The organism is Amycolatopsis sp. NPDC043887, assembly GCF_056435665.1.
This window is the reverse complement of sequence record NZ_JBWKEB010000028.1, coordinates 1-56087: the sequence shown is the minus strand read 5'-3', so window position 1 is coordinate 56087 and position 56087 is coordinate 1. Positions and strand designations below refer to the sequence as shown.

Here is a 56087-nt window from a genome sequence, read left to right as displayed (position 1 = left end):
GCGCGAGCGATGGGCCTGGTCACCTCTTCGCTGGCGGTCGTCGGCTCGACGTCGCCGTTGATCGGTGATCTGATCGGCGGCGCGTTCGGCTGGCAACTCGCGCTGGCGCTTCCCGCGCTCGGCCTCCTCGCCGTGCCCGCGGTACTGCGAACGGCGCCCGCGACGCCGGTCGCGCCGTCACGCTTCGACCCGATCGGCGCGATCCTGGTGACCGCGCTGGTCACCGCGTTGGTGTTCGTACCGCACGTGTGGCTTCCCGCGGGCGGCGCGGTCGTCGTCGTAGCGGTTCTGCTGGCCGGGCACCTGAGGGCGCGGCCGGACGGGTTCGTGCCCGCCGCGCTCCTGCGCACCCCGGTGTTCCTCGTCGCGGCAGGGCTCGCGTTCGCGCTCGCGGTGGCCAACTTCGGGTTGATGTACGTGCTGCCGCCGCGGCTGACCGGGGAATCCGGCTGGACCAGCGGCGAAGTCGGACTCGCCATCCTGTGGCCGCTGTTGTTCGGCGGGCTGGTGTCCTATGTGGTCATCGCGGCGACGGCGAAAACGTCGTTCCGGACGGTGGCGGTGCTGTTCCCGGCACTCGCCGCCCTCGCGCTGGTGCTGGCGGGGGTGAGCGTTTCCCCCGTCGCGTTGCTGATCGCACAGGCACTCGCTTCGCTCGCGGCGGCCTCGGGCCAGGGTGTCTTCGCCGTGCGCGCCGGAGCCGCCGCCGGAGCGCACCGGGCGGCGGGAATGGGCCTGTTCAACCTCGCCTACCTGCTGGGGGCCGCCTTCGGCCCCGCGATCGCCGCACTCCTCTGAAACCAGCCGTGGGGCCGGTCATGGCGACAAGGCAGCCGCGTGTGGTCGACCGGCCTCCGGCTTGGCGTGGGGCGTCTCTTGGCCGCCACGGGCTCGCCGGCGTCGCACCTCCGACCTTTAGTCTGCGGTGGTGCCTGAAGCCTCCGAACTCGACGAGCGCGTCCCGCCGAAACGCGTGCTCGGCCTCGCGGTGCCCGCGCTCGGCGTCCTCGCCGCCGAACCGCTGTACGTCCTGGTGGACACGGCCGTCGTCGGCCACCTCGGTGCGCTGCCGCTGGCCGGGCTCGCCGTCGGCGGTGTCGTGCTGTCGCAGGTTTCGAGCCAGCTGACGTTCCTGTCGTACGGCACCACGTCGCGGACCGCGCGGCTGCACGGCGCGGGCCGCCGTGGCGACGCTGTCCGCGAAGGTGTCCAGGCGACCTGGCTGGCGGTGATCGTCGGGCTGGTCGTGATCGTCGCCGGGCAGCTGCTGGCCGCGCCGATCGCCCGGGTGCTTTCCGGCGACGCCGCGATCACCGACGCCGCCGTCTCCTGGCTGCGGATCGCGCTGTTCGGGACGCCGTTCATCCTGATCACGATGGCGGGCAACGGCTGGATGCGCGGCGTCCAGGATTCCGCGAAGCCGTTGCGCTATGTGCTGGCGGGCAACGGGATCTCCGCCGTGCTGTGCCCGGTGCTGGTGTACGGCGCGGACTGGGGGCTGGAAGGGTCGGCGATCGCGAACGTCGTCGCGCAGGTGATCTCGGCGTCGCTGTTCATCGCGGCCCTGGTGCGGGAACGGGTCCCGCTGCGCCCGGAACCGAAGGTGATGCGTGCCCAGCTCGGCCTCGGCCGGGACCTGGTGCTCCGAAGCCTCGCCTTCCAGGCGTGTTTCGTCTCCGCCGCCGCGGTCGCCGCGCGGACGTCCACCGAGGCCGTCGGCGCGCACCAGGTCGTGCTGCAGCTGTGGACCTTCCTCGCGCTGGTGCTGGATTCACTCGCGATCGCCGCGCAGTCGCTCGTGGGTGCCGCCCTCGGCGCCGGGGCGAGTGAACGGGCCCGCGGGCTGTCGCGGCAGATCACCGGCTACGGCCTGGTGTTCGGCTGCTTCCTCGGCGTCGTGTTCGCGTCGGTGGCCGGAGTTCTGCCGCAGGTGTTCACTTCGGACGCGGCCGTGCTCGGCCAGATCCCGCACGCGTGGTGGTTCTTCGTCGCGCTGCAACCGATCGCCGGGGTGGTGTTCGCGCTGGACGGTGTCCTGCTCGGCGCCGGGGATGCCGCCTTCCTGCGCAACGCGACCCTGCTGAGCGCGGCGCTGGGGTTCCTGCCGCTGATCTGGCTGTCGCTCGCGTTCGGCTGGGGGCTGGCCGGGATCTGGACCGGGCTCTCGCTGTTCATGCTGCTGCGGCTGGCGACCCTGCTGGTGCGGTGGCGGTCGGGGCAGTGGGCCGTCGAGGGCGCCGTCCGCGCGGCCTGACCTTCCCCCGCGTTTAGTCCTCTGAATGCGGTACTTGCGTGTGCAACTACCGCATTCAGAGGACTAAACGCGGGGGTGGAGCGCCCCTTGACACCGGCAGCCGGGTGAACTGCGGCGTTGTGGCGAAAAGCACCCGGGTAACGGCTATGTTTCGTCATTGCTTACGCGCTACAACTATATGAGGCGGCAGTGCGGGCGTCTCTTCGCCCGAACCGTGCTCAAGGAGGAAATACTGTGACAGGCCGAGCCACCCGCCGGTCCTGGTTCATCTGGTTCGCCGCCGTCACCGTCTATCTCCTCGCCGTCTTCCATCGCACCTCGTTCGGCGTCGCCGGGCTCCAGGCCGCCGACCGCTTCGGTGTCGGCGCGGCCGCGCTCGGCACGTTCACCGTCCTGCAGGTCGGCGTCTACGCCGCGATGCAGATCCCCACCGGCGTCCTCGTCGACCGCTACGGCCCACGACGGGTGCTCACCGGCGCCGTGTTCTTCCTCGGACTCGGCCAGATCCTGCTCGCGGTCGCCGATTCCTACCCGCTCGGCCTGCTCGCCCGCGCCGTCGTCGGCTTCGGTGACGCGCTGACCTTCGTGAGCATCCTGCGGCTGATCGCCGCGCATTTCCCCGGCCGCCAGTACGCCCTGCTCGCCGCGCTGACCGGGGCGATCGGTTACGTCGGCAATCTCGCCGCGACCCTCCCGCTGGGCCTGCTGCTCGACGGCCCCGGCTGGACCTCGACGTTCCTCACCGTCGGCCTGGTGACGGCGCTGTACACCGCCGTCGTCGCCCTCCGCGTCGAAGACACCCCGCGCGGCGTGCCGGAGCCCGTGCGCGAAAAGGTCCATCCGAAGGTGCTGGGCCGCCAGGTCGCCGACGCGTGGCGCACCCCGGGGACCCGGCTGGGCTTCTGGGTCCACTTCAGCACGATGTTCGCCCCCAACGTGCTGACCATGCTGTGGGGTGTCCCGTTCCTGGTGCAGGGCCAGGGATATCCGAAGGCCACCGCGAGTTCGCTGCTGATCGTGTTCGTGTTCGGCTCGATGATCGGCGGACCGGTGATCGGCGGGCTGATCGGACGGCGCCCGTCGCTGCGGATGCCGCTCGTCGGCGGGTACATCGGCGGCGCCGCGGTGATGTGGGCGGTCCTGCTCGGCTGGGGCGGCACGATCCCGGTCGCGGTCCTGGTCCCCGTGTTCGCCTTCCTGTCCCTCGGCGGCCCGGCGTCGATGATCGGTTTCGCGCTGGCGCGGGACTACAACCCACTCTCGCGCGTCGGCACCGCGACCGGTGTGGTGAACGTCGGCGGATTCGTGGCCACGACGATCTCGGCGCTCGCGGTCGGCGTGCTGCTGGAGTGGACGGGCGGCACGTTCCGCCTGGCGCTGCTGTCGGTGATCGCGGTGCTCGCGTTCGGCACCTTCCGGATGCTCGTGTGGTGGCGGCGCACCCGCGCCGTGCTGTTCGAGGCCGAGGCGCGAGGCGAGGCGATCCCGGTGCAGATCCGGCGCCGCCGTTGGGACGCCGAAGTGCCGATGCCCGTCTCGTCCTAGGCGAAGGCCCGAAAGATAGGGTTCGGCCCGTGTCGCGCCCCAATCAGGCTCAAGCCAAGAAACGTCCCGCTCCGCCGCCCGGTCTCGTCATCGTCGACAAACCGTCCGGGATGACCTCCCACGACGTCGTCGCCAGGGCGCGGCGCTTCATGGGCACCCGCAAGGTCGGGCACGCCGGCACCCTCGACCCGATGGCCACCGGCGTCCTCGTGCTCGGCATCGAACGCGCGACGAAACTCCTCGGCCACCTGGCGCTGGACCGCAAGACCTACCTCGCGACCCTCTCCTTGGGACTGTCCACCACGACCGATGACGCCGAGGGCGAGCCGATCGCCGAAGCCGCGCCGGACGTCGTCGAGAAGATCACCGACGAAGCGATCGCGGCCGGGATCGCCGCGCTGACCGGCGACATCCAGCAGGTGCCGAGCGCGGTCAGCGCGGTCAAGATCGACGGCAAACGCGCGTACGCCCGCGTTCGCGCCGGCGAAGAGGTCGTCATCCCGCCGCGGCCGGTCACCGTGCACCGCTTCGACCTGCTCGCCACGCGCCGCGAGGCGAGCCGGATCGAACTCGACGCCGTCGTCGAATGTTCGTCGGGGACCTACGTCCGCGCGTTGGCCCGCGATCTCGGCGCCGGGCTCGGTGTCGGCGGGCATCTGCTCGCGTTGCGCCGCACCACGGTGGGGCCGTTCACCCTCGCCAAGGCCCGTACCCTCGACCAGCTCGAGGACAAGCCGGAACTGACACTGGACCTCGACGCCGCCGTCGCCGCCGCGTTCCCGCGCCGCGATCTGGACGTCCGCATGGCACAGGCGGTCCGATATGGACAGAGGGTGCCCGCGGCCGGGATCGAGGGCACGTACGGGATGTTCGGACCGGACGGCCGGGTGCTCGCGCTCGCCGCGGACGAAGGCGAACTGGCCCGGTCGGTGGTCGTGTTGCTGCCCGCCTAGGTAGGAGAACTCGTGAGTGGTAAAGACGGTTCTAACCGTCTTTACCACTCACGAGTCAGGGGCCGCTTGGGCGCGAAGCCCGCGAGCGTGCCGCACAGGGCACGGCCTAGGGTGGTGCACGGAGCGGGCCTGAGGAGACGGGGCTAGAAGTGCAGCGTTGGCGTGGTTTGGGTGACCTCCCCGGGAGCTGGGGACGGTGTGTGGTGACGATCGGCGTCTTCGACGGCGTGCACCGCGGTCATCAGGAGCTGATTTCGAGGACGGTCCGCGCCGCCGCCGAACGCGGCGTGCCGAGCGTGGTGCTGACCTTCGATCCCCATCCGTCGGAGGTGATCCGGCCGGGCAGTCATCCGGCGCAGCTGACCACGTTGCGCCGCAAGGCGGAACTGGTCGAGGGCCTGGGGGTGGACGTCTTCTGCGTGCTGCCGTTCACGCTGGAACTGTCGCGGCTGACGGCGCACGAGTTCGTGCACGAGGTGCTGGTGGACAAGCTGCACGCGGCCGCGGTGATCGTGGGGGAGAACTTCACCTTCGGCGCGAAGGCGGCCGGTGACGTCGAACTCCTCCGCACGCTGGGGAAGCGGTTCGGTTTCGTGGCGCAGGGCGCGGAACTGCAAGGGCTGCTCGCCCAGGAGCAGGCGGACAACGACATCACCTTCTCCTCGACCTACGTCCGCTCGTGCATCGACGCCGGAGACGTCGTCGCCGCGTCCGAAGCGCTCGGCAGGCCGCACCGGCTGGAGGGCATCGTCGTCCGGGGCGACGGCCGGGGGCACGATCTCGGGTACCCGACGGCGAACCTTTCGACGCCGCGGTTCGCGGCGGTGCCCGCCGACGGGGTCTACAGCGCCTGGTTCACCCGTTCGTCGGATCCCGGCCGACGGCTGCGTGCCGCCGTGTCGGTCGGCACCAACCCGACCTTCTCGGGGCGGGAACGCACCGTCGAGGCCTTCGTCCTCGACATCGACGAGGATTTCTACGGGCAGCACGTCGCGCTTGATTTCGTCACCAAGCTGCGGGATCAGGTCCGGTTCCCGACGTCGGAGGGGCTGGTGGCGCAGATCGACGAGGACGTCGCCCGTACCAGGGAACTGCTCGGCGGGCAGGACTGACCGGTTCCGGCCTTGGCCGGATGACAATCGACAAACACACCCGCTCACGTGCGTTCCGGTGGCAAGATGTCACGGACCGCGCATGGCGTTCGATGGGGTTAAGGGGAGCGGACCAGGTGGAGGACCACAAGATCGTCCAGCGGAACATCGCGCTGCAGAAGGAGTGGTACGGGGAGCCGCTCGGCGATCGCGTGCGGAGACTGGTCGTCGCCTTCGACATCTCCCAGGCCTTCCTCGCCGAGGTCCTCGGCATCAGCGCGCCCATGCTCAGCCAGGTGATGAGCGGGCGCCGCGCGAAGATCGGGAATCCGGTCGTCCTCGCCAAGATGATCATGCTGGAGCGCAAGGTGCTGGTCCCGGCGGTCGCCGCGGGGGACCGCAAGGCCATGCAGGAGGCCCTTGAGGACGTCCGCGATTCGCGGCCGACGGTGGGCAGGGACAGCATCCCGGTCGGTGCCGTCGCCGACGACCAGGGTGTGCTCGTTGCGCTGCGGGACATCGGTGAGGACGAAGACCTCACCGAAGCCGCGAAGCTGCTCGACGAAGACTTCCCGTCGCTGGCGGACCTGCTGCGCCGCGCCGCGCGGAACGGTTCCTGACGTGACTCGCGTGCTTCGCGACGTGACTCGCGTGCTTGGAGGCGGAACTCACGAGTTCCGCCTCCAAGCACGCGAGTCACGGGTTTGAGCACGCGAGTCACGTGCCTATGACGATCTTCAGCGCGTTGATCCCGCCCGACGAGGTCCTCGACCAGGTAGCCGCCGCGCTCGGCACGCCCGAAGACGGCGATTTCCGCTGGTCGGTGCGAGAGGACTGGCATATCACCCTCGGTTTCCACGGCCAGGACGATCCGGCCGAACGAGGCGACTGGCTCGCCGGGCGGCTGGCCGGCGCGGGGCCGATCGACCTCCGGCTGGAAAAGGCCGCGACATTCCCCGGGGTGCTGTGGTTGAGTGTGTACGGAACCGGGCTCCACGAGCTGGCCGTGAAGGCCGGCGCGGAGAGTGAAGGCAGGCCGTACGTGGCCCACCTGACACTGGCCCGCTTCCCCCGCGACCGGCCGCGAGCCGCGAGCGCGTGGGAGGAGCGGCTGGCCGGGTTCACCAGTGAGACCTGGACGGCGACCGAGGCCGTTCTGATGAGCAGTGACCGTGAACAGGGCGTTTCGCGCTACCGGGTGATCCGGTCGTACGCGTTGGACCACGCCCGCGCCTGAAGCCGCTGATCACGAGGCTGGTAGCCTTGACGATCGGGTCCGGCTGCAGTCCGTGGCGGCCGTGACCGTCTCACCCGGCGTGAAGACATCGTCCGGGCCGCACGGCACAGATATCTAGGAGCACCACTGTGGCTTTGTCCACCGAAGAGAAGAAGTCGATCCTTGCCGAGTACGGCGTGCACGACTCGGACACCGGATCCCCCGAGGCCCAGGTCGCACTGCTGACCAAGCGCATCGTCGGCCTCACCGAGCACCTCAAGGCTCACAAGCACGACCACCACTCCCGTCGCGGGCTTCTGCTGCTGGTCGGCCGCCGCCGCCGGCTGCTGAACTACGTGATGAAGGTGGACATCGAGCGTTACCGTGCGCTGATCCAGCGTCTCGGCCTCCGCCGATAGCTTGAACCCGAGGGGGAGTGACCACATCGGTCGCTCCCCCTCGGTCTAAGAACACAGGCGCGAGCGCGCACGAGGTACCGTCCGCCGGTCCTCGGTAGTGGTTCCCGGGCAACGGCCCGGGGGCTTCGATCGAAGACCGGCCTCACTCCTCGAGCGTCCGCAGGCGAAACAGGTCCCAGGGTGGGAGACTCGCGCCGTTACAGAGGATCAAAAGAGGAGATACACCCTATGACCGACTCCACCGGAGTCACCGTGCACGAAACCGAAGCCGTGATCGACAACGGCCGTTTCGGCACTCGCACCGTCCGCTTCGAGACCGGCCGTCTGGCCCGTCAGGCCGCCGGTTCCGTCGTCGCGTACCTGGACGAAGAGACCATGCTGCTCTCGGCGACCACCGCGTCGAAGCACCCGAAGGAGCACTTCGACTTCTTCCCGCTGACCGTGGACGTCGAGGAGCGCATGTACGCCGCGGGCCGCATCCCCGGCGCGTTCTTCCGTCGTGAGGGCCGCCCGTCGACCGACGCGATCCTCACCGCCCGCCTGATCGACCGCCCGCTGCGCCCGTCGTTCACCGACGGCCTGCGCAACGAGATCCAGGTCGTCATCACCGTCCAGAGCCTCAACCCGGACGACCCGTACGACGTGCTCGCGATCAACGCCGCTTCGGCGTCGACCCAGATCGCCGGTCTGCCGTTCTCCGGTCCGATCGGCGGCGTCCGCGTCGCGCTGATCGAGGACCAGTGGGTCGCGTTCCCGACCTGGAAGCAGCTGGAGCAGGCCACCTTCAACATGGTGGTCGCCGGCCGCATCGTCGGTGACGACGTCGCCATCATGATGGTCGAGGCCGAGGGCACCGAGCAGACCCTCGACCTGATCGCCGCCGGCGGCAAGGCGCCGGACGAGGTCTCGGTCGCCGAGGGCCTCGAAGCCTCGAAGCCGTTCATCAAGGTGCTGTGCGAGGCGCAGCAACAGCTCGCCGAAGTCGCCGCGAAGCCGACCGGCGAGTTCCCGGTCTACCTCGCCTACGAGCAGGACGCGTTCGACGCCGTCGCCGCCATCGCGACCGACGACCTCGCGAACGCCCTGACCATCGCGGGCAAGCAGGACCGCGACAACGCGACCGACCAGGTCAAGGCCGCGGTGCTGGAGAAGGTCGGCCTCGGCGAGGGCGAAGCCTTCCAGGGCCGTGAGAAGGAGATCGGCGCGGCGTTCAAGGCCCTGTCGAAGAAGATCATGCGCAAGCGCGTCCTCACGGACAAGATCCGCATGGACGGCCGCGGCCTGACCGACATCCGCTCGCTCGCCGCCGAGGTCGCCGTGATCCCGCGGGCGCACGGTTCCGCGCTGTTCGAGCGCGGTGAGACCCAGATCCTGGGCGTCACCACGCTGAACATGCTCCGCATGGAGCAGCAGATCGACTCGCTCTCCCCGGAGACCACGAAGCGGTACCTGCACCACTACAACTTCCCGCCGTTCTCCACCGGCGAGACCGGCCGCGTCGGTTCGCCGAAGCGGCGCGAGATCGGCCACGGCATGCTCGCCGAGCGCGCCCTCGTGCCGGTCCTGCCGAAGCGGGACGAGTTCCCGTACGCGATCCGCCAGGTCTCCGAGGCGCTGGGCTCCAACGGCTCCACCTCGATGGGCTCGGTCTGCGCCTCGACCATGGGTCTGCTGAACGCGGGTGTCCCGCTGAAGGCGCCGGTCGCCGGCATCGCCATGGGCCTCATCTCCGACGAGGTCGACGGCGAGACCCGCTACGTCGCGCTGACCGACATCCTCGGTGCCGAGGACGCCATGGGCGACATGGACTTCAAGGTCGCCGGCACCAAGGACATCATCACCGCGCTGCAGCTGGACACGAAGCTCGACGGCATCCCGTCGGAGGTCCTCGCGGCCGCGCTGAAGCAGGCGAAGGACGCCCGCCTCACCATCCTGGAGGTCATCGCCGAGGCGATCGACGGCCCGGACGAGATGAGCCCGTTCGCCCCGCGCGTCACCAGCGTGAAGATCCCGGTGGACAAGATCGGCGAGGTCATCGGCCCGAAGGGCAAGATGATCAACTCGATCACCGAGGAGACCGGCGCCGACATCTCCATCGAGGACGACGGCACGATCTACGTGGGCGCGGCCGACGGCCCGTCGGCGGAGGCGGCGATCGACAAGATCAACGCCATCGCCAACCCGCAGCTGCCCAAGGTCGGTGAGCGCTTCCTCGGCACCGTGGTGAAGACGGCCGCGTTCGGCGCGTTCGTCTCGCTGCTGCCGGGCAAGGACGGCCTGGTGCACATCTCGAAGCTGGGCAACGGCAAGCGGATCGCCAAGGTCGAGGACGTGGTCAACGTGGGCGACAAGCTCCGCGTCGAGATCGCCGACATCGACAACCGCGGCAAGATCAGCCTGATCGTGGTCCAGGAAGAAGACTCGGCGGACGCCAAGGCCGCCGACGGCGACAAGGCCGAGGCTCCGAAGGCCGACGCCCAGTAATCCTGGCTAGACCGATGTGAAACGTCAGGAAAGGGTCGTTCAGGACAGTTTTCGTCCTGAACGACCCTTTCCTGACATGTGAGTAAGGAATCCGTTGGCTCGTCAGGTTCCCGGGCACGAACAGCCCGTCGGCAGCACCCGCACGCTGGAGTCCACTTCGGACGGTGCGGTGGTCAAGCGCAGTGTGCTGGCCGGTGGCCTCCGGGTCATCACCGAGCACGTCCCCGCCTCCCGTTCGGCGACGGTCGGGCTGTGGGTCGGGGTCGGATCGCGTGACGAGCCGTCGTCGGTCGAGGGCGCGGCGCACTACCTCGAACACCTGCTGTTCAAGGGCACCACGAACCGGGACGCCACCCAGATCGCCGAGGAGATCGACGCGGTCGGCGGGGAGTTCAACGCGTTCACCGCGAAGGAGCACACCTGCTACTACGCGCAGGTGCTCGACGAGGATCTGCCGCTCGCGATGGACCTCGTCACCGACGTCGTGTTCGAGGCCCTGTGCACGGACAAGGACGTCGAGACCGAGCGCAGTGTCGTGCTCGAAGAGATCTCGATGCGTGACGACGACCCCGAAGACCTGCTGCACGAGACGTTCGTCGGCGCGATCCTGGGCAACCACGCGCTGGGCCGCCCCGTGCTCGGCAGCGAGAAGTCCATCGTCGAGATGTCCGCTTCGGCGTTGCGCGGGTTCTACCGGCGCCGCTACACCCTGCCGCGGATGGTGCTCGCGGTCGCCGGGAACATCGAGCACACCCAGGTGCTTCGCTTGGTGCGCAAGGCTTTGCGGACCAGGCTGATCGGGACGGCGACGCCCGTGCCGCCGCGCGGCGGGCGGGCACGGATCGCGATGGCGCCGAAACTCGCGCTGCACACCGACGACACCGAGCAGGCGCATGTGATGCTCGGCCTGCGTTCGCTGTCGCGGCACGACGACCGCCGGTTCGCGCAGTCGGTGCTCAACGCCGCGCTCGGCGGCGGGATGAGCTCGCGCCTGTTCCAGGAGGTCCGGGAGAAGCGGGGGCTGGCGTACCAGGTGTACTCGTCCGTCGCGAGCTACGCCGACACAGGGCACATGGCCGTCTACGCGGGCTGCCAGCCCGAGAAGCTCGGCGAGGTCGCCGGGGTGATCCGCGAGGTGCTCGAACTCGTCGGCAAGGACGGGCTGAGCGAAGCCGAGGTCGCGCGGGCGAAGGGCCAGTTGCGGGGCGGGCTCGTGCTCGGCCTCGAGGACACCTCGTCGCGGATGTCGCGCATCGGCAAGAACGAACTGAACTACGGCCGCTACCTCGGCGTCGACGACACGGTGGCGCGGATCGACGCCGTCACCACCGACGAGGTCTGTGCGCTCGCTCGCACTCTGCTCGCCCGTCCTGGTGGCGTCTCGGCGGCGGCGGTGGTCGGGCCGTACGCTCACGCCGACGACCTTCCGGACGATCTGCACGAGGTGATCGCATCATGACCGCTGGAATTCGCGTCGGCGTGCTGGGCGCACGCGGCCGGATGGGCCAGGAAGTGGTCAACGCCGTCAACGGCGCCGACGACATGGAACTCGTCGCCGCGCTCGACGCCGGTGACGACTTCTCGGCGCTCAAGCAGGCTCAGGTCGTCGTCGACTTCACCCACCCCGAAGCGGTGATGGACAACCTCGAGTTCCTGACCGGCAATGGGATCCACGCCGTGGTCGGCACCACCGGGTTCAGCGAAGGGCGGCTGGAAAAGCTGCGCTCGTGGCTCGCGGCCGACCCGTCGCTCGGCGTGCTGATCGCGCCGAACTTCGCGCTCGGCGCGGTGCTGGCCATGCGGTTCGCCCAGCAGGCGGCGCGGTTCTACAACTCGGCCGAGGTCATCGAGCTGCACCACAACCGCAAGGCCGACGCGCCTTCCGGCACCGCCGCGCACACCGCGCGGCTGATCGGCGAAGCCCGCGCGGAAGCCGGTCTCACGCCGGGCGAAGACGCGACGACGTCCGAAGTGGACGGTGCCCGCGGCGCACTCGTCGACGACGTCCGCGTGCACTCGGTCCGGCTGCCCGGACTGGTGGCGCACGAGGAGATCCTGTTCGGCGGCGAGGGGGAGACCCTGACCATCCGGCACGATTCCCTGCACCGCACGTCGTTCATGCCGGGTGTGCTGCTCGGCGTGCGTTCGGTGCTCACGCGGCCCGGCCTCACGGTCGGTCTCGAGAACATCCTCGACCTGTGAGGGCCCGCAACTTCGCGCTGGTGATGACGGCGGCGCTCGCCGTTTACGTCGTCCTGCTGGCGGGCCGGGGCATCGCGCTGGTGCGCACCGGGGAGACGGTGCCGGTGCTCTTCGGCGTCGGGGTCCTGCTGCTGCCGCTGCTCGGGATCTGGATCATCGTGACCACCTGGCGTTCCGGCGTCCAGATCCAGCGGCTTTCGCGGCGGCTGGACGAGGAAGGCGGCCTGCCCGACGTCTCCGATCTGCCCCGGCGGCCTTCGGGCCGGGTGGATCGCGACGCCGCCGATGCCTGGTTCGACGAACGCCGCGCCGAAGTCGAGGCCGACCAGGAGAACTGGCGCGTCTGGTACCGGCTGGCGTACGCGTACGAGATCGCCGGCGACCGGAAGCGCGCCCGCGCCACGATGCGGCGCGCCGTCGAACTCGAAGCCGCTTCCCGCAACTAGTCACCTGATTGCGGGGGCCGGTGGCCTGGGCTGTCCCGTGTCCATGAAGGATTTGGGACGTTGAGTGTCCCAAATCCTTCACAGACAACCCTGTGCCAGCGGGCTCCTCACCTTCGCGCAGGTCAGCAATGGGTAGACATGGGTGTGTCCGCTTCAACCCGTCTTGCCACTCGCGACCACCTGGACCGTCGTGCCGCCGCAGCGTCTCTCTTGCAAGGCGTGAAGGTCGAGTTTCTTCGGCTGAGTAGGCAAGGAGGCCTTCACGGACCTGACCCGGGATCAACCGCAGCTACGCGCAATTAGTCCTCTGAATGCGCAGGCTCGATTCCGAGGACGGGCAGGCATTCGCGAACGGCGACCAGTTCGATGTCGGTGACGCCGTTCGAGGCGTGGTTGTCGAAGAAGGCGTCGCTGGTCGACTCGCGGGCTCCGATCCCCTCGAAGGCAAGATGCAGCACTGCCTGCCGCATCTCCTTGCCCAGGCCGCGGCCACGCAGGTCCGGACTGAGCCAGGAGAACGTGGTGACCGTGCCGAACGTGGCGAAGTCGGTGCCGATCAGATCCTGCATGCCCACCGGCTCCCCGTCGACGACCACGACGAAGTACAGCCGCCACTGGCTCTCGCTCACCCGGCCCCGGCCCAGCCAGATGCCGCGTAGCCGGCGCCATTCGCGCTCCGGGCTTGTCTTCGTAGAGCGAGGCCGGATCGTCGAACGGCCACGGGGTTCGGTGACCACGCCCTTGCGGACCGTCGGAATCAACCGCTCCAGGTGGATACGCGGACGAAGTCGGCACGGGCGAAGACACTAGGGGGCGGCCGCCATGGCGCGCATCACAATATCGGTGCTCAGTAGTGGAACCAGCCCGCGAACAGGGCGGGGGAGGCGGCCAGCAGGCTGAACCGCAGCCAGCGGCCGAGGAAACCGGTGGCCAGAAACGTCGCCAGCGGCATCCGCACCAGCCCCGCGAGGACACTCGTGGCCATGTACGGCGGCAGGCCGACGACCGAGCTCACCCCGTACGTGCCCGCCATCCAATGCGGATGCCGATGGCACCGTTCGCGCAGTGCGTCGAGCCGGGCGCGCATCTTCTTGGTGCGCGCCCGCCATCTTTCCCGGCGCGGGGTGGGCGGCCGCTCCCGGTGCAGGCGGTCGTGCAGCGGTTTCGGGAGTTTGATCGTGCCCTTCGCGGCGAGGTAGTAGAGCGTCTTCCCGCCCACTTGACCGGCCGCGACGATGGCGCCGAGCAGCAGCCACGGCATCGTCGGCTGGCTCGCGCACAGGCCGATGAGGAACATCTCGATGCTGACGACGGGGAGGATCGCGGAACCGAAGGCGACGCCGAACGACAGGAGCAACCAGCCCACCATCGTTGCCTCCCCGTTATCTTCGTTCTCTCCAAGCTATCAGCTGAAAACCAGGACGCACTGGGGCCAGCCCCCGTTCCCGGCTTCCGGGCCGCACCAGAAGATCACCTGTTCGTCGGCTCTCGGCCACCTGCCGCTGCCATGCTGGAGCCGTGGCCGACGTGCACGACGCGGTCCGCGGAAAGGGTTTCGCGGATCGCTTCGCCGACTTCTGCGCGGCCGTGGTGCGGCGCCTCCCCTTCGGGCTTTCCCGGCTGGTGGCGCCGAGTTTCCTCGGTTTCGCGCTCATCAACGGGTTCACCTTCGGGGTCGACCTGATCCTGCTGACCCTGCTTCGCGGCTGGCTCGGCCTGCCGGTGTGGCTGGCGATCACGCTCGCGTACGCGACGGCGTTCGGGCTGAGTTTCGTGCTGAACCGCAGCATGAACTTCCGCTCGCACGCGCCCGTCGGCAGGCAGGCGGTGCTGTACGTCATCGCGATCGTCATCAACTACGTGGCGTTCCTGCTCGGCGTCGGGGCCGGGCTGGCCGCGCTGGGCGTCGACTACCGCCTCTCCCGGCTCATCGCCGGGGCGTGCGAAGGCGTCTTCATGTACTCGGTGATGCGCTGGGTCGTGTTCGCGAAGTCAGGGAGTGAGCTCGAGCTCGAGGCCTCCGGTGAGCCGGACTTCGCGCACGTTCGTGCTTCCGGTGTCGAGGATGCGGACGGTTCCGTCGGGCGACCAGCCCGCGCGGCGGAAGAAGCCCAGTGACGCGTGATCGGTCTGGGCGACCCAGCTGATCCCGCGCGTGGCGCCGTCCTCGCGCAGCCAGGCGGACGCGTTCGCCAGCAGCCGTCCCGCGTGCCCGCGCCGTCCCCACCGCGGCTCGACCAGCAGCGAGGCGATGAGCGCCGTCGTCGAAGCGTCGTCTGGCAGCGAACCGTCGGCGGTGGCCACCTCGCTCTCCGGAGCGCGGCCGGCGACGCAGAAGCCGACAGTGAACTCGCCTTCGGTGGCGAGGAAGACGCGCGTGCCCGGGTACTCGATCGTTTCGGCCCAGGTCTTCTCGAGCTCCTCGATGTCGAGCCCGGCGACAGCCGCTTCGCCGAGCAACTCCGTGTAGGCGCTTCGCCAGGTGTCGCGTTGGATGCGCGCGATTTCGGGGGCGTCGGACACGACTGCTGGGCGGACTTCGGCGGCGGCCATGCTGCGCAGATTAGCGGTGCGGCCGAAAACTGTCGGTGGTGGATGGCAGCATGCGAACGATGAGCACTACGACCATCAGCGGGCCGGTCGCGCGCCGGATCGCGCTGGCCGCACAGGGGTTCGCCGAGGCACGTCCGGGCGGAGCGGTGACAAGGCGACATCTGCAGCGCGTGCTGTCCCGAATCCAGTTGCTGCAACTGGATTCGGTGAACGTCGCGGTCCGCGCGCACTACATGCCGCTGTTCTCCCGGCTCGGCGCGTACGACTCCGCGCTGGTGGACGACGCGGCCTGGTCCCATTCCGCGCGCAAACCCCGGCTGCTGGTCGAATCCTGGGCGCACGAGGCGAGCCTGCTGCCGGTGGCGGACTGGCCGCTCCTGCGGTCAGGGGCGAAACGCATGGGCTGGTGGACGAACTACGCCCGGGTACTGGAGCAGACGCCCCAACTGGTTGACGACATCCTCACCGTCGTCAAGGAACACGGACCGATCGGCGCGGGCGGTATCGAGCGTGCGCTGGAGAGCGACTCGGGTCGCGGCAAACCCGGTTCGTGGTGGGAGCGGTCGGAAGTCAAGAAGGCCTGCGAGTGGCTCTTCGGCATGGGGCAGCTGACCACCGGCACGCGCCGGTCGTTCGAGCGGCTGTACGACCTGACCGAACGCGTCGTCCCCCCGGAGATCCTGTCGCGGACCGTGAGCCCGGAGGAAGGCGCCCGCGAACTGATCACACGCGCGGCCGTCGCGCTGGGCATCGGCACCGAACCGGATCTGCGGGACTACTACCGGCTGGGCCCCGACGTCAGTAAGCGGGCGGTGGCGGAACTGGTCGAGGAGGGTGTGCTGGAACCGGTGACCGTGGACGGCTGGCCCGCCCCGGCGTACCGGCACTTCGCGGCGAAGGCGCCGCGGTCGGTCACCGGCCGGGCCCTGCTGTCGCCGTTCGACCCGCTGATCTGGGAACGCGCCCGCACCGAGCGCATCTTCGACTTCTTCTACCGCATCGAGATCTACGTGCCCGAGCCGAAGCGGATCTACGGGTACTACGTGTTCCCGTTCCTGCTCGACGGCGAACTCGTCGGCCGGGTCGACCTCAAGGCCGACCGTGCCGCCGGGGTGCTTCGCGTCCAGGGCGCCTTCGCCGAGCCTGGGGTGGATGTCGCGCGGGTCGCCAGTGAGCTGGCCGGCGAGCTGCGGCTGATGGCGGAATGGCAGGGGCTGGACGGGGTCGCGGTGGGGGAGCGGGGCGATCTCGCTCCGGTGCTTTCGCGCCTCGTGCGCTGAAGTGACCGAGCTCGTTGATGAAGGATTCGAGACACTCAACGTCCCAAATCCTTCATCGACGGCCGATTCGTGAGTGAAGGTCACGGCGCCCTCAGGCATCATGGCCCGATGCGGCCGGTCCTTTTCCTCGACGTCGACGGCCCGCTGAACCCGTTCGCCGCCAAGCCCAAACCGCCGGGATTCGTCGAGCACAAGTTCCGGATCCGGGGCTGGAGCCGACGGCATCCACTGCGGATGTGGCTCAACCCAGGCCACGGGACGGCGCTGCTCGACGCGGCCGGGGACGCGGAGCTGGTCTGGGCGACCACCTGGGGGCACCAGGCGAACACCATGGTGGGTCCGGCCATCGGCCTGCCCACGCTTCCCGCCGTGGACTGCGCGAACGTCGACAGCGGCTGGAAGTTCGACGCCGTCGCCCGTTACGCCGGGCCGCGCCCTCTCATCTGGCTCGATGACGATTTCGACCTGTATCCCACCGCCAGGGACGCGTTCCTTTCCCGGCGGGACGGGATGGTCACGCACCTGGTGCGGGTCGATCCGCGCACGGGTATCACCGATGTCCATCTGGCGGCCCTTCGAACGCACTTGAAATGAGCGAGGGACCTTCGCTCCCACCCCCGTGGAAAAGTGAGAGCAAAGGTCCCTCGATCCCCCTGCGGCCCGCGGCTCAGCTGGCCGCGCTGGTCACCACCGCGTCGCCGGTGCCGGTGCGCGCCCGCACCTTCAGCGAGACCTCCGAAGGCGCGGTCTCCGCGACTTCCAGTTCGCTCGACACCGAACCGGTCGTCGACGAAAGGTCGATCTCGGCCTGAACGCCGCCGCGGATCCCGACGCGGACCTCACCCGATCCGGTGGTCAGCTCCAGCGTCCCGGAGGCGGCGTCCGCCACCGAGAGGGAGCCGCTGCCAGTGCGCGCCAGGACCTCGCCCGCGACCTCGCCGAGCCAGACGTCACCCGTGCCGGTCGCGAGCGTGGCCGAACCGCTCACCGAGGCGGCCTCGACGGAGCCGCTACCGGTGCGCAGCTGGAGACCCGAGAGGGTCGGCCCGAGTTTGATGTCGCCGGTGCCGGTGCGGACGATCGCCGAACCGTCGGCCCGTTCGAGGCCGATCTTGCCGGCGCCGGTCATGAGGTCGGCCCGCCCGGCGGAGCCGGTGACCGTGACGTCGGCCGCCCCGGCCCGCACCTCCAGGTGCGAACCGGCGGGCGCCCGGACGGTCATGGCGAGCGGGACGTTCTTCAGCTGCCAGGCCTTCGGCGCCTGGACGACCAGCCGGTTGCCGACCTTCTCGATCCGAGTCTGCGCCACGGCGTCGCCCGCCGACCCGGCCGGCGAACCGCCGAGCTGGTCGCCGAAGCGTTCCCCGACCCAGCTGAGCAGGCTCGTCATCCCGTCCACCCACGGCTGCTGTTCGCCACCGTCCCGGCGGACCTCGGCGTGGACGCCGTTCTCGCCGGTCAGTTCGATGGTCACCCGGCCGATGGCCACGCTCACGTCGATCTCGATCGGGCCCTCGGCCTCGAAGTCCTCGACGCGCACGGTCTCTTCACCGGCGGGAATGCTTTCCTCGGTCATTTCCGTCCCCTCAGCCCTGGACCCAGCCGTGCAGGTGCGAACCGGCACCGCCGCCCGGCTTCTGCTTGTAGTGCCAGTGCTCGCTTCCGCTCTTGCCCAGCGCTCCCTGAACGGCCTGCGAGACGAACGTGTTCAGCGAGACACCCTGAGCGGCGGCCGCCGCCTCGGCCTGGCCCTTGACCTGCTCGAACAGGCGCAGCGTGATGCGGGTGATGTCGCCCGTGTCCACCTTGGGCGCACGCGGGGCCTCCCGCGGTGCCTCCTGCCGGGGCGGGGACTGCTCGGCGCTCTCGGCCGAGCCGGTGACGACGACGCGCACGTCGCGGCCGTCGAGCCGGACGTCGACGACGTGCCCCGGCAGCGCGGAGGTCACTTCGGCGGCCAGGTCGGCGAGGGCGTTCATGATGGTCAGGCGGGCGGCGGGCTCCAGCGCCGACGACAGCAGCGCGGCAGCGCGCCGCGTCTGCTCGTCGCCGGCCGAAGCCGTGTTCGCGAGGTCCTCGCGAAGGCTTGTGATGTACGGCGTCAGATCCATGACACCACTATGACGTCATTTCTGATGTCAGTCAAGGAGGGCATGACGTCACCGTGATGTCGCCCCGGCGTCAAAGAGGGTTGCGGTTACGCTGCCCGGAGTCGTGGAGCAGGGGTCGTAAAGGAGTGCGAACGTGGCCGAGACCGTGTCACCCAAGGTTCAACTGATCGCGAAGACGGAGTTCTTCCCGCCGTCGGACGTACCGTGGTCGACCGATGCCGACGGTGGTGAGGCGCTGGCCGAATTCGCGGGCCGTGCCTGCTACCAGTCCTGGAAGAAGCCGAACCCGAAGACGGCCACCAACGCCGGCTACCTCGAGCACATCATCGACGTCGGCCACCTTTCGGTGCTGGAGCACGGATCCGTCAGCTTCTACATCACCGGGATCTCGCGCTCGCTGACGCACGAGCTGATCCGTCACCGGCACTTCTCCTACTCGCAGCTTTCGCAGCGTTACGTGCCCGAGCGCGACGCCGCGTTCGTCGAGCCCGACGTCATCGCGCAGGACCCGGAGCTGCACGCGAAGTTCCTTGCCGCCTCGCAGGCCGCCGTCGACGCCTACACCGAGCTGCTCGCCGGGCTGGAGGAGAAGTTCGCCGACGTCCCGAGCGCGACGCTGCGCCGCAAGCAGGCCCGCCAGGCCGCCCGCGCCGTGCTGCCGAACGCGACCGAGACCCGCATCGTGGTCACCGGCAACTACCGCGCCTGGCGGCACTTCATCGCGATGCGGGCCACCGAGCACGCCGACGTCGAGATCCGCGCCCTGGCCATCGAATGCCTGCGTGAGCTGCAGAAGGCTTCGAGCAACGTGTTCGCGGACTTCACCATCTCCGCGCTGCCCGACGGCACCGAGGTCGCGTCCAGCCCGAAGGTTCTCGAGGGCTGATGCGACGCCTCGCGATCGACGTCCGGCCCGGCGAGTACGCGGTCGCCCGCCTCGCCCCGGACGCGCCGGTTCCGGCGAACCTGCTCGACCCCGGCGAGCCCGTGCTCGTCTCTCTCACACGGACGCCGGAGGAGTTGTCGGTGATCTGCCCGGCCGGTCTCGCGCCGGCCGGCGCCACCGTCGAGGACGGCTGGCGGCTGCTGTCGGTCCGCGGGCCGCTGGCCTTCACGCTGACCGGCATCATCGCGGCGCTGTCGAGCGAACTGGCCGCCGCCGGGGTGGCGCTGTTCTCGATGTCCACCTTCGACACCGACCACGTGCTGGTCCGGGCCTCGGAGCTGGAGCGCGCGGTGAAGGCGCTCCGGGAAGCCGGGCACGAGGTCACGGTCTGATTCACCAGCCGGGCGAAGGAACCTTTCGGAGCGCGAACGGGTCCGAGTTAGCATCCTGCGCGAACCGAAGGAGCACCGAACCTTGACCGACGAACAGACCCGTCCGTACGGGCCGCCCCAGCAGACGCATCAGGCCGCCGGCGCGCGGATCGTCGCCGGCCGATACGCCCTGCTGGGCGAGCTCGGCCGCGGCGGGATGGGCATCGTCTGGCGCGCGCAGGATCAGGTGATCGGCCGTCAGGTGGCGATCAAGGAGCTGAAGTTCCCGAACGCTCCCGAGGACGCCTCGGTGCTGACGGAGCGGATGCTGCGCGAGGTCCGCTCCGCCGGGCGCCTCAACGACCCGGCCGTGGTCACCGTGTACGACGTCGTCACCGAGAACGGTGCGACCTACATCGTGATGGAACTGGTCGAGGCGCCGACGCTGGCCGACCTGGTGCGCGACCGCGGCCCGCTGCCCGCCCAGCAGATCGCGCTGGTGGGGGAGCGGGTGTTGTCCGCGCTGCGGGCCGCGCACGCCGCCGGGATCGTGCACCGCGACGTCAAACCCGCGAACATCATGGTCGCGCCGGACGGCCGGGTGAAACTCACGGACTTCGGCATCGCGCACGCCGCCGACGACCCGCGCCTGACCACCAGCGGCATGATCGTCGGCTCGCCCGCGTTCATGGCGCCGGAACGGGTCGAGGGCCGTGACGCGATGCCCGAATCCGACCTCTGGTCGCTGGGCACGACGCTGTTCTTCGCCGCGGAAGGCATCGTCGCGTTCGAACGGTCGACCACCGCGGCGACCCTGCACGCCATCATGACCGAGGCCCCGTACCTGACCCGGGTCCAGGGCCCGCTGGCCGCCGCGATCCTCGGCCTGCTGGTCACCAAGCCCGAGGCGCGCATGTCGTACGACCAGGTGCGCAGCCTGCTCGCGGCCGCGCAGGGCGTGCAGGCCCAGCCGACGCCGCCCTCGGGCGGCACGGCGATGCTGCAGCCCGGCCAGCCGATGACCCGGCTCGCCCCGGCCCCGGCGAAGCGCAACCTGCGTCCGCTGTGGCTGAGCCTGGCCGCGGTCGCCGTGATCGGCGCGCTGGTCGGCGGGATCTTCCTCGGCCGGTGGATGGCCGCGCCGGAGGGGAACAACCAGGCCCAGCCCACCCTGACCTACGGCATCAACGGGCAGGTCAAACTCGGTTCCTCCGGAGACTGCTACAACGTTCCCCTCATCGAGGGCGTCAACCTGAACGACGGCATCAGCTGCGACAAGGACCACCTGCTGGAGGTCTTCGCCAAGGGCAGCCTGCTCGACGTCCAGTCCTCTTCGGACGACGACGCCCAGGTCGCGGTGTATCCCGGCGCGGACGCGGTCAACCGGATCGCCGAGTCGCTCTGCTCGGCGACCTTCAATTCGAACGTCGTGCCCGGGGCACAGCGGGCCTCGCTGACCTGGCGGGCCGTCGTGCCGACCGAAGCCGAATGGAACCGGCCGCCCAACGAGGAGGACCGGAACTATTCGCGCGGCTTCCTCTGCCTGCTCGCCAAGACCGACGGCAGCCAGATCCCCGCTCAGATCACGACCAAGGTCAAATAGCTCACAGAGAGTTTGCGCCGAGCTCGCCTTCGTCGCGGAAAATTTACCGTGATTCTCGGGAACGACCACGTCGGCAAGGGGTTCGGCGCTCGCAGGAGGTACCTTCACAGCATGTCCACTCCACCTACCGCAGCGCCGGGAAGACCGTTCGGGCGCGTGCTCACCGCGATGGCCACCCCCTTCGACGCCGACGGCGCGCTGGACCTGAAGCGGGCGCAGGAGCTGGCCGAACACCTCGTGGAACTGGGCAACGACGGTCTCGTCGTGAACGGCACGACCGGGGAGAGCCCCACCACGACCGACGCAGAGAAGGCCGAGCTGGTCCGCGCCGTCGTCGAGGCCGTCGGTGACCGCGCGACGATCGTCGCCGGGGCGGGCACGAACAACACCGCGCACAGCATCGAGCAGGCGAAGCAGGCCGAAGCGGCGGGCGCCCACGGCATCCTCGTCGTCACGCCGTACTACTCGCGGCCCAGCCAGGCCGGGCTCTACGCGCACTTCACCACGGTCGCCGACGCCACCGGGCTGCCGGTGATGCTCTACGACATCCCGCCGCGCTCGATCGTCCCCATCGAGGTCGACACGCTGCTGCGGCTGGCCGAGCACCCCCGCATCCTCGCGGTCAAGGACGCCAAGGGCGACCTGATCGCCGGCTCCGAGGTCATCGCGAACACCCAGCTCGCCTACTACTCCGGTGACGACGGCCTCAACCTCCCGTGGGTGTCCGTCGGCGGCACCGGTGTGGTCAGCGTGATCGGGCACGTCGTGGCGGGCCGCATCCGCGGCATGATGGACGCCTACGAGTCCGGCGACACCTCCACCGCGCGCACCAACCACCGCGGCATGCTGCCGGTCCTGCGGGCGATGTCCCGCGTCGGCGGCGTCGCGTTCTCGAAGGCGGCCCTGCGGCTGCGCGGCTTCGACATCGGCGACCCGCGGCTGCCCATCGTGGCCGCGAACGACGAGCAGCTCCAGGCGATTTCCGCGGATCTCGCCCAGGGGGGCGTGCCGCTCGGGGAAAGCGCCGCCAGTGACTGGCATGGTGCACGAGTGGCACAAGCAGATTCAGCGGCGGCCTATACGGCGCCGACCTCACATACCAGCGTAGGGACCATGCCTCGGTGAGTTCATTGCCAACCGGACCCGGACCGACCACCCCGCCGCCCGCGTTGCCCGAAGGCGCCTTGCGCGTGGTCGCGCTCGGCGGGATCGGCGAAGTCGGCCGCAACATGACCGTCTTCGAGTTCGGCGGCCGTCTGCTGATCGTCGACTGCGGGGTGCTCTTCCCCGAAGACGACCAGCCCGGCGTCGACCTGATCCTGCCCGACTTCCGCGCGATCGAAGACCGCCTCGAGGACATCGACGGCCTCGTCCTCACCCACGGGCACGAGGACCACATCGGCGCCGTCCCGTTCCTGCTGCGGCTGGTCCCGGACCTGAAGATCTACGGCTCCCGGTTCACGAACGCGCTGCTCGCGGCGAAGGCCAAGGAGCACCGGCAGCGGCCGAACCTGATCGAGGTCCGCGAGGGCGAGCGACGCAAGGTCGGCGAGTTCGACCTCGAGTTCTTCGCGGTCAACCACTCGATCCCGGACGCGCTCGCGGTGGCCATCCGCACGCCGGCGGGTGTCGTACTGCACACCGGTGACATCAAGCTCGACCAGCTCCCGCTCGACGGCAGGCTGACCGACCTCGCCGGGTTCTCCCGGCTCGGCGACGAGGGTGTGGACCTGTTCTGCGTCGACTCGACCAACGCCGAGGTGCCCGGGTTCGTCATGCCGGAACGCGACATCGGCCCGGTGCTCGACGACGTCGTCCGCAAGGTCGGCCAGCGCGTCATCGTCGCCTGCTTCGCGAGCCACGTGCATCGCGTCCAGCAGGTGCTCGACGCCGCCGTCCGGCATGGCCGCCGGGTCGCGTTCGTCGGCCGGTCGATGGTCCGGAACATGGGCATCGCCGCCGACCTCGGGTTGCTGAACGTTCCCGACGGCCTGCTGGTCAACCTCGACCAGGCGGGCGACCTGCCCGAGAGCAAGGTGCTGTTCGTGTCGACCGGTTCGCAGGGCGAGCCGCTGTCGGCGCTGTCGCGGATGGCGCGCGGCGAGCACCGGCAGATCTCGATCCGCGCCGGCGACACCGTCGTGCTGGCCAGCTCGATGATCCCGGGCAACGAGACCGCGGTCTTCGGCGTCGTCAACGGCCTCACGCGGCTCGGCGCGAACGTCGTGCACCAGGGCAACGCCAAGGTGCACGTGTCCGGGCACGCGTCGGCGGGCGAACTGCTGTACCTGTACAACGCGGTGCGCCCCAGCAACGTCATGCCGGTGCACGGCGAATGGAAGCACCTGCGTGCCAACGGCGAACTGGCCGTGCGCACCGGTGTCGCGCCGGAGAACGTGGTCATCGCCGAGGACGGCGTCGTGGTCGACCTCGTCGATGGCAAGGCCACGCGGACCGGACGGGTCGAGGTCGGGCACGTGTACGTCGACGGCCTCTCGGTCGGCGACGTCGGCGAGTCGACCTTGTCCGACCGGCTCGTGCTGGGAGAAGGCGGCTTCATCGCCATCACCGTCGCCGTCGACACCAGCACCGGCCGCGCGGTGACCCGCCCGACGGTGTCCGGACGCGGGTTCTCCGACGACCCGAAGGCGCTCGACGCCGTGCTCCCGATGGTGGAGATGGAACTCGCCAGGACCGAGGCCGAGGGCATCACCGACACGCACCGCATCGCGCAGGCCGTGCGCCGCGTCGTCGGCCGCTGGGTCGCCGACACCTACCGGCGCCGTCCGATGATCGTGCCGACGGTCATCCCCGTCTAAAAGCTCGTGAGTGGTAAGGACGGTTCTAACCGTCCTTACCACTCACGAGGCGCGAAGCGAGCAGCAGGGCGAAGGCGACCGTGATCGCTTGACCGAACAGGGCGTTGCGGGCTTTGCGCTGTTCCGCACGGGTGGGCCGGTTCATCACGAATTCCCCCGATTTCGAGTGCTTTCCTTACCGGGCAAGTGTTCCGCGACCCGCGTCGGGGCACCTCCCGCCTCGGTGGGGTTTTTCTACGCCGAAAGTCGCAGCCTTCCCCTAGGGGTGCTCGCGGCGTACCGTCGGACGCTCCTCGAGCCCCACGCCGGGAGAGTCGATGGGACGCCACGCCACCACCCGGAACCGAAGACGGATACTGATCCCGTTGCTGGCGGCCGTGCTCGGCGCGGCCACGTGGGTGGCGGTGGCCATGGCGAGGTCCGAACCCGCCTGCGAGCCCGTGCGGGTGGTCGTCGCCGCGTCGCCCGACCTCGCCCCCGCGGTCACCGAAGCCGCCCGGGTCCTCGATCTCGCCTGCGTAGCCTTCGACGTGCAGTCCCGGGAATCCGTCCAAGTGGCGGAAGAGCTGTCCGGAACCGCGCCCAAGCCCCAAGCCTGGATCCCGTCCTCGACGCTCTTCCTCAGGCGAGCCGACGGTGTTCCCGCCTCAGGCCCGTCGATCGCCAGTTCGCCGGTGGTGCTCGCGGTCGCGGAGCCGGTCGCGCGGGCGCTCGGCTGGCCGCGCAAGTCGCCGACCTGGCCGGAAGTACTCGGCCACGCCGGAATCGTCGTGGGAATGCCGGATCCGGTACGCGATCCCGCCGGGGTTTCCGCACTGGTGGCACTCCGCGAGGTCACGAAGGACGCCTCGGATCCGGCCGCCGCGTACGTCGCTTTGCTGCGGAAGTTTTCCGCCACCACGTCCGGCGCGACGGCGTTCCCCGCGGCGGAGAACGCGGTGCTACGGCACAACTCCGGGCTTTCCGAAGGCGAGACTGCGCTGGTGGCCGTGTACTCGCCCGCCGTTCCAGCGCTCGACTACCCGTTCGTCGAGGTCGCGGGGGCGACCCCGCAGCAGGGCGAAGCCGTCGCGGAACTGAAACGCACCCTGCTCTACGGTGGCGCGACGGGCCCGCAGTCCGAGCTGCGTGCCCCTGGCGGGCAAGCGTTGCGGCTCACCGAAACCGATCGACGCGTCGAGACTCAAGGCCAGCGCAGCGCCGAGATCCCGGCCGCCGAGGAGGTCGCCAAAGCGCTCAGTCAGTGGGCCGGGGTGAACGCGAGCGCCCGGGTGCAGGTGTTGATCGACGTGTCCGGCTCGATGAGCGCGCCGGTCCCGGGAACCGGCAAGTCCCGCCTGCGGATCACGCTGGAGGCGGCGGAGAACGCTTTGCATCTGTTCAGATCCACGTCACAGGTCCGTTTTCTGGCCTTCGCGACCAAAGTGGACGGTGAGCGGGACTACCGGGAGATCCTGCCGATGGCGCCGGTCCGGCAGCAGTTGGCCGCCGTCGACCGGTTGCGCGCCGTCCGCGCCGTGCCGGACGGGCAGACCGGGCTCTACGACAGCGTCCTCGACCTCTACCGGCTCGCGCACGAGGAATGGGAGCGGGGGAAGCTGAACCTCGTCATCGTGATGACCGACGGCCGCAACACCGATCCCGGTGGCATCAGCCGCGAGAACCTGGTGGCGGAGCTGGGAAAGCTGAGCGACCGGGACCACCCGGTGCCGTTGATCGCCATCGGGATCGGGCCGGAGGCCGACGAGACCGAGCTCCGTCAGCTCGTCGCGCCCGCCGGCGGCCAGGTGTTCCTCAGCCGTGATCCCGCGAAGATCGGAGAGGTGTTTTACGGCGCTCTCGGCCGGATCGCCGGCGCTGGATGAAGTAGACGCCGACGATCACCGCCAGGCTGACCAGGCTCAGGTACAGCTGAGCCCGCGTGTCCGCGTCCACGAACAGCATCGACGCGACCACGGCCAGCGTCCCGGCGAGCGTGAGCCGGCTCAGCCACGGGTAGCCCCACATGCGCAGCTTCAGCCGTTCCGGCGCTTCGGCTTCCAGGCGGCGCCGCATCCGGAGCTGTGAGCCGGCGATGATCGCGTAGACGAACAGCGCGACCGCCCCGGCGGAGTTGATGATGAAGTAGAAGATCTTGTCCGGGGACACGATGTTCATCACCACGGCCACGTAGCCGACCGAGGTGGACACCAGGATCGCCTTCCACGGCACGCCGCGCCGGTTCGTGTCCGCGACCCATTTCGGCGCCCAGCCGTTGCCGCGCAACGCGAACAGCATGCGGGAAGCGGTGTACAGCCCCGAATTCAGCACCGACAGCACGGCGGTCAGCACCACCGCGCTGACCACCGTCTCGGCGGCGGGGATGCCGAACCGGCCGAACGCGGCGGCGAACGGGCTCGTCGTGGTCGGGATGTCGCGCCAGCCGGTGATCATCACCAGCAGTGTCACGGAGCCGACGTAGAACACGATGACCCGCCAGACGATCGACGAGGTCGCCTTGCGCACGGCCGTTTCGGGCTCCCGCGATTCGGCGGCGGCGATGGTGACGATCTCCGCGCCGAAGTAGGAGAAGATCACGATCACCACTCCGTGCACCACCGAGAACGGGCCGTTGGCCAGGAAACCGTCCTGCGCGATGTTGCCGACCGAGAACGAGCCGCCGGGCCACGCCCCGAGCACGAACAGGATGCCCACCACGAGGAACACCACGATCGTGGCGATCTTGACCGACGCGAGCCAGAACTCCGTCTCCCCGAACGAGCGGGCGGAGGCGAGGTTGGTCGCGGTCAGCAGCAGCATCAGCACGAGCGAGAAGATCCATTGCGGCACAACGGGAATCCACGTCTGCAGGATCTTCGCCCCGGCGACGGCCTCGAACGCGACCACGCCGACCCAGAAGTACCAGTACAGCCAGCCGACGGTGAAACCCGCCCAGCCGCCGAGCGAGGTCCGCGCGTATTCCATGAAGGAACCCTGTGACGGCGCGGCCGTCGCCATCTCGCCCAGCATCCGCATCACCAGCACGACGATCAGGCCGCCGATGGCGTAGGAGAGGACGGCCGCCGGGCCGACGGTGTGGATCACCGCGCCGCTGCCGATGAACAGGCTCGCGCCGATGATGCCGCCGAGCGCGATCATCCGGACGTGGCGCTGCCGCAGGTCCGGGCGCAGACCCGCCCGTTCGGTCGTGGTCTCTGCGCCCATTCGCGGTGACCTCCTGTCGGAGTGACGGCGGATCGCGGGATTGTCGCACCGTGAACCCGGGAGGAAAAGTGTTTGCGCAACCCCCGGTGAACAGGCCGATGTGGACTCTGCCAACCTAGGCACCTCCACCGCGCGTTCCGAGGAGCTCTTCGATGCCGCACGCCGTCCTCCGGTTCCTGCCCGCCGTCGCCCTGGCCGCCGTAGCGCTCGCGGGCTGCTCGGACGAGGCACCCCAGTCGCAGACGGCGCCTCCCGGGTCTTCACCGGTGGCGCAGCAGGCAGCCGTTCCGTTCAACGACGCCGATGTCGCGTTCGCGCGGCAAGCCCTCGCGCACCACCAGCAGGGCGTGGATCTGGCTTCCCTGGCGGAAACCCGCGCGGCGAACGAGCAGCTGAAGGCACTCGCGAAGCGGGTCATCGACACGCACGAACCGGAGATCGCGCGGCTGTCCGGGCTCATCGAGGCGTGGGGTCAGCCCGCGCCGGACGACCCGAACCTCGAACACATCCAGCGCGACGGGTACATCAGCCCCGGCGACATGGCGGCACTGGCCGGATTGTCCGGAAAGGACTTCGACCGCCAGTTCGCCGCGCGGTTGCTGCGCCAGCGCGAAGCGGGCGTCCGCATCGCCGACGCCGAAACCCAGCACGGCCGCAACCCCGACGCCCGCGATCTCGCCGCGACGACTTCGCGTTCGCAGCAGCAGGAGATCAGCGATCTACGGGGCTTCCAGCAGGGTTGAGTCCGTCTGGACCACGTTCGAATTCAGCTGGACGATGTACGCGCCGGTCAACAGCACCACCGCGCCGGCGGCTTGGATCCAGCTGAGGGCCTCACCCAGCAGCAGCCAGGCCGCGGTGGCGGCGATCAGCGGCTCCACCAGCCCGACGACGCTCGCCACCGACGCCGGGAGATGCCGCAGCGCCGCCATGCCCGTCGCGTAGGCGAGGACGGTCGCGATCAGCACGAGCGCGATCAGCAACGACCACACCGGCGGCTCCCACGGACCGAACGTCGCCGGGGTGTCGAGGACTCCCCACGGGATCGTCCACGGCGGGGCGACCGCGCACACCAGGACCGCGCCGATCGTCATCCCCCAGGTGACCATGCCGAGCGGATCGCGGTCCGCGACGCCGCGTTCGCCCAGGAGGAAGTAACCCGCCGAGCAGACGGCCGCGCCCAGCCCGGCGAGCAACCCGAGGACGTCCAGGCTGAGTCCCTCCCAGACCTGCGCGACCAGCATGAGCCCGGTCATCGCCAGCGCGATCCCCGCCCACATCACCTTCGGCAACCGCACCCGCCGCACGAACCGCACCCACAGCGCGATCAGCACCGGAGAGGTGAACTCGAGCAGGATCGCGATCCCGACCGGGATCCGGCCCGCCGCCAGGAAGTACATGAGCTGGACGCCCGCGACACCGAGCGAGCCGTACGCGAGCAGCAGCGGCCACTCGTTCTTCGTGACTTTGAGGAGCCTCGGCCGGAAGAGGGCGACCAGCGCGAGCAGCACGATCGCCGACAGTCCGATGCGGATCGCCGCGACCTGCTCCGGGGACAGCCCGGCCTGCATCGCCGGTTTGCCCAGCACACCCGAGGTCCCGAAGAAGAGCGCGGCGAGCAGGATCAGGGTGATGCCCCGCCCGCGACGCGCGACGTGCTGGGTGGGGGCGGCGGCGAGTTCGGCGGTCACGGCCGGAGGGTAGAGCCCGGGTGACCGCGGGGCGACCCGTTTTCCCAGCGGGTGGGCCGGGCGCGGGGTGGTCGTGAGTGAGGTCTGTCCGTGAAGGCCTCCTTGCCTACCCTGAGAGTAGTGAAGGAGGCCTTCACTACCCAGGCGTCCGGTCCCCGATGGAATCGCTCATGGCGGTCAGAAGGAGGTGCCGCCGTCGGTCCAGTTCGTCTGGGCGAAGTCCTCGTCGTCGACCGGAGCGCGACGCGGTTTGCGCACCGGCTCCGGTTCCGGGGGAGCGGCGACCGGCTCCTCGGGTCGGGTGCCTTCGAGGGCCTGGGGTTCGGGTGTGCCGTTCGGCCAGACGCACGGTGAGGTCGCCCCGACGTAGAACTTGCCGAGGTCGTTCGCCTGCACGGACATGTCGAAAGCGTCCGCGTTGTTCCTGGCGAACACATATCGGTCCTTCGGCCGCGAATCCGTCAGGACCGTGAAGTCGTGAGCCGACCACCACCGGACGACCGCGTCAAAGTACTCCTCGAACCGGGCCGGTTCGAGGCCGGTCACCTCATAGGTCGCGGAGATCTCAAAGCGGCCTTGGGGACCATTGTCGGTGGGGTCGGTGCATTCGGACCTGTGCTGGGTGAACGGTTTCCGTTCCGCCGAGCCGGGCAGCGCGGAGAGCGCGCCCTCGATGTACCGCTCGACCCTGTCTTTCGCCTCGTGTTCGGTGATGGTCGGTTTCATGGCGTCTCCACCTCCGGAAGAACAAGCGGACAAGAGCACGAGAAGAGCGGTCAGGAGCGGGAGTCTCACGAGGCGGGCTTTCCCGCGATGATCAGGCCGATGTTCCGGAGCGACGGGTTGTTGTCTTCCCAGTATTCGCTGTGTGCCTCCGTGCTGTACCCGCTCCACCCGTCCGTGCCCGGCGCCGAGGTGAACACTTGCCCGCCGAAGTCCGCGTCGGTCGGATCCTGGCCGAGGATCGGGTCGTATCCGGCGATTTCGACATTCGCCAGGTTGATCATGTCGTGTTCGGCCACCGTCGCGTGCACGTGTTCGCCGATCTCGTCCTGATTCACCCCGTCGAGATGCAGTTCGCTCACGTCGTGCGCGCCGACGCCCGGGCTCGCGACGAAGACGAGTTCGTCCGCGGCGAGGCCACCGTCACCGGCCGCGTGCCCGACGACGGTGGTGCCGTAGCTGTGCCCCAGCACCGTGTTGTGCGAGGGCGATCCTTGGTGTGTTTCCCGCAGCCCGTCTTGGAATTGCGCGAGGGCGGCCTTGCCACCGTCGGCGTACTTGTCGCTCGCGGCGTCGGTGATCTCGTTCGGCGCGTCATAGCCGAGCCAGGTGATCACGGCGGTGGAGGGGGAGCCCGAAGTGGTCGCCGCGGCCCACATCTTGTCGGACCGGTTGAGGTCCCCGCCGATCTTCGCCAGTTCCGAGCCCGTCCCCGGCACGTAGGTCGCCACGTTCGCCGCGGTGTCGGGATTCCCCGCGGAAACGATCGCCTTCCCGTCGCCGCTGGTGTCCAGTCCCAGCAGGAACGCCTGCGGCTCCGACCGGTCCAGCCGCTGTTGGATGGCTTCCAGGCCCTTGAGTTCGGGGTCGCCCTGGAGCCGCGCGATCTCACTGGCGAGGACGGCACGGTTGGCGGCGTCGCGGTCGGCCGCCGGGATACCGTCGAGATTGCCGACGAGTCCCGGGTTTCCTCGCAGCAAAGCGACTTTCGCCGTGTCCGACAGGCTCGCCCACCAAGCCTTGTTGTCGCCGGGGGTGCCGTTCTCCGGTGGGCCGATGATCGACAGGCCGCTCTGCGCGGCTCCGGCGGCCGCCGCCTGGGCGAGCGTGCTGCCACCCTGTTCGGTGATTTCGCCACGAAGGGCCCGTCGCAGAATGTCGGCGAAATCAGCGTCGACGTCGGCCGCCCGGCGCAGGCCCTGTTCGACCCTGTCGGCCAGCTCCGCCCTGACGCGAGCCTGGTCAGGCCGCGGAACGCCGACGGAGATCTCGCCTCCGGCGCCGATGGCCAGGCCGTTCCGGTGGGCCAGTTCGTCGGTCTCCCGCACGAACGCGACGATCCGGTCCAGCGCGATCTGCACCTCGTGAGCGCCTCGCCGGACCGCGGACGCCTCGGCGACGAGCCGCTCCAGAGTGGAGGTCAGCGACGCACCCCGCGTCGCGGCGGCGGTGGCCGCGTCACCGGTCCAGCCCGTGAAGCGGGCCATGGCTTCGACGTCGTCGTTCGCGGCGATGATCTTGGCGCAGCCGTCGTTGAGCGCGTCGGCGACGCGGCCGATCGCGGCCGGATCCCACCGGCGCACGTCTCCCCAGGTGAGCATCAGACGGGGAGTTCCCGTGATGCCGCCAGCTCGTTCGAGCGGTAGCGGACGGCCGCCGCGTCGAGCCGTGCGGAGTAGTCCGCGGTGTTCTCGGCCCAGCCTGGCACCGCCCGGCCCCAGGCGTCCGCGAGCAGGCGGGCCGCTTCACCGGATACGCCACCCGGCAAACCCGCCGCGACTTCGGCGAGCGTGGCCGCGAGGTTCACCTTCCCGACGTCGTCCGAAGCCCGTTTCGCCGCGCTTGACGCCGCGCCGATCGCCTCCAAGGCCACCTCGTACCCGCCGGTCATCCCGCTTCCTCCCCGTAGCGTGACGCTGTGTGACCACACTAAGACGCGGGAGACGGACGCGCGGTTCCCATCATCTGTCCTTGAAAAGACCGTCGGAGGGCGTCCAGGGCCAGTTCGTCGGGTTCGGCGGACTCGCGTGAGACGGACGAGCCGCCATACGGATTGCCCGATTCGAGCAGCCGCGGATCGGTGTAGCCGAGCGGCAGGACGATGGCGCCCCAGTGATAGAAGATGTTGTTCGTCGCCAGCACGGTCGCTTCGAGCCCGCCGTGCGCGGTGGAGGCGGTGGTGAACGACGTCGCGACCTTGTTCACCAGCTTTCCCTTGGCCCACAGGCCGCCGGTACTGTCCAAAAAGGACTTCAGCTGCGCGGCGGGACCGCCGAACCGGGTCGGGCTCCCCGCCGCGAACCCGTCGGCCCACTCCAGGTCTTCCATCGTCGCCGTCTCGTGGTTCGGTCCCGCGTCCACCCACGCCTGCCAGCGCGGATTGCTCGCCACCGCGGCGGGCGGAGCGGTTTCGGGAACGGTGCGGACGCGGACGCCGGCTTCGGCCTCGCGGGCGCCGTCGGCCAGCGCCGACGCCAGTTTCGCGGTGTTGCCGGTCGCGCTGTGGTGGACGACGAGGATGCGGGTGCTCACGTCCGCCGGCCTTAGGCGAGCGCGAGCACCCGTCTCAGGATCCGGACTCAGTACTTCTTCCAGGGGCTGACGGTGTCCGTCGGCCGCGTCGGGTCGTGGAAGCGCGGCTTGTCCAGTTCGTCGCGGCGCAGTGGGACCAGCCCGTCGGTGATCGCCTGCATGATCTTGGCGTGCGCGCGGACCCCGGCGCCCGGCCGCTCCGGCTCGACCTCCGACAGGTCCACCGGCTCGCCGAAGTGCACCTTGAACCGCGGCCGGCGCATGGGCGCGCTCAGCCCGGACTTCGCGAGCGGCACCAGGTCGGCGGGACCGTTGACGGTCTCCGTGCCCCAGTACACGGCTTCGTGCGCGCCCCATTGGCTGATCGGGATCACCGGCACCCCGGCGGCCAGCGCTAGCCGCGCCGCGCCGGTCTTGCCCCGCTCCGGCCACAGGCCGGGGTCGTGGCTGATCCGGCCCTCGGGGTAGACGATCAGCGGGTCACGGGTGGTCCGCAGGGCCTCGGTGGCTTCGGCGAACTGGCCGATGGCCGTCGAAGCCTGTTTGCGGTCGACCCGCAGGTGACCGCTGAGCCGCAGTGCGGGGCCGATGACCGGCGCGTCGAGGATGCCGCCCGCCAGCATGAACCGCGGGTTGATGCCGATCCGCTTGCAGGCCGCCATCAGCACGAACGCGTCGAAGACGCCGATGTGGTTGGCCGTCATGAGCAAAGGCTTACGGCGCAGTTCCGCCGGGACACCGCCGGTCACGGTGAGTTTGCCGACGAAGTTGACCAGCCCCCGGTCGATGTTCAGCATCGTGCGCCAGATGGCCGGGGCGCGGCGAGCCGAATTCTCATCCTGATGCAGCGCGAACATGGGGCAGAGCATGTCATGACCCGCTTTTCACCCGGATGGCCGCTCAAGCTGTGACCTGAGACGAATGTTCCGGATGTGCTCCGAGTGGCAGCCGGGGCTGGAGGGTCGAGGCGGCTACCGTGGAGACATGGCTAGCGGGTCGACGACCAGGAAACGGAGTACGGCGCGAAGCGGCGGCAGCAAGGGGCCGGCGCGAAAGCCGCGTACCCCGGCGAAGCCCAGGTCAACGGCTGCGAGGAAACCCGCTCCACGGCGTCCGGCACCGCGGAAGAAGTCGTCCGGCACGTTCGCCAAGGGTGTGCGCGGCACCTGGAATCTGCTCGCGAAGGGCCTCGGCACCCTCGCGCGGACGGTCGGCCGCGGCCGCGAACTCGAACCCGAGCACCGTCGCGACGGTCTCGCGCTGGGTCTCATCGCGCTGGCACTGGTGATCGCTTTCGGCGTCTGGTGGCGGGCCGCGGGCCCGATCGGCGGCTGGGTGGAGGTCGGCACGCGCTCTCTGCTGGGCGCCGGTGCCGTGACGCTCCCGCTGGTGCTGACCGTGGTCGCCGTCGCGCTGATGCGTTCGGAACCGATGCCGGAGGCCCGGCCGCGGATGGTCATCGGCACCCTGCTGGTGATCCTGTCCGTGCTCGGCCTGCTGCACATCTTCACCGCGCTGCCCGAGACCAACGACGGCCGGATGTACGCCGGTGGCGTGATCGGCGCGTTCTCCGGCGGCCTGCTGACCATGGGCGTCACCACATGGGTCGCGGTGCCGCTGCTGGTGCTGGCACTGCTGTTCGGCACGCTCGTGTTCACCGGGACCCCGGTCCGGGAGATCCCGCACCGCCTGCGGAACTGGGGTCTCGACCCCGAAGAGATCGAAGAGGCCGAGGCTGAGCGCCAGGCCATCCACGAGGAACGCAACGCCGTCACGGAAGCCGATCCGAAGTCGGTCCGCCTGCGGAAGCCGTCGCGCCGCCGCCAGGCTTCGGGCGACCACGAGGGCGAGCAACTCGACATCGAGGCCGCGCTGGCCGAAGCGCCGACGCCGCTGCGCCCGCCGAAGCCCGCGCCCAAGCCTGTCGAAGAGAAGAAGCCGAAGAAGGCCGAGGCGCCGCTTGCGGTCACCAGGACCGTCGAGGGCGACTACAAGCTCCCGCCGCCGGACCTGCTGAAGCTCGGCGACGCGCCGAAGTCCCGCAGCAAGGCCAACGACGCCATGATCGAGGCGATCACCGGCGTGCTGGAGCAGTTCAACGTCGACGCGCAGGTCACCGGCTTCACGCGGGGCCCGACGGTCACCCGGTACGAGGTCGAACTCGGCCCCGGCGTGAAGGTCGAGAAGATCACCGCGCTGACCAAGAACATCGCCTATGCGGTGGCGACCGACAACGTCCGGCTGCTGGCGCCGATCCCCGGCAAGTCCGCGGTCGGCATCGAGGTGCCGAACTCCGACCGAGAGATGGTGCGCCTCGGCGACGTGCTGCGCGCGCCGTCGACGGTCAAGGACAACCACCCGATGGTCATCGGGCTCGGCAAGGACATCGAGGGCCATTTCGTCACCGCGAACCTGACGAAGATGCCGCACCTGCTGGTGGCGGGGTCCACCGGTTCCGGTAAGTCGAGCTTCGTGAACTCGATGCTGGTGTCGCTGCTCGCGCGGTCGACGCCGGACGAATGCCGGATGATCCTGATCGACCCGAAGATGGTCGAGCTGACCCCGTACGAGGGCATCCCGCACCTGATCACGCCCATCATCACCCAGCCGAAGAAGGCCGCCGCGGCGCTGGCCTGGCTGGTGGAGGAGATGGAGCAGCGCTATCAGGACATGCAGGTCAACAAGGTCCGGCACATCGACGACTACAACAAGAAGGTGCGCTCGGGCGAGATCACCGCGCCGCCCGGCAGCGAGCGCGTCTACCAGCCGTACCCGTACATCATGGCGATCGTCGACGAGCTCGCCGACCTGATGATGACCGCCCCGCGCGACGTCGAGGACGCGATCGTCCGGATCACCCAGAAGGCGCGTGCCGCCGGTATCCACCTGGTGCTGGCGACCCAGCGCCCGTCGGTCGACGTCGTGACCGGCCTGATCAAGACGAACGTGCCGTCGCGGCTGGCGTTCGCGACCTCGTCGCTCACCGACTCGCGGGTCATCCTCGACCAGCCGGGCGCGGAGAAGCTCATCGGTATGGGTGACGCGCTGTACCTGCCGATGGGGGCCGGGAAACCGGTCCGCATCCAGGGCGCCTTCGTCGGCGACGAAGAGATCTCCGCGGTGGTGAACTTCGCCAAGGAGCAGGCGCAGCCGGACTACCAGGACGGCGTCACCGCGGCGAAGGCCGGCGAGAAGAAGGAAATCGACTCCGACATCGGAGACGACCTCGACGTGCTGCTGCAGGCCGCCGAGTTGATCGTCACCTCGCAGTTCGGCTCGACGTCGATGCTGCAGCGGAAGCTGCGGGTCGGCTTCGCCAAGGCCGGGCGGCTGATGGACCTGCTGGAAAGCCGCGGCGTCGTCGGCCCTTCGGAGGGCTCGAAGGCGCGGGACGTGCTGATCAAGCCGGAAGAGCTGGAGTCGGTGCTGTTCATGATCCGCGGTGGCGGGGACGGAGGAGGCGGCGACGTCTCCGACGACTGACTGAGCCCTCGTGAGTGGTAAGGACGGTGAGAACCAACCGTGTCTCAGGTACCTACCCGCTCCTGAATGAGCCTCGGTCGCGGGCCGGTCCGTGAAGGCCTCCTTGCCTACCTTGAGGGTAGGCAAGGAGGCCTTCACTACCTCTGGGACTGCACGCTCGTGTCGTCCGCCGGATCACGCGTGTCGTCCGGTCGGTCACGTGACATCGCCGCTGCCGGCCGGGTCTCGTGAGTGGTAAGGACGGTTAGAACCGTCTCTACCACTCACGAGGCGATTGAAGGACCGATGCAACGGACCGGAGCCTCCGCTACGTCCAGAACACGTGGACCCCAAGAAGCTGCTCGTCGTCCTCTGCGCCCTGATCGGCCTCGCGTGCGGAGCCGGTAGCTCCGCGGCGCGCGAACAACCCGCCGCGAGCAGGCCCACGGTGGTCCAGCCCGCGCCGGTACAGCGGCCCCAGCCTGCTCAGGGCGCGGTCGAGCTGGGGGAGACCGTCGATCTCAAGGCCGGTGAAACGGCCGAGGTCGCGTCGAAGGACGTCAGCATCCGCTTCGCTCGCCTGGTGTCCGACTCCCGCTGCGCCGCGGGAATGGTCTGCGTCTGGGAAGGGGAGGCCGTGATCGAACTGACCCTGGCCGAACCGGGACGCGGAGAGCGGACGACGGCGGAAGTCGCCTCCACCGGACGTGGTGGCGGGCAGTCCGTCGAGTTCGCCGCCTGCCGGGTGGACCTGGTCGCCGTGAGTTCGGGGGGCGACCAGGTCACCCTGCGGGTGTCCAAGGCTTAGGGGAAGTCGGTACCGCCTCACTGAAGGGCGTTGCCCCAGCCGTCGAGGTACGCGACTTCCGACAGCGGTACTCGCGAAGCGGGTTTGAAGTCCGGCACCGTCGTGTAGGCGACCGGCAGCAGCCCGACCTGCGTGACGTCGGCGGGGATGCCGAGGATTTCGGCCGCCTCCGCCTCGTGGGTCAGGTGGTACGTCGTGAGCGTCGAGCCGAGGCCGCGCGACCGCAGCGCCAGCTGGAAGTTCCACACCGCCGGGAAGATCCCGCCGTAGAACGCGGCGTCGGCCGCGTTGTCACCGCTGGGCCTGCCGGTCAGGCACGGGATGACGAACACGGGCACCCGGTCGATCACGTCGATCAGATGCTGCCCCGACGCGAACGCCCGCGCCACCGAGGGCTCGGTGATCGCTTCGCCCAGGGCGGCCGCGTTCGCTTCCAGGTACGCCTTTCCGACTCGCCGGAACAGCTCGGACAGCCGGTCCTTCACTCCCTGATCCCGCACCACGAGCCATCGCCACGCCTGCTGGTTGCCCGGCGTGGGCGCCTGCAACGCGAGCCGCAAGCACTCTTCGAGCACCTCGGGTTCCACCGGCCTGTCCAGGTCGAGCTTGCGGCGGACCGCTCGCGTCGTGCTGAGGAGGTGGTCGGTGACCGAGGTGTCCATGAGCCGCCTTTCAGAGATGTTCCGCGAGGAAGCGGTCGATCAGCTCGCTGATCGGTTCGAGGTCCTCCTCCAGCGCGAAGTGCCCGGTGTCGAAGAGGTGAACTTCCGCCGAGGGAACATCATTCCGGAACGCTTCGGCGCCCGCAGGGACGAAGAACGGGTCGTTGCGCCCCCACACGGCGAGGACTGGCGGCTGGGCTTCGCGCAGCCACGCCTGGAACCGCGGGTACGCGGGCGGGTTGTTCCGGTAGTCCCAGAACAGGTCCAGCATCGCCTCCGCCCGGCCGGGAAGGCCGAGGAAGTACTGGTCCAGCAGGTGGTTCGCGGGATCGATGGTCTCCGGATCGCGGGCGCCGGTGTACTGGTACCGGATCTGCGCCGGTTCGAGGATCTCTTCGAACCCGCGCCGTGCCTCGGTTTCGTCAGTCAGGGAAGGGAAGTCCGGCATCGCCGGGCCGAGCCCTTCGACGTAGGCGTTGCCGTTCTGCGTGATGAGCGCCGTCACCTGGGACGGGCGCGAGACGGCCAGCCGCAGGCCCGTCGGGGCACCGAAATCGAAGACGTAGAGCGCGTAGCGGCGCAGTTCCAGCGCGTCCACGAACTCGCCGACCACTTCCGCGAGCCGGTCGAAGGTGAACGTGAAGCCCTCGGGCGTGACGGTCTGCCCGAATCCGGGCAGGTCCGGCGCGATGAGCCGCCACCGGCCGGCGAGACGCCGCATCAGCCGCACGAACTGGTGCGAAGACGTCGGGAAGCCGTGCAGCAGGAGCAACACGGGAGCTTCGGGGTCGCCTGCTTCGCGATAGAAGACCTCGACGTCGCCGAGTTCGACGGAACGGTGCCGGATGGTCGCCATGAACACTCCCTAATGGTTGAAACTGTCTTGAACCATTAGTACCTGATAGTGTCAAGGCATGCTCGATCTCGACTCGCTGCCCGGTGACGATCTCGCGGTGAACCTCGCCGACACCGTGATGCTGGCCGTCTCACCGTCGGTCGACCTGCTCGACGACGGTCACGCGAAGTTCTGGGCGACACAGGCGCCACTGCTGCCCGAAGGCGCCCGGCCGCCGTCCGCCGAGCGGACGAGGCGGCTGCGTTCAGCGGTGCGTGAGGTACTCGAGGCGGTCGTCGCCGCGCGGGAGCCCGAAGCGTGGGCGGTCGAGCGGGTCAACGCCGCCGCGGCCGCCGTGCCCACCAGCCCGCGGCTGACCGCCGAGGGAGCAAAGAGGTCCTGGCACGGCGAGGACGGCGGCGAGATCGCGCTCGCCGCGGTCGCGGTCGCGGCGATCGACCTCGTGTCCGGGCCGCGTGCCGCTCAGCTGCGGCGATGCGGCGCGCACGATTGCTCGATGCTGTTCGTGGCGGCCAACAGCAGGCGGGTCTGGTGCACGCCGTCGCTGTGCGGCAACCGGGTCCGGGTGGCCCGGCACGCGAAGAAAAGCTAAAGGCGTCGCTCGCCGCGTGTTCGGTGTCCCCAATGTGGCATCAGGGTCGCTGAGCGTCTCCAACGCCACATTGGGGGCGGTGGCTGGGGCACCCAGAAGCTAAAGCTCCAGCAGCATCCGGCTGTTGCCCAAGGTGTTGGGCTTGACGTACGGCAGGTCGAGGAACTCCGCGACGCCCGGGTCTGCCGAGCGCCGCATCTCCTCGTAGACCTCCTGGGTCACCGGGGTGCCGTCGATCTCGACGAACCCGTGACCGGCGAAGAAGTGGGTTTCGAAGGTCAGCACGAACAGCCGCTTCAGCCCGATCTCGCGGGCGAAGTCGATCAGCTGTGCCACGAGCGCGTGCCCGATGCCGCGACCCCGGGAGTCCTTGTCGACCGCGATGGTGCGCAGTTCGGCGATGTCCTCCCACAGCACGTGCAGCGCGCCGCAGCCGAGCACGTCGTCACCGTCTTCGACCACCCAGAACTCCTGGACGCTCTCGTAGAGGGTGACGAGTTCCTTCTCCAGCAGCACCGTCCCGGCGTCGGAATCGACCAGCGCCTTGATCTTGCGGACGTCCGCGATCCGCGCCCGGCGAACGGTGGGGCGGCGGTGGAGGAGGGGGTCTGAGGGCACGCCCACCATTAAGCCATCCCCGGCGTTCGGGCCGGTCGAGGGCTCGCCCGAGCGAGCGATCGCCGACCCCGCGAGCAGGCCAGCTACCCTAAGGCACGTGCCTTCTCCCACCACTGATCCTGTCGCCACCCGTCGCGTTTCCTTGTTGACCCTCGGTTGCGCCCGCAACGAGGTCGATTCCGAGGAACTCGCCGGACGGCTGGCGGCGGGCGGCTGGGAGCTCGCCGCCGAGCCCGAGGACTCCGACGTCGTGGTCGTCAACACCTGCGGCTTCGTCGAGTCCGCCAAGAAGGACTCGGTCGACACGCTGCTCGCGGCGTCCGACACGGGCAAGAAGGTCGTCGCCGTCGGCTGCATGGCCGAGCGCTACGGCAACGAGCTGGCCGAGAGCCTGCCCGAGGCCGACGCGGTCCTGGGTTTCGACCACTACGCCGACCTCGCGGAGCGTCTCGACGACGTCGTGGCCGGCCGCAAGGTCGAGTCCCACACCCCGTCCGACCGCCGCAAGCTCCTGCCGATCAGCCCGGTCCAGCGCCCGACGGCCGCCGAGTCGGTCGAGGTGCCGGGGCACGCGCAGCACGGCTGGGGCCCGCGGGTGCTGCGGACCAGGCTCGACACCTCCCCGGTGGCCGCGCTGAAGATCGCGTCCGGCTGTGACCGGCGTTGCTCGTTCTGCGCGATCCCGTCGTTCCGCGGGTCCTTCGTGTCCCGGCAGCCGGACGAGATCGTCGCCGAGGCGATGTGGCTCGCGGAGAACGGCGTCAAGGAGGTCTTCCTCGTCTCGGAGAACTCCACCTCCTACGGCAAGGACTTCGGCCGTGACGGCGCCCGCGCGCTGGAGCTGCTGGTGCCGCGCCTGGCCGCGGTGCCCGGGATCGAGCGCGTCCGCGTCTCGTACCTGCAGCCCGCCGAGACCCGGCCCGGCCTGGTCAAGGCCATCGCGACCACGCCCGGCGTCGCCGACTACTTCGACCTGTCCTTCCAGCACTCAAGCGAGACCGTGCTGCGCCGCATGCGCCGCTTCGGCTCCACGGACTCCTTCCTCGCGCTGTGCGACCAGATCCGGGAGCACTCGCCCGACGCCGGCATCCGCACCAACGTCATCGTCGGCTTCCCCGGCGAGACCGAAGAGGACCTCGCCGAGCTGGAGCGCTTCCTGACCGGCGCGCGGCTGGACGCGGTGGGTGTCTTCGGGTACTCGGACGAAGACGGCACCGAGGCCGAGACCTTCGACGGCAAACTCGACGAGTCCGTGGTGGCCGAGCGGGTCGCGCGCATCTCCGCGCTGGTCGAGGAGCTGACCTCGCAGCGGGCCGAGGACCGGATCGGCGACTTCGTCGACGTCCTGATCGAGCAGGCCGAGGACGGTGAGGACCCGATCGGCCGCGCCGCGCACCAGGCCCCCGAGGTCGACGGCGAATGTGTCCTGATCGAGACCGAAGACCTGCCGCCGCTGGCGGTGGGTGACTTCGTGCGCTGCGAGGTCGTCGACTCCGAGGGTGTCGACCTGATCGTGCGGCCCGCGCCGCTCGAGGCCGACCGGTGAATGCCGCCCCGAGCGACGCCGGGGCCGGTGAGGGGACGGGCGGTGAGCACGCCCGGGTTCCCGAGGCCACCCCGGTCCCGACACTGAACCTGGCGAACCTGCTGACGATGTCGCGGCTGGTGCTGGTGCCGCTGTTCGTACTGGCGCTGTTCGCCGGTGACGGGGAGGACACGTTCTGGCGCGCGATCGCCACCGCGCTGTTCGCGATCGCGTCGTTCACCGACCAGGTCGACGGCTGGGTCGCGCGCAAGTACGGGCTGATCACCGATTTCGGCAAGATCGCCGACCCGATCGCGGACAAGGCGCTGATCGGCGCCGCGCTGATCGGGCTGAGCGTGCTCGGCGAACTGGGCTGGTGGGTCACCATCGTCATCGCGATCCGCGAGATCGGCGTGACGCTGCTGCGGTTCTGGGTGATCCGGCACGGCGTCATCCCGGCCAGCCGGGGCGGCAAGGCCAAGACGCTCGCCCAGATCGCGGCCATCACCGCGTACCTGCTGCCCCTGCCCGCGTCCGCCGAGCCGGTGCGCTGGGTGCTGATGGGGCTCGCGCTCGTGCTGACCGTCGTGACCGGGCTCGACTACGTCGTGCGCGCGGTGCGGCTGCGCGCCGCCGGGAGGCGTGCCGCGGGCGCATGAAAGCTGAGACCTTGATCACTCACCTGATCGAGCGGGGGGAGACGGTGGCGACGGCCGAGTCGCTGACCGCCGGACTCGTCTGCGCGACGCTGACCGAGGTCCCCGGTTCGAGCGCCGTCGTCCGGGGTGGACTGGTGGTCTACGCCACCGACCTCAAGGCGACGCTGGCCGGGGTCGACGAAGGCCTCCTCACCGCGCATGGCGCCGTTCATCCCGAGGTCGCGGCGCAGTTGGCCGTCGGCGCGAGAGACCGGTGCGGCGCCACGTGGGGACTCGGCCTGACCGGCGTCGCGGGTCCGGACGGGCAGGACGGCGTCGCGCCGGGCACCGTCCACGTCGGTCTCGCGGGCCCGGGGGTGCTCACCGTCCGCACACTGGACTTGAGCGGTGATCGAGCCTCGGTCAGGGCGGGTGCGGTCTCGGGCGCGTTCGCCCTGCTGGGGGAACATCTCGCATGATCGCCGCGTTCGCCCTTGGCGTATTGCCGTGTCAACACCTGCGCCCGGGGCACCGCTCTGGGTAACGTAGGGGGTAGTCAGTCCTGGAAGGGAGGCGCGTGATGACCGTGCTGTTGCGCGAGGCGATCGGCGACCGGCTCCGACACGCCCGCACGAACCAGCGTCGAACGCTGCGGGACATCTCCCGCGCCGCCAGGGTGAGCCTCGGCTACCTTTCCGAGGTCGAGCGCGGGCAGAAGGAGGCGTCCAGCGAGCTGCTGGCGTCCATTTGCGAGGCCCTGGACCTTCCGCTGGGCGAACTCCTGCACAAGGTCGCGGCGGACGTCTCGGCGATGGACAACGTCGAGGTCGCCCCGGTGGACGAGAAGGTCGAAGCGGGCAAGCGGCGCGCTCCGGAGCGGGAAGGCGCCGAAGCGGGCCTCGAAGGCGGCCGTCTGGTGTCCGAGCTGATCGGCAACGACCTGGCCGACCTGCGGATCTCGCCGCCGCCGCGGATGAGTCCCGCACTGCGGACGACGATCTCCGCACCGAAGATGGTCGCCGCCTAGCAAGGCTGTGAACGGGAAAGGCCCCAGGCAGTCCGCCTGGGGCCTTTCCTGTCAGTTCGCGGCGTTGTCGAACGTGCCCGGCTGGTAGGAGCCGCCCTTGGTCTGCGTGATGACGAGCAGCCGGTTGGCGGCGTTGATCATCGCGACCAGGTAGACCAGCGCGGCGATCTGGTCGTCGTCGTAGTGCTTCCGCACCCGGTCCCAGGTCTCGTCGGAAACACCCTGGTGCGCGTCGGCGATCCGGCTGCCTTCCTCGGCGAGGGCCAGCGCGGCCTGCTCTGCCTCGGTGAACACCGTCGACTCGCGCCAGGCGGCGACCAGGTTGACGCGGACCGCGGGTTCGCCGGCGGCCGCCAGGTCCTTGGCGTGCGCGTCGACGCAGAAGCCGCAGCCGTTGAGCTGGCTGGCTCGCAGCGACATCAGCTCCTGAGTCACCGTCGGCAGGGTCGACCCCTTGATGGCCACACTGACGTTCGCGAAGCGCTTGCCGAGCTTCGCGCCGAGCTCGTTGCTGTTCAGATCGAAACGGGAATCCATGGTCTCGTCCTCTTTCGTGGTCGTGTGCTGAACCGGACGACCACCGGATGCCGGCGGCCCGGCCCCGCTGACAGCATCGGAGCGTGACCTGCGCCACGGCATCGACGTGTCAGAAATCGAGGGGACGTGGCGTCTGGTGGGGACACCGTCGCCGAGCACAGGAGCCGTCCATGTCCGACACCGCCACGGAGGCGTTCGTCGCCCACCGGAACCTGCTGTTCACCGTCGCCTACGAGATGCTCGGCTCGGCCGCCGACGCCGAAGACGTCCTCCAGGAGACGTGGCTGCGCTGGTCCGGAGTCGACCTCGGCACCGTGGAGAACCCGCGGGCGTACCTGGTCCGCATCACCACCAGACAGGCGCTGGGCAGGCTGCGCACGCTCGGCCGGCGCAAGGAGTCCTACGTCGGTCCGTGGCTGCCCGAACCCCTGCTCACCAGCCCCGACGTGGCCGACGACGTCGAACTGGCCGACAGCGTCTCGATGGCCATGCTGCTGGTCCTGGAGACCCTCACCCCGACCGAACGAGCGGTGTTCGTGCTGCGCGAGGTGTTCGACGTGCCCTACGGCGAGATCGCCGAAGCCGTCGGCAAGACCCCGGCCGCGGTCCACCAAATCGCCCACCGGGCGCGGGCGCACGTCGCCGCGCGGAGACCGCGTGGTGCCGCGTCGCCCGGCGAGACCAAGGACGTGGTCGACGCGTTCCACCGCGCCGTCCGGACGGGTGACCTGCAAGGACTGCTCGACGTCCTTTCGCCGGAAGTCGTCTTCCTCGGTGACGGCGGCGGAGTGGTGCAAGCCGTGCTGGAGCCCGTGGTCGGGGCAGCCCTGGTCGCGCCGCTGCTGGCCGGTAGCCGCCCGGTCCGCGACGACGCGGCGACGATGCGGACCGCGCAGGTCAACGGGCATCCCGCGCTGATCCTGCGGCTCGGTGACGAGGTCGACACCGTCGTCGCGCTGCGTGTCGAGCACGGCCTCATCACCGGCCTCTACGCGGTGCGGAACCCCGAGAAGTTGTCACGGATGGACCAGGAGACCGCGCTGCGCCGCTGACGCGGGTCGTCTTCACCCACCGTCACCGGACGGTGAACCCGAAAGGTCGTGGACATCACAGTCAGGGGGATCCCTGAATTCCGTCGGGGTCGCCTGGAACGCGGGACGCCGACCTGACACGATGGAACTCAACGCCGGGGTCGGGACGTTGCAACATCACAGAGGGGACGCCCCACCTCGAGGTAACAGCCCGTGGGATGCGAGAAGGCAGGCGGAGGAGATGGCCAACCCGTTCGTGAAGTTCTGGAAGTACATGATGGCGGCGTTCTCGTCGAAGATCGACGAGCACGCCGACCCGAAGGTACAGATCCAGCAGGCCATCGAGGAGGCGCAGCGCAACCACCAGGCGCTGACCCAGCAGGCCGCCTCGGTGATCGGTAACCAGCGTCAGCTGGAGATGAAGCTGAACCGCCAGCTCGGCGACGTGGAGAAGCTGCAGGCTTCGACCCGCCAGGCGCTGGTGCTCGCCGACGAGGCGCGCGCCAAGGGCGACGAGCAGAAGGCGACCGAGTTCGAGAACGCGGCGGAGAGCTTCGCCGCGCAGCTCGTCACCGCCGAGCAGAGCATCGAGGACCTCAAGACCCTGCACGACCAGTCGCTTCAGGCTGCGGAGCAGGCGAAGAAGGCCGTCGAGCGCAACGCGACCATGCTGCAGCAGAAGCTGGCCGAGCGCACCAAGCTGCTCTCGCAGCTGGAGCAGGCGAAGATGCAGGAGCAGGTCTCCGCTTCCCTGAACCAGATGAGCCAGCTGGCCGCGCCGGGCAACACCCCGTCGCTGGAAGACGTTCGCGACAAGATCGAGAAGCGCTACACCACCGCGCTGGGCTCGGCCGAACTCGCACAGAACTCCGTCCAGGGCCGGATGATGGAGGTCCAGGCCTCCACGACGCAGCTCGCGGGGCACTCGCGGCTGGAGCAGATCCGCGCGTCCATGAAGGGTGACTCCGTCGCTCAGGTGACCGACGGCAAGACCGCCGCCGCGCCGAAGGCGTCGAGCTCCGCGGACATCCAGCGTGAGATCCAGGCACGGGTTCAGGCCGAACAGGGCAAGAACCCCGCCTGACACACCACCTAGAGCCGGTCCCGCACCCACGCGGGTGCGGGACCGGTCTCACCTGAAGACAGGGGAGAGGGCAATGGGCCAGGGCAGGCGCAAGGACTTCGGGGAGTTCACCGCCAAGCTTGAGAAGCACATCGAAAAGCTGCCCGACTACGCCCAGCGCGCGCAGGAGAAGCTGCAGCGCTACATCCCGCCCTCCGAGCAGGCTTCTTCGCGGCCCGCTCAGCCGGCGCCACCGCGGCCCCGCCCGCAGGTGCCCGCCATGCCGAAGATCTCGCAGCAGCTGACGTCGATGGCCGCGGGCCAGATCCCGGTCGTCGCCGACGCGAAGGCCAAATGGGCGCGCTGGAACGAACCCGCCGCCAAACTGGAGCGCCGCAAGCGCCGGACTTCGCGGGCGCTGACGTTCTGGATCCTCCTCACCTTCCTTTGTGGACTGTTCGCCGTCGTCGCGGGCACCGGCCTGTTGAAGGACGGCCAAGCCGACGTCCTCCAGGCCATCGCGGGCGGCGCGTTCGCCGTCATCTTCGGCACCTTCGGGGTCAAGTCGGGGCTGCGGCTGCGGATGCTGAACCGCACCGTGCTGCCCGCCGCTCCCGCCACCCCGCCGCCGCTGCCCCCGGCACGGTCCGTCGCGCGTGAGCCGATGGAGCGCCTCGCCGAGAGCGAGGCTTCGCTGGCGGAGCTGCTTCGCCAGCTTTCGCAGCCGACGTCGCTCGGCACCATGCCGGTCTCCGAGATCGCCGTGGCCGACGCCCGGACGACCGCGGCCGAGGCGGCGCAGGCGCTGCGCGGCCTGGCTGGCCGGATCCAGGCCATCGAACGCGGACGTGACGCCGCGCCCGAGCGGGAACGCGGCGCCCTCGACGCCGCCGTCAAGCAACTACGCGAGCAGCTCGACGACGGTCTCGACGGCTACGGCGGTCTCGTCGCGGCCGCCGGGCACACCGTCGCCGCGAGCTCGGACGGCATGACGTCGTCCAAGGAGCAGCTGTCCGACGCGACCGACAAGCTCGCCGGACTGGCCATGGCGCTGCGCGAACTTTCCTGAAGCCGTAACTCGCGTGCTCGGAGGCGGAACTCGCGTGCTTGGAGGCGGATCTCAGGAGATCGCCCTTCAAGCACGCGAGTTCCGCCTCCAAGCACGCGAGTTACGCAATCGGGTAGCGCCTGAGCAGGCGCTTTCCTGGACCATCGTCTCATTCGTCGTCACTAATACTCCATTGCGTAACGACTCGCTCACTGTGTGGTAGCAAAACGCTCGCGTAACCCGAATCCGCTGGTGACGGCGCCCCGCGATGCCTAACGTTTCTTACATGCACGCAGTGCTCTTCCCAGCTCGGGCCTGAACCCAGCCCGCGTGAGCGGGCGTTCCAGGGTGGCGGACCGGACACAGTGGATCTCGCGCAGTGGTCTTTCTCGTCCCCGCCGAGGAAAGGACGCCCAGTGACGACGCTCCCCCCGGAACCAGAACCGACTCCCACTCCTCTTCCCAGCTCCTATCAGCGCGTCATAGCCGCTTACGACCGGATCGCCGAGGTCGACCGGCCCGACGTCTGGATCACCCTCCGCGCGGTGGAAGACGCGCTCGTTGACGCGAAGGCCGTGGACGAACGGCTTCGCGCGGGCGCGGACCTGCCGCTCGCGGGGACACTGGTGGCGGTCGCCGACGTCATCGACGTCGCCGGCCTTCCCACGGCGGGCGAGGACGTCTGCTGTGTCGGCGCCACATCCGTGTCCCGGCTGACCGCGGCCGGAGCGGTCGTGATCGGCAAGACCAACTGCGACCGGTTCGGCAGCGACCTCGAGCACACCCACAGCCCGTACGGCGCCGTGAGCGCCGCGCTCAACACCGACCGGGTCTCCGGGAGCGCGAGCAGCGGCGCGGCCGTCGCCGTCGCGCTCGGCCTCGTGGATCTGGCCGTCGGCACGGACACGGCCGGAGCGGGCCGGGTTCCCGCGTCCCTCAACGGGATCGTCGGCTTGAAGCCGACGCTGGGCCTCGTTCCGAAGACCGGCGCCGCGCCGTGCGGCGGGATCGCCCTGTTCGCCCGCAGCCTCACCTTGGGGCAGCGCGCGCTGGGACAGATGACCGGTCCCGACGGGATCGACCCGCTCGCCCGCGACTGGCCTCCGGACGTCCGGCTGTCCGCGGGCGATCGGCCGCGGGTGGCGATCCCGGGCTCCGACACGCTCACCGGCCTTTCGCTGCAATCCCGGTCCGCCTTCCTCGGCGCGGTTTCGGCGCTGCGGGCGTCCGGCGCCCGGGTGGAGACGGTGGAGGTCTCGGCACTGCTGACGGTGGGCGGCTTGATCCACGACGACGGCTTCACCGCCGACAGGCAGCGCGTCGCCGAGGCCGGGATGCTCGCGCTCCGGATGCTGTCGGAGTACGACGCCCTCGTCCTCCCGACGGTCGCGGACCATCCCTCGGTCTCCGAGGCACTGTCCGATCCGGGCGGGGTCGCGAAACGGCTGGAGCGGTTCACGGCGTTCGTCAACCTGCTCGACCTCGCCGCGGTCACGGTGCCGTCTTCGCCGTCGGATCTGGGGCCGTACGGGGTTTCCGTGGTGGTGCGGCCGTTCGACGACCAGATCGCCATCGACCTCGCCGCCGTGCTCACCGACGAACAGGCCGATTTCCCTTATCCCGCACCGGGCGCGGATCTCGTGGTGTTCGGGGCGCAGCTGCGCGGGCAGCCCCTGAACGGAAGCCTGGTCGCCGCGGGGGCCCGGTTCACCGGACTGGTCCAGACCGGCGAGGGCTACCGGATGCTGTTGCTGCCCACCGATCCGCCCCAGCCTGGGGTGGTGCCGGTGAGCGCCACGGGCGAGCACACGATGCTCTCGGGTGAACGCTGGCGGCTCTCGCCCGCCGCGCTCGGTGCCTTCGCGGCCACGCTGCCCGCCCCGTTCGTCCTGGGCCGGATCCGGCTGGAGAACGGGGAAACGCCCCTGGCGGTCCTCTGCGACCAGGCCGCCGCGGCGACGGCGACGGAGCTGACGAGGTACCAGTGCTGGCGTGCCTACCTGCGGTTCGTCAGTACGGCCGGGCCGCGAGACCTCGGGCGACCCGCTTGACCAGACCGGGACCGTGCAGGGCGAAACCGGTGTAGAGCTGGACCAGTCCGGCGCCGGCGTCGAGCATCCGGGCGGCGGCGCCGGCGTCGAAGATCCCGCCGACGCCGATGATCGGCAGCTTGCCGTCGGTCTCGTCGTGCACGAACCGCACCACCTCGACCGAGCGCGCGGTGAGCGGGCGGCCGGACAGCCCGCCCGCCTGCTCGCCGACGGCGGCCTCCGCCGGGACGATCCCTTCGCGCGACAGCGTCGTGTTGGTCGCGATCAGCCCGGCGACACCGTGTTCGAGGCAGACCTCCAGCAGTTCCGCGAGCGCTTCGTCGGTGAGATCGGGGGCGACCTTCACCAGCACCGGAGTCGGCTTCGCGTCACCGGCGAGCTCGGCCGAGGTCTTCCGCAGCTCGGCGAGCAGCTCGGCCAGCGCGGACTTGTCCTGCAACGCCCGCAGGCCCGGCGTGTTCGGGGAACTGACGTTGATCGCGAAGTAGTCGGCGTACGGGTACAGCGCCCGCAGCGAGAACCGGTAGTCCTCGACGGCCTCGTCGAGCGGGGTCACCTTGGACTTGCCGATACTGACGCCGAGCGGCACTGGCGGTTTCCCGCCCGCGGCGAGGCGAGCGGCGAGCGCCTCCGCTCCCTCGTTGTTGAAGCCCATCCGGTTGATCACCGCGTCGGTCTCGGCGAGGGTGAACAGCCGCGGTTTGTCGTTGCCCGGCTGCGGATGCCGGGTGACCGTGCCGACCTCGACGAAACCGAAGCCGAGCGCGGGCCAGGCGTGCAGGGCCCGGCCGTTCTTGTCCATCCCGGCGGCGAGGCCGACCCGGTTCGGGAAGCGGAGCCCGAGGAAGGTGACCGGATCGTCCGTCCGGTAGACGCGGCCGAGCGCGGCGAGCACGGGGGAGACCCGGCTCAGCCTGGCGAGCATGCCGATGGTGCGTTCGTGCACGGTTTCGGGGTCGCTGCCGGAGACCCGGTAGAGGGCGGGACGGACGATCTTGTCGAAGAGCACGGCCCCATCATGCCTGGTGAGCTCTAGCGGCTCGCCTTCCACTCGTCTTCGAGCATCGCGAAGACGAGTTCGTCACACCACTCGCCCTTCACGATCTCGTTCTCCCGCAGATGCGCTTCCTTCTTCATGCCGAGACGGTCCATCAGCGCGGCGGACGCGGTGTTGCGCCCGTCACAGCGGCCGATGATCCGGTGCAGGCCGAGATCCTCGAACCCGAGCCGCAGCACCTCGACGGCGGCCTCCGCGGCGAGCCCCTTCCCGTGGTGATCGGGATGGAAGACGAACCCGATCTCGCCCTGGCGGCGCTCGCTGCTGAGGTATTCGAGGTTCAGGTCGCCGATCAGCTGTCCGGTCTCGGTCAGTTCCGCGGCCACCGCGAGGAACTGGCCTTCCTGCGACAGGGTGCCGCTGTGCACCCGTTTGGCGAGCGCGGCGGCGGATTCGGCCCGGCTGCGCGGGCCCCAGTAGAGGTAGCGGGCGACGTCGGCGCGGGACTGGAAGGAGTTGAGTTCGTCGAGATCCGCCGGAGTGAAGGCGCGGAGGGTCAGGCGCTGGGTGATGATCGGGAAATCGGGCCTCAGCATGGCGTCAGGCTATCCAGTCGGCTGGGTTCCTGGGGGCGGAACTGCGGCGGACGGTCCTTCGGAGCGGCGGGCGGCACACCCCGGAAGCAGGGGTACCCCCGAGGCGCCTCCCGGACGCCGGAATCGGCGGCCGGGCCCGAGCCGGACCGGTGCTCGGGAACCTCGAGGGCCCGGTGACTGCCTGGTATTCGCTATCAGGCACCACGCGAAGCAGAGACGACGAGCCGAAGGTGGCTCCAACTTGCGTTGTATCGCTGCTCAAAAGTCCTACGCGTGCGGTCCGCTAGCGGACAGCCACCTCACGAGTCCTGTTGGAATACAACTTTGGACCACCTCCTCTCTCGTGTACCGCCAAACTATGCGAGGAGTTCGGGGTCCTGCAACAAGATTTCTTCGATCTCCGCCGTCAGGGCCGTCTTGTCCGCCGACGGCAGAAAAGCCGCTTCCACGGCATTCTTCGCGAGCAGGGCGATTTCGGCCGCCGTCAGCCGCAGGGTTTCGGCCACCGCCACGTACTCGCCGTCGAGGGTGGCCCCGAACATCGGCGGGTCGTCGGTGTTGAGCGTGACCAGCACGCCGTGATCGAGCAGCCGTCGCACGGGATGCGCCGCGATCGACGCGCATTGCCCGGTCCGCACGTTCGACGTGGGGCAGACCTCCAACGGGATCCGTTGCACGGCAAGGTATTCCAGTAACGCCGGATCGGTGTGCGCGCCGACGCCGTGCCCGATCCGCTCGGCGCCGAGATCGTGCACCGCCGACCAGACGGTGGCGGGCCCGGTGGTCTCGCCCGCGTGCGGGACGCTGTGCAGCCCAGCCTCCCTGGCCGCGGTGAAGAAGGGGGCGAACTGTGCACGGCCGACACCGACCTCCGGGCCGCCGAGCCCGAAGGACACCAGGCCTTCGGGACGTTCGCGGAGCGCGAACACCACCGTCTCCCGGCCGGCGACGATCCCTTTCTCGCCGGGAATGTCGAAGCACCAGGCCAGTTCCACGCCGTGGTCCGCCCGTGCCGCCGCCCGCCCGGTCGCGAGACCGGTGAGGAGATCGTCCGACGGCATCCCGTCGAGGACGTGGTTGTACGGCGTCACGGTCACTTCCGCGTAGCGCGCGTTCTGCGCGGCCAGATCCGCCGCCAGCCCGGTGACGAGGGTGTGGATGTCGCGGGCGTCGCGTACCAGCGACGTCACCGCCAGGTAGTTGCGGAGGAAATGCGGGAAATCGCGGAAGGTGAAGAACTCGGCGAGCTCCGACGGCTCCGTCGGCACACCCGCGGACGGGCGGCGGCGGGCCAGTTCCAGCACCGTGGGCAGGCTCGCCGAACCGACGAGGTGGACGTGGAGTTCGACCTTGGGCAGGGCGTGCACGAACGCGCGCAGCGCCGTGCCCGTGAGGATTCCGGGCATGACAAAGCTCCCTGGGATGAAGAAGTGAAGGGTGACGTGCGGAGGGAGCGGGTGGCTCAGGGAGCGAGGTCGCCGCGTTCGGTGTCGGCCCCGTAGAGCGGGAGCTTGAACAGCGTCACCAGGCCAGTTTAGCCGCTCGGAGCGGGTCCGGACTGGCATTTCGGGCAGAACCAGGTCGGCCTCGCCTGGTGTCCGGCACCCTGGGGAGCGACCTCGAGCCTGCCGCCGCAGCGGAAGCAGCCCTGTTTGGTCCGTTCGTAGACCCAGTGTTCACGGCCGCGGCGCAGATCGCCGGTGGTGGTCTGCGACGTGCGCCAGGCGTTGGTCTTCAGCAGCTTGCGTCCGAGCGCGACGGCCTTCGCGGTGTCCACTTCGGACACCGGTGTCCATGGTGTGACGCCGAGCAGGAAGCACATCTCGACCTTGTACATGTTCCCGATCCCCGCCATGATCCGCTGATCCAGCAGGGCGTCGCCGAGTTCGCGATCCGGGTCCGCGCCCAGCGCGGCCGCCGCCCGCTGCGCGAGTTCGTCCGTCCACCGTGGATCGAGCAGATCCGGGCCGAGGTGCCCGACCAGGCGGTCTTCTTCGTCCGTGGGCACGAGTTCGAGGTCGTGCACGCGGAAGCCGATCGCCTGCAGATCCTCGGTGGCGAGGATGACCCGCGCCTGATGGGCCGGATTGCGCCAGCGCGCGCCGGCCCGGTAGACGTCCCACTTGCCGTCCATGCGCAGGTGGCTGTGGAGGGTGAGGTCGCCGGAGAACCGCGTCAGCAGATGCTTGCCGACCGTGCCGACACCGAGCACGTCACGTCCGGCGAGATCCGTCGTGGCCAGCCGGGGGACCCTGAACTCGCCTCGCAGCAGGGTCTTCCCGGCGAGCGCCTTGTCGAGGACCTTGCCGGCGAGGAAGACGGTGTCGCCTTCGGGCATCGGACGTCAGCCCGTGCCGGTGTCGCTCAGCTTGGCGGGGGCTTCGGTGGTCTCGGGCTCTTCGTCGCCGCGGACGCGATGCCGTCCGGCCCGGCTCGAACGCAGGACCTTCGCGAGCACCATGTTGAAGGTGAGGGCGATCTCCTGCGCGCCGGGGGAGTGCCACTCGTGGATCGGGCTGCACGCGCCCTGCGCCTGCTGTACCGCGAGCCGGTCCGGGATGGCCGTCGGCATCACCAGCGGGCCGAAGTTCTCCCGCAGCTCGGCCACGCGGAACTGGTGCTCGTAGGAGCGCACGCGGAGCTTGTTGACCACGACGCCGATCGGCCGCAGCCCCGGGTTCTGCTCTTCGCGGATCTTCTCGATCGCGTCGAGCGCGCGGCGCGCGCCGGAGACGGCGTACATCGTCGGCTCGGTGACGATCAGGGCGCTGTCCGCGGCCACCAGCGCGGAGCGGGTCAGCCTGCCGAGTGACGGCGGGCAGTCGAGGATCACCAGCTCGTAGGGTTCCTCGCGCAGCGGGTTCGTGTGCAGCTCGTCGAGCGCGCGGGAGAGGTTCTCCAAGCGGCGGCTGTCGGCGTCCGGTTCGTTGAGCATCTCCAGCTCTTCGGCGCCGACGAGAACGTCGATCTGGTCGCTCCACACGCTGGGCGCGATCGCGCGTTCGAGCACCGAGCGCACCGGCGTCTCCAGGACATCGGCCAGCGTGCGATCGGTGAAGGGCGGGTCCAGCGAGGTGGTGGCGTTGCCTTGCGGGTCGAGGTCGGCCACGAGAGTCCGGGCGCCCCTACGCAGCGCGGCGGACGCGACACCGAGGGCGACCGTCGTTTTACCGACGCCACCCTTCAGGCTGAGAACAGCGACCGTGTGCACTCGATACAGCCTACGGGCAGCCGGCGGGGTGGCTCCTTGGCAAGGTGTCGAACACCGCATCGGACTACACCCGGCGGCGCCCGGAAGGCGGGCATTACCCTGTGCGTTTATGAAGACGGACACCGTGGCCACGCGGGGATCGGGGGCGGTTCGCCGGGTTCTCGAAGCAGAACTCCGGGCCGCACGGGCGCGAGGCGCACAACAGCCGCACGTCGTCGACGTCGGCGGCGGCAGCGGCGGCTGGGCGGTGCCGCTGGCCTCGGCGGGCTGCCTGGTGACCGTGGTCGAGCCGAACCCCAACGCGCTGGCGACCCTGCGCCGCCGCGCCGAGGAAGAGGGCGTCTCCGGCAGCATCACGGTGATCGCCGACGACTCCGACGCGCTCGGCGCCCACGTCGCGGCGGGCTCGGCCGACCTCGTGCTCGCGCACGGGCTGCTCGAAGTCGTCGACGACCCGGCGCTCGTGCTCGCCGCGCTGGCCGCCGCGGTCAAACCCGGCGGGGCGGTCTCGGTGCTGGTGGCGAACCGGCACGCCGCGATCCTGCAGCGCGCGCTGGCCGGACGGCTCGGTGAGGCGCGGGAACTCCTCGCGTCCGGCAGCGGCGTCCTCGGTGGCGGCCGGGAGACCGTGCTGCGGCGCTTCGACGCGGAGGCCCTTCGCGCGCAGCTGATCGCGGTGGGGCTCGAGGTGACCTCGTTGCAGGGCGACGGTGTCGTGGCGGACTTCGTGCCCGGTGGGGTGCGGGAAGAGGATCTGGCGGAGTTCGAGCTGGCGGCGGCGTCTGTTCCGCCGCTGCGGGACATCGCCAGCAGGCTGCACGTCCTGGCCCACCGTCCCTGACCCTCACGAGACTGTCGGTGGTCCGGGCTAGTTTCTGCCCGTGGGACGAAACGCTGAACTGCCCGGCGGGATGGCCCGCTACCGCGTGACGACCGGGGCCACCACCTGGCCCGACGACACCGGCTGCGGCCTGCTGCACGTCGACATGGACGCCTTCTTCGTGTCCTGCGAGCTGCGCACGCGCCCGGAGCTGGCGGGCAAGCCGGTGGTCGTGTCCGGTGGGGGGCCGAGGTCCGTCGTCGCGGCGGCGAGCTACGCGGCACGCGAGTTCGGCGTCCGGTCGGCCATGCCGTTCTCGACGGCCAAGCGGCTCTGCCCGCAGCTGATCTGCATCACGCCGACGCCGGGGCTCTACGGCGAGGTGTCCAAGGGCGTCATGGAGGTCTTCCGCGAGCTGACGCCGCTGGTGGAGCCGTTGAGTCTGGACGAGGCGTTCCTGGACGTCAGCGGGGCGCTCAAGCGGCTGGACTCCTCGCCCGCGCGGCTCGGCGCCTGGATCCGGGAGCGGGTGGCCGCCGACTTCGGCATCAGTTGCTCGGTCGGCGTCGCGAAGGTCAAGTTCGTCGCCAAGCTGGCGTCCGGGATGGCGAAACCGGACGGCATGGTCGTCGTGCCGTCGGCCGAGACGCTCGCGTTCCTGCGCCCGCTGCCCGTGTCGGCGCTGTGGGGCGTCGGCAAGCGCACCGAGGAGCAGCTGCGGCAGCAGGGGCTCGACACCATCGCCGACGTCGCAGCCGCTCCGCTGTCCAGGCTGAGGCGGTCGCTCGGGCGGGCGCTGGGGGAGCATCTGTACGCGCTCGCGAACGGGCACGACGAGCGCGAGGTGGTCCCGGAGTCGCCGGACAAGTCGATCGGTGCCGAAGTGACCTTCGACGTGGATCTCCACGACCGCGCGGCGCTCGGGCTGGAACTCCTCCGGCTGTCGGAACGCGTCGCCGCCACCCTGCGCCGCCGGGGGCTGCGCGGGCGGACGGTGTCGATCAAGGTCCGGTTCGCGGACTTCAAGACGATCACCCGGGCCAGGACAACCGCCGTCGGAGTGGATGTGGCCCGCGACATCCACCGCACCGCCGTCGAACTCCTCACCGAGCACGCGCCGACGGGCGCAGTCCGCCTGATCGGGGTAAGAGTCGAAGGGTTGGACACGGAGAGTGATGGAGAGCAGCTGCTTTTCGAGTCACCCGAACCCCGTTGGCGGGATGCGGAAGTCGCCGCCGACGTCGCGAGGTCGAAGTTCGGCGCCGCCGCGGTGCGGCCCGCGTCACTGCTGACCCCCCGTGACCAGTGACATCGCCTGCTCCGCCGCCTCCGAGAGGGGCGAGCCGGGTGGTTTCGGCCAATTCGATCCCTTCTGGATACGGGATCGGGTAGTCGGACGAGCGCGGGGCTCGTATCCTGGACAGAGACACCCCGCCTGGGGTTGTCTGTTGGGTCCATGACGTTGCGCGGCCCGGCGCCCGCGACAGCTGTGCCGGAGGAGGAAAGATGCCACTCTCCGAGCATGAGCAGCGGCTGCTCGATCAGATCGAGCGCGAGCTCTATGCCGAGGACCCCAAGTTCGCATCCACGGTGCGAGGCACCCGGTTGCGCCGCCCCGCCCGCCGACGGCGTTTGCAGGGCATCGCCCTGTTCGTAGTGGGCGTCGCACTGTTGGTGCTCGGCGTGGTGGTCAACATCCGGGTCGCCGAGATCCCCGTGATCAGCGTGCTCGGGTTCCTCGTGATGTTCTTCGGAGTCATGATGGCCGTCACATCGATTCGGCAAGGAGCCGAAACGGAAGGCGGCAAGGACAGCGGTGGCCCGGGGGCCGGCGGAGGTGGCGGCAAGGCGTCCCCGCGCCGGAGCTCGTTCACCCAGCGCATGGAAGAGCGCTTCCGCCAGCGCTTCGAGGAGCAATAGCTCCCACACACGCGAACATGCCGGCAGGGCGATGCCTTGTCGGCATGTTCGCGTTGTCATGCCCCAGTGCGCTGGCCCCACCGGAAGGTTCGGGGGCGCCGGTACCGCGTGGGTCGGGGTGGTCGTGAGTGGCGTTTCGGGTTAGAACCCGAAACGCCACCCCCGACCACCCCGGCCCACCCCTTCCCCCAGAGCCCCCCCCTCCCGGAGCCCCCCCCCCCCCCCCCCCACGCACAGGAAAA

56 protein-coding genes and 1 pseudogene (1 of these 57 running past the window's edge) are annotated in these 56087 nt (G+C 69.8%); 36 read left to right on the top strand and 21 right to left on the bottom strand.

Translation table 11 applies throughout. The annotated features are described in order from the left end of the window. The 12 genes from AC069H_RS41030 to AC069H_RS40975 form a co-directional block, all read left to right on the top strand. On the top strand, window positions 1-798 hold the 3' portion of the coding sequence (locus AC069H_RS41030) for an MFS transporter (protein ID WP_478227334.1). Its footprint begins 372 nt before the window's first position; the window shows 798 of its 1170 coding nt (coding positions 373-1170); the start codon falls outside the window, past its left edge; its stop codon occupies window positions 796-798. A 127-nt stretch (window positions 799-925) separates the two neighbouring features. Continuing rightward, window positions 926-2254 carry an MATE family efflux transporter gene (locus AC069H_RS41025; protein ID WP_478227333.1) on the top strand — a complete coding sequence of 443 codons (1329 nt, stop codon included), beginning with the start codon at window positions 926-928 and terminating at the stop codon, window positions 2252-2254. 234 nt (window positions 2255-2488) lie between these two features. Beyond that, window positions 2489-3799 (top strand): MFS transporter, encoded by a 1311-nt coding sequence (locus tag AC069H_RS41020; protein ID WP_478227332.1) that lies wholly within the window; start codon window positions 2489-2491, stop codon window positions 3797-3799. Between the two features lie 29 nt (window positions 3800-3828). Beyond that, on the top strand, window positions 3829-4752 hold the full coding sequence (truB, locus tag AC069H_RS41015; protein WP_478227331.1) for a tRNA pseudouridine(55) synthase TruB: 924 nt from the start codon (window positions 3829-3831) through the stop codon (window positions 4750-4752). A gap of 149 nt (window positions 4753-4901) precedes the next feature. After that, window positions 4902-5864, top strand: coding sequence for a bifunctional riboflavin kinase/FAD synthetase (locus AC069H_RS41010; RefSeq protein WP_478227330.1), 963 nt, complete (start codon window positions 4902-4904; stop codon window positions 5862-5864). Between the two features lie 116 nt (window positions 5865-5980). Beyond that, a complete protein-coding gene (locus AC069H_RS41005) occupies window positions 5981-6463 on the top strand; it encodes a helix-turn-helix domain-containing protein (protein WP_125675891.1) in 483 nt (160 codons plus the stop codon). Window positions 6464-6570: 107 nt separating this feature from the next. After that, window positions 6571-7080 carry an RNA 2',3'-cyclic phosphodiesterase gene (thpR, locus tag AC069H_RS41000; RefSeq protein ID WP_478235918.1) on the top strand — a complete coding sequence of 170 codons (510 nt, stop codon included), beginning with the start codon at window positions 6571-6573 and terminating at the stop codon, window positions 7078-7080. 128 nt (window positions 7081-7208) lie between these two features. Beyond that, window positions 7209-7478 carry a 30S ribosomal protein S15 gene (rpsO, locus tag AC069H_RS40995; RefSeq protein WP_003084034.1) on the top strand — a complete coding sequence of 90 codons (270 nt, stop codon included), beginning with the start codon at window positions 7209-7211 and terminating at the stop codon, window positions 7476-7478. A gap of 228 nt (window positions 7479-7706) precedes the next feature. Beyond that, window positions 7707-9962 (top strand): polyribonucleotide nucleotidyltransferase, encoded by a 2256-nt coding sequence (locus AC069H_RS40990; RefSeq protein WP_478227328.1) that lies wholly within the window; start codon window positions 7707-7709, stop codon window positions 9960-9962. 94 nt (window positions 9963-10056) lie between these two features. Next, window positions 10057-11421, top strand: coding sequence for a M16 family metallopeptidase (locus AC069H_RS40985; RefSeq protein WP_478235917.1), 1365 nt, complete (start codon window positions 10057-10059; stop codon window positions 11419-11421). Next, on the top strand, window positions 11418-12164 hold the full coding sequence (dapB, locus tag AC069H_RS40980; RefSeq protein ID WP_478235916.1) for a 4-hydroxy-tetrahydrodipicolinate reductase: 747 nt from the start codon (window positions 11418-11420) through the stop codon (window positions 12162-12164). The genes AC069H_RS40985 and dapB overlap by 4 nt, the downstream gene beginning before the upstream one ends. Beyond that, the gene (locus AC069H_RS40975) at window positions 12161-12610 is read left to right on the top strand and encodes a tetratricopeptide repeat protein (RefSeq protein WP_340683973.1); all 450 of its coding nucleotides are present in this window, start codon (window positions 12161-12163) and stop codon (window positions 12608-12610) included. Before dapB ends, AC069H_RS40975 begins: the two co-directional genes overlap by 4 nt. Before the next feature lie 299 nt (window positions 12611-12909). Here AC069H_RS40975 and AC069H_RS40970 read toward each other — a convergent pair whose 3' ends face one another. After that, on the bottom strand, window positions 12910-13371 hold the full coding sequence (locus tag AC069H_RS40970; protein ID WP_478235915.1) for a GNAT family N-acetyltransferase: 462 nt from the start codon (window positions 13369-13371) through the stop codon (window positions 12910-12912). A gap of 86 nt (window positions 13372-13457) precedes the next feature. Then, entirely contained in the window at window positions 13458-13979 is a 522-nt protein-coding gene (locus AC069H_RS40965; protein WP_219153473.1) for a YqaA family protein, read from the bottom strand. A gap of 149 nt (window positions 13980-14128) precedes the next feature. Here AC069H_RS40965 and AC069H_RS40960 point away from each other — a divergent pair. After that, a pseudogene (locus AC069H_RS40960) lies at window positions 14129-14536 on the top strand (GtrA family protein); the annotation flags it as partial. Between the two features lie 66 nt (window positions 14537-14602). Here AC069H_RS40960 and AC069H_RS40955 read toward each other — a convergent pair. Beyond that, entirely contained in the window at window positions 14603-15163 is a 561-nt protein-coding gene (locus tag AC069H_RS40955) for an N-acetyltransferase family protein (protein WP_478227323.1), read from the bottom strand. A gap of 59 nt (window positions 15164-15222) precedes the next feature. On the opposite strand from AC069H_RS40955, the gene AC069H_RS40950 reads away from it, so the two are divergent. Together AC069H_RS40950 and AC069H_RS40945 are read left to right on the top strand one after the other, a co-directional pair. Then, a complete protein-coding gene (locus AC069H_RS40950; protein ID WP_478235914.1) occupies window positions 15223-16443 on the top strand; it encodes a winged helix-turn-helix domain-containing protein in 1221 nt (406 codons plus the stop codon). A 108-nt stretch (window positions 16444-16551) separates the two neighbouring features. Next, window positions 16552-17037, top strand: coding sequence for an HAD domain-containing protein (locus AC069H_RS40945; RefSeq protein ID WP_478235913.1), 486 nt, complete (start codon window positions 16552-16554; stop codon window positions 17035-17037). A gap of 73 nt (window positions 17038-17110) precedes the next feature. Here AC069H_RS40945 and AC069H_RS40940 read toward each other — a convergent pair whose 3' ends face one another. Both AC069H_RS40940 and AC069H_RS40935 read right to left on the bottom strand, forming a co-directional pair. Next, entirely contained in the window at window positions 17111-18019 is a 909-nt protein-coding gene (locus AC069H_RS40940) for a DUF4097 family beta strand repeat-containing protein (protein WP_478227320.1), read from the bottom strand. 10 nt (window positions 18020-18029) lie between these two features. Then, window positions 18030-18554, bottom strand: coding sequence for a toxin-antitoxin system HicB family antitoxin (locus AC069H_RS40935; RefSeq protein WP_478235912.1), 525 nt, complete (start codon window positions 18552-18554; stop codon window positions 18030-18032). 133 nt (window positions 18555-18687) lie between these two features. Here AC069H_RS40935 and thyX point away from each other — a divergent pair, with 133 nt between their 5' ends. The 6 genes from thyX to AC069H_RS40905 all read left to right on the top strand — a co-directional run bounded on the left by thyX (window position 18688) and on the right by AC069H_RS40905 (window position 26098). Continuing rightward, the gene (gene thyX / locus AC069H_RS40930) at window positions 18688-19440 is read left to right on the top strand and encodes an FAD-dependent thymidylate synthase (RefSeq protein WP_007029376.1); all 753 of its coding nucleotides are present in this window, start codon (window positions 18688-18690) and stop codon (window positions 19438-19440) included. Then, window positions 19440-19832, top strand: coding sequence for an ACT domain-containing protein (locus AC069H_RS40925; protein WP_478227317.1), 393 nt, complete (start codon window positions 19440-19442; stop codon window positions 19830-19832). Before thyX ends, AC069H_RS40925 begins: the two co-directional genes overlap by 1 nt. A gap of 82 nt (window positions 19833-19914) precedes the next feature. Continuing rightward, window positions 19915-21414 carry a serine/threonine-protein kinase gene (locus tag AC069H_RS40920; RefSeq protein WP_478235911.1) on the top strand — a complete coding sequence of 500 codons (1500 nt, stop codon included), beginning with the start codon at window positions 19915-19917 and terminating at the stop codon, window positions 21412-21414. Window positions 21415-21525: 111 nt separating this feature from the next. Further along, a complete protein-coding gene (gene dapA, locus AC069H_RS40915) occupies window positions 21526-22539 on the top strand; it encodes a 4-hydroxy-tetrahydrodipicolinate synthase (RefSeq protein WP_478235910.1) in 1014 nt (337 codons plus the stop codon). Then, on the top strand, window positions 22536-24233 hold the full coding sequence (locus AC069H_RS40910) for a ribonuclease J (RefSeq protein ID WP_185927423.1): 1698 nt from the start codon (window positions 22536-22538) through the stop codon (window positions 24231-24233). Before dapA ends, AC069H_RS40910 begins: the two co-directional genes overlap by 4 nt. A 317-nt stretch (window positions 24234-24550) precedes the next feature. Continuing rightward, window positions 24551-26098, top strand: coding sequence for a VWA domain-containing protein (locus AC069H_RS40905; protein ID WP_478235909.1), 1548 nt, complete (start codon window positions 24551-24553; stop codon window positions 26096-26098). Here the strand turns inward: AC069H_RS40905 and AC069H_RS40900 are convergent. Further along, on the bottom strand, window positions 26028-27437 hold the full coding sequence (locus tag AC069H_RS40900; protein WP_478235908.1) for an amino acid permease: 1410 nt from the start codon (window positions 27435-27437) through the stop codon (window positions 26028-26030). The two genes, AC069H_RS40905 and AC069H_RS40900, sit on opposite strands and share 71 nt — an antisense overlap. A gap of 152 nt (window positions 27438-27589) precedes the next feature. Here AC069H_RS40900 and AC069H_RS40895 point away from each other — a divergent pair, with 152 nt between their 5' ends. Beyond that, the gene (locus AC069H_RS40895) at window positions 27590-28180 is read left to right on the top strand and encodes a DUF305 domain-containing protein (protein WP_219153465.1); all 591 of its coding nucleotides are present in this window, start codon (window positions 27590-27592) and stop codon (window positions 28178-28180) included. Here AC069H_RS40895 and AC069H_RS40890 read toward each other — a convergent pair. The 6 genes from AC069H_RS40890 to AC069H_RS40865 form a co-directional block, all read right to left on the bottom strand. After that, a complete protein-coding gene (locus AC069H_RS40890) occupies window positions 28157-29128 on the bottom strand; it encodes an EamA family transporter (RefSeq protein ID WP_478227312.1) in 972 nt (323 codons plus the stop codon). The two genes, AC069H_RS40895 and AC069H_RS40890, sit on opposite strands and share 24 nt — an antisense overlap. A 177-nt stretch (window positions 29129-29305) precedes the next feature. Beyond that, the gene (locus tag AC069H_RS40885) at window positions 29306-29854 is read right to left on the bottom strand and encodes a hypothetical protein (protein ID WP_478235907.1); all 549 of its coding nucleotides are present in this window, start codon (window positions 29852-29854) and stop codon (window positions 29306-29308) included. Between the two features lie 65 nt (window positions 29855-29919). After that, window positions 29920-31452, bottom strand: coding sequence for an alpha/beta hydrolase (locus AC069H_RS40880; protein ID WP_478235906.1), 1533 nt, complete (start codon window positions 31450-31452; stop codon window positions 29920-29922). Continuing rightward, window positions 31452-31742, bottom strand: a complete 291-nt coding sequence (locus AC069H_RS40875) for a hypothetical protein (protein ID WP_340683961.1) — start codon at window positions 31740-31742, stop codon at window positions 31452-31454. The genes AC069H_RS40880 and AC069H_RS40875 overlap by 1 nt, the downstream gene beginning before the upstream one ends. Before the next feature lie 38 nt (window positions 31743-31780). Next, a complete protein-coding gene (locus AC069H_RS40870) occupies window positions 31781-32383 on the bottom strand; it encodes an NAD(P)H-dependent oxidoreductase (RefSeq protein ID WP_478227309.1) in 603 nt (200 codons plus the stop codon). 47 nt (window positions 32384-32430) lie between these two features. Next, complete coding sequence (locus tag AC069H_RS40865; RefSeq protein WP_478227308.1) at window positions 32431-33240, bottom strand: lysophospholipid acyltransferase family protein; 810 nt, start codon at window positions 33238-33240, stop codon at window positions 32431-32433. A 298-nt stretch (window positions 33241-33538) separates the two neighbouring features. Between AC069H_RS40865 and AC069H_RS40860 the strand changes: the two genes are divergently transcribed. After that, window positions 33539-35866, top strand: a complete 2328-nt coding sequence (locus tag AC069H_RS40860; protein WP_478227307.1) for an FtsK/SpoIIIE family DNA translocase — start codon at window positions 33539-33541, stop codon at window positions 35864-35866. A gap of 322 nt (window positions 35867-36188) precedes the next feature. Further along, a complete protein-coding gene (locus tag AC069H_RS40855) occupies window positions 36189-36653 on the top strand; it encodes a hypothetical protein (protein WP_340683957.1) in 465 nt (154 codons plus the stop codon). A 17-nt stretch (window positions 36654-36670) separates the two neighbouring features. On the opposite strand, the gene AC069H_RS40850 is transcribed toward AC069H_RS40855, so the two are convergent. Both AC069H_RS40850 and AC069H_RS40845 read right to left on the bottom strand, forming a co-directional pair. Beyond that, complete coding sequence (locus AC069H_RS40850) at window positions 36671-37315, bottom strand: nitroreductase family protein (protein ID WP_478227306.1); 645 nt, start codon at window positions 37313-37315, stop codon at window positions 36671-36673. Between the two features lie 10 nt (window positions 37316-37325). Further along, entirely contained in the window at window positions 37326-38171 is an 846-nt protein-coding gene (locus tag AC069H_RS40845; RefSeq protein WP_478227305.1) for an alpha/beta fold hydrolase, read from the bottom strand. Window positions 38172-38229: 58 nt separating this feature from the next. Here AC069H_RS40845 and AC069H_RS40840 point away from each other — a divergent pair, with 58 nt between their 5' ends. Beyond that, entirely contained in the window at window positions 38230-38763 is a 534-nt protein-coding gene (locus AC069H_RS40840) for a CGNR zinc finger domain-containing protein (protein WP_478235905.1), read from the top strand. A 99-nt stretch (window positions 38764-38862) separates the two neighbouring features. Here the strand turns inward: AC069H_RS40840 and AC069H_RS40835 are convergent, their stop codons facing one another. Then, window positions 38863-39390 carry an amino-acid N-acetyltransferase gene (locus AC069H_RS40835; RefSeq protein ID WP_340683953.1) on the bottom strand — a complete coding sequence of 176 codons (528 nt, stop codon included), beginning with the start codon at window positions 39388-39390 and terminating at the stop codon, window positions 38863-38865. An 88-nt stretch (window positions 39391-39478) separates the two neighbouring features. Here AC069H_RS40835 and rimO point away from each other — a divergent pair, with 88 nt between their 5' ends. From rimO to AC069H_RS40815, 4 genes are all read left to right on the top strand, one after another. After that, a complete protein-coding gene (gene rimO / locus AC069H_RS40830; RefSeq protein ID WP_478235904.1) occupies window positions 39479-40927 on the top strand; it encodes a 30S ribosomal protein S12 methylthiotransferase RimO in 1449 nt (482 codons plus the stop codon). Beyond that, window positions 40924-41565 (top strand): CDP-diacylglycerol--glycerol-3-phosphate 3-phosphatidyltransferase, encoded by a 642-nt coding sequence (gene pgsA, locus AC069H_RS40825; RefSeq protein ID WP_340683951.1) that lies wholly within the window; start codon window positions 40924-40926, stop codon window positions 41563-41565. The genes rimO and pgsA overlap by 4 nt, the downstream gene beginning before the upstream one ends. Continuing rightward, on the top strand, window positions 41562-42023 hold the full coding sequence (locus AC069H_RS40820; protein WP_478235903.1) for a CinA family protein: 462 nt from the start codon (window positions 41562-41564) through the stop codon (window positions 42021-42023). Before pgsA ends, AC069H_RS40820 begins: the two co-directional genes overlap by 4 nt. Before the next feature lie 101 nt (window positions 42024-42124). Further along, window positions 42125-42571: a helix-turn-helix domain-containing protein gene (locus AC069H_RS40815; protein WP_199745438.1), complete on the top strand. Its 447-nt coding sequence runs from the start codon at window positions 42125-42127 to the stop codon at window positions 42569-42571. 51 nt (window positions 42572-42622) lie between these two features. On the opposite strand, the gene AC069H_RS40810 is transcribed toward AC069H_RS40815, so the two are convergent. After that, the gene (locus tag AC069H_RS40810) at window positions 42623-43108 is read right to left on the bottom strand and encodes a carboxymuconolactone decarboxylase family protein (RefSeq protein ID WP_478227301.1); all 486 of its coding nucleotides are present in this window, start codon (window positions 43106-43108) and stop codon (window positions 42623-42625) included. 170 nt (window positions 43109-43278) lie between these two features. Here AC069H_RS40810 and AC069H_RS40805 point away from each other — a divergent pair, with 170 nt between their 5' ends. From AC069H_RS40805 to AC069H_RS40790, 4 genes are all read left to right on the top strand, one after another. Beyond that, complete coding sequence (locus tag AC069H_RS40805) at window positions 43279-44160, top strand: RNA polymerase sigma-70 factor (protein WP_478235902.1); 882 nt, start codon at window positions 43279-43281, stop codon at window positions 44158-44160. A gap of 220 nt (window positions 44161-44380) precedes the next feature. Further along, entirely contained in the window at window positions 44381-45223 is an 843-nt protein-coding gene (locus AC069H_RS40800; protein ID WP_007029352.1) for a PspA/IM30 family protein, read from the top strand. 73 nt (window positions 45224-45296) lie between these two features. Next, window positions 45297-46271, top strand: coding sequence for a phage shock envelope stress response protein PspM (gene pspM, locus AC069H_RS40795; protein ID WP_478235901.1), 975 nt, complete (start codon window positions 45297-45299; stop codon window positions 46269-46271). Between the two features lie 395 nt (window positions 46272-46666). After that, entirely contained in the window at window positions 46667-48301 is a 1635-nt protein-coding gene (locus AC069H_RS40790) for an amidase family protein (RefSeq protein ID WP_478235900.1), read from the top strand. Here AC069H_RS40790 and AC069H_RS40785 read toward each other — a convergent pair. The 5 genes from AC069H_RS40785 to AC069H_RS40765 all read right to left on the bottom strand — a co-directional run bounded on the left by AC069H_RS40785 (window position 48261) and on the right by AC069H_RS40765 (window position 53105). Next, a complete protein-coding gene (locus AC069H_RS40785; RefSeq protein WP_478235899.1) occupies window positions 48261-49310 on the bottom strand; it encodes a quinone-dependent dihydroorotate dehydrogenase in 1050 nt (349 codons plus the stop codon). The two genes, AC069H_RS40790 and AC069H_RS40785, sit on opposite strands and share 41 nt — an antisense overlap. 23 nt (window positions 49311-49333) lie before the next feature. After that, window positions 49334-49894 carry a GNAT family N-acetyltransferase gene (locus AC069H_RS40780; RefSeq protein ID WP_478227296.1) on the bottom strand — a complete coding sequence of 187 codons (561 nt, stop codon included), beginning with the start codon at window positions 49892-49894 and terminating at the stop codon, window positions 49334-49336. A gap of 356 nt (window positions 49895-50250) precedes the next feature. Then, window positions 50251-51300, bottom strand: coding sequence for an adenosine deaminase (gene add / locus AC069H_RS40775; protein ID WP_478235898.1), 1050 nt, complete (start codon window positions 51298-51300; stop codon window positions 50251-50253). 128 nt (window positions 51301-51428) lie between these two features. Further along, entirely contained in the window at window positions 51429-52232 is an 804-nt protein-coding gene (locus AC069H_RS40770) for a DNA-formamidopyrimidine glycosylase family protein (protein WP_478235897.1), read from the bottom strand. 6 nt (window positions 52233-52238) lie between these two features. Further along, window positions 52239-53105: a ParA family protein gene (locus tag AC069H_RS40765; protein ID WP_340683940.1), complete on the bottom strand. Its 867-nt coding sequence runs from the start codon at window positions 53103-53105 to the stop codon at window positions 52239-52241. 109 nt (window positions 53106-53214) lie between these two features. Here AC069H_RS40765 and AC069H_RS40760 point away from each other — a divergent pair, with 109 nt between their 5' ends. The 3 genes from AC069H_RS40760 to AC069H_RS40750 all read left to right on the top strand — a co-directional run bounded on the left by AC069H_RS40760 (window position 53215) and on the right by AC069H_RS40750 (window position 55845). Continuing rightward, window positions 53215-53946, top strand: coding sequence for a methyltransferase domain-containing protein (locus AC069H_RS40760; protein ID WP_478227293.1), 732 nt, complete (start codon window positions 53215-53217; stop codon window positions 53944-53946). Window positions 53947-54016: 70 nt separating this feature from the next. After that, entirely contained in the window at window positions 54017-55234 is a 1218-nt protein-coding gene (gene dinB / locus AC069H_RS40755) for a DNA polymerase IV (protein WP_478235927.1), read from the top strand. Between the two features lie 197 nt (window positions 55235-55431). Continuing rightward, window positions 55432-55845 carry a DUF3040 domain-containing protein gene (locus AC069H_RS40750; RefSeq protein ID WP_125675808.1) on the top strand — a complete coding sequence of 138 codons (414 nt, stop codon included), beginning with the start codon at window positions 55432-55434 and terminating at the stop codon, window positions 55843-55845. The last annotated feature ends 242 nt before the right edge of the window (window positions 55846-56087 follow it).

What these genes read in the sequence shown, in the direction of transcription:
- thpR (WP_478235918.1), top strand. Translation starts at nt 6,571, where the DNA reads ATGACGATCTTCAGCGCGTTGATCCCGCCCGACGAGGTCCTCGACCAG.
- AC069H_RS40990 (WP_478227328.1), top strand. Translation starts at nt 7,707, where the DNA reads ATGACCGACTCCACCGGAGTCACCGTGCACGAAACCGAAGCCGTGATC.
- dapB (WP_478235916.1), top strand. Translation starts at nt 11,418, where the DNA reads ATGACCGCTGGAATTCGCGTCGGCGTGCTGGGCGCACGCGGCCGGATG.
- AC069H_RS40965 (WP_219153473.1), bottom strand. Translation starts at nt 13,979, where the DNA reads ATGGTGGGCTGGTTGCTCCTGTCGTTCGGCGTCGCCTTCGGTTCCGCG.
- AC069H_RS40955 (WP_478227323.1), bottom strand. Translation starts at nt 15,163, where the DNA reads ATGGCCGCCGCCGAAGTCCGCCCAGCAGTCGTGTCCGACGCCCCCGAA.
- AC069H_RS40950 (WP_478235914.1), top strand. Translation starts at nt 15,223, where the DNA reads ATGAGCACTACGACCATCAGCGGGCCGGTCGCGCGCCGGATCGCGCTG.
- AC069H_RS40945 (WP_478235913.1), top strand. Translation starts at nt 16,552, where the DNA reads ATGCGGCCGGTCCTTTTCCTCGACGTCGACGGCCCGCTGAACCCGTTC.
- AC069H_RS40940 (WP_478227320.1), bottom strand. Translation starts at nt 18,019, where the DNA reads ATGACCGAGGAAAGCATTCCCGCCGGTGAAGAGACCGTGCGCGTCGAG.
- AC069H_RS40935 (WP_478235912.1), bottom strand. Translation starts at nt 18,554, where the DNA reads ATGGATCTGACGCCGTACATCACAAGCCTTCGCGAGGACCTCGCGAAC.
- AC069H_RS40925 (WP_478227317.1), top strand. Translation starts at nt 19,440, where the DNA reads ATGCGACGCCTCGCGATCGACGTCCGGCCCGGCGAGTACGCGGTCGCC.
- dapA (WP_478235910.1), top strand. Translation starts at nt 21,526, where the DNA reads ATGTCCACTCCACCTACCGCAGCGCCGGGAAGACCGTTCGGGCGCGTG.
- AC069H_RS40905 (WP_478235909.1), top strand. Translation starts at nt 24,551, where the DNA reads ATGGGACGCCACGCCACCACCCGGAACCGAAGACGGATACTGATCCCG.
- AC069H_RS40900 (WP_478235908.1), bottom strand. Translation starts at nt 27,437, where the DNA reads ATGGGCGCAGAGACCACGACCGAACGGGCGGGTCTGCGCCCGGACCTG.
- AC069H_RS40895 (WP_219153465.1), top strand. Translation starts at nt 27,590, where the DNA reads ATGCCGCACGCCGTCCTCCGGTTCCTGCCCGCCGTCGCCCTGGCCGCC.
- AC069H_RS40885 (WP_478235907.1), bottom strand. Translation starts at nt 29,854, where the DNA reads ATGAAACCGACCATCACCGAACACGAGGCGAAAGACAGGGTCGAGCGG.
- AC069H_RS40880 (WP_478235906.1), bottom strand. Translation starts at nt 31,452, where the DNA reads ATGCTCACCTGGGGAGACGTGCGCCGGTGGGATCCGGCCGCGATCGGC.
- AC069H_RS40875 (WP_340683961.1), bottom strand. Translation starts at nt 31,742, where the DNA reads ATGACCGGCGGGTACGAGGTGGCCTTGGAGGCGATCGGCGCGGCGTCA.
- AC069H_RS40865 (WP_478227308.1), bottom strand. Translation starts at nt 33,240, where the DNA reads ATGTTCGCGCTGCATCAGGATGAGAATTCGGCTCGCCGCGCCCCGGCC.
- AC069H_RS40850 (WP_478227306.1), bottom strand. Translation starts at nt 37,315, where the DNA reads ATGGACACCTCGGTCACCGACCACCTCCTCAGCACGACGCGAGCGGTC.
- AC069H_RS40845 (WP_478227305.1), bottom strand. Translation starts at nt 38,171, where the DNA reads ATGGCGACCATCCGGCACCGTTCCGTCGAACTCGGCGACGTCGAGGTC.
- AC069H_RS40840 (WP_478235905.1), top strand. Translation starts at nt 38,230, where the DNA reads ATGCTCGATCTCGACTCGCTGCCCGGTGACGATCTCGCGGTGAACCTC.
- AC069H_RS40835 (WP_340683953.1), bottom strand. Translation starts at nt 39,390, where the DNA reads ATGGTGGGCGTGCCCTCAGACCCCCTCCTCCACCGCCGCCCCACCGTT.
- AC069H_RS40820 (WP_478235903.1), top strand. Translation starts at nt 41,562, where the DNA reads ATGAAAGCTGAGACCTTGATCACTCACCTGATCGAGCGGGGGGAGACG.
- AC069H_RS40815 (WP_199745438.1), top strand. Translation starts at nt 42,125, where the DNA reads ATGACCGTGCTGTTGCGCGAGGCGATCGGCGACCGGCTCCGACACGCC.
- AC069H_RS40810 (WP_478227301.1), bottom strand. Translation starts at nt 43,108, where the DNA reads ATGGATTCCCGTTTCGATCTGAACAGCAACGAGCTCGGCGCGAAGCTC.
- AC069H_RS40805 (WP_478235902.1), top strand. Translation starts at nt 43,279, where the DNA reads ATGTCCGACACCGCCACGGAGGCGTTCGTCGCCCACCGGAACCTGCTG.
- AC069H_RS40800 (WP_007029352.1), top strand. Translation starts at nt 44,381, where the DNA reads ATGGCCAACCCGTTCGTGAAGTTCTGGAAGTACATGATGGCGGCGTTC.
- pspM (WP_478235901.1), top strand. Translation starts at nt 45,297, where the DNA reads ATGGGCCAGGGCAGGCGCAAGGACTTCGGGGAGTTCACCGCCAAGCTT.
- AC069H_RS40780 (WP_478227296.1), bottom strand. Translation starts at nt 49,894, where the DNA reads ATGCTGAGGCCCGATTTCCCGATCATCACCCAGCGCCTGACCCTCCGC.
- add (WP_478235898.1), bottom strand. Translation starts at nt 51,300, where the DNA reads ATGCCCGGAATCCTCACGGGCACGGCGCTGCGCGCGTTCGTGCACGCC.
- AC069H_RS40770 (WP_478235897.1), bottom strand. Translation starts at nt 52,232, where the DNA reads ATGCCCGAAGGCGACACCGTCTTCCTCGCCGGCAAGGTCCTCGACAAG.
- AC069H_RS40760 (WP_478227293.1), top strand. Translation starts at nt 53,215, where the DNA reads ATGAAGACGGACACCGTGGCCACGCGGGGATCGGGGGCGGTTCGCCGG.
- dinB (WP_478235927.1), top strand. Translation starts at nt 54,017, where the DNA reads ATGGCCCGCTACCGCGTGACGACCGGGGCCACCACCTGGCCCGACGAC.
- AC069H_RS40750 (WP_125675808.1), top strand. Translation starts at nt 55,432, where the DNA reads ATGCCACTCTCCGAGCATGAGCAGCGGCTGCTCGATCAGATCGAGCGC.